Annotated in this window: 50 protein-coding genes and 1 pseudogene (1 of these 51 cut by a window edge); 30 read left to right on the top strand and 21 right to left on the bottom strand. The window is 65.3% G+C overall.

Annotation, left to right across the window (positions count from 1 at the left end; genetic code table 11):
- The 14 genes from mraY to ligA form a co-directional block, all read left to right on the top strand.
- Positions 1-472 carry the final stretch of a phospho-N-acetylmuramoyl-pentapeptide-transferase gene (mraY, locus tag AC1DW2_RS32785; RefSeq protein ID WP_014492955.1) on the top strand. 632 nt of this gene lie to the left of the window's left edge, so 472 of the gene's 1104 nt are visible here — the last part of the coding sequence; its start codon lies off the left edge, out of view; its stop codon occupies positions 470-472.
- A 7-nt stretch (positions 473-479) separates the two neighbouring features.
- Positions 480-1880 carry a UDP-N-acetylmuramoyl-L-alanine--D-glutamate ligase gene (gene murD / locus AC1DW2_RS32780; RefSeq protein ID WP_477008026.1) on the top strand — a complete coding sequence of 467 codons (1401 nt, stop codon included), beginning with the start codon at positions 480-482 and terminating at the stop codon, positions 1878-1880.
- 235 nt (positions 1881-2115) lie between these two features.
- Positions 2116-3267: a putative lipid II flippase FtsW gene (ftsW, locus tag AC1DW2_RS32775; RefSeq protein ID WP_063981538.1), complete on the top strand. Its 1152-nt coding sequence runs from the start codon at positions 2116-2118 to the stop codon at positions 3265-3267.
- A 178-nt stretch (positions 3268-3445) separates the two neighbouring features.
- The gene (gene murG, locus AC1DW2_RS32770; protein ID WP_477008025.1) at positions 3446-4546 is read left to right on the top strand and encodes an undecaprenyldiphospho-muramoylpentapeptide beta-N-acetylglucosaminyltransferase; all 1101 of its coding nucleotides are present in this window, start codon (positions 3446-3448) and stop codon (positions 4544-4546) included.
- Positions 4547-4668: 122 nt separating this feature from the next.
- Complete coding sequence (gene murC / locus AC1DW2_RS32765; protein WP_477008024.1) at positions 4669-6072, top strand: UDP-N-acetylmuramate--L-alanine ligase; 1404 nt, start codon at positions 4669-4671, stop codon at positions 6070-6072.
- 187 nt (positions 6073-6259) lie between these two features.
- Positions 6260-7180, top strand: coding sequence for a UDP-N-acetylmuramate dehydrogenase (gene murB / locus AC1DW2_RS32760; protein WP_477008023.1), 921 nt, complete (start codon positions 6260-6262; stop codon positions 7178-7180).
- A 22-nt stretch (positions 7181-7202) separates the two neighbouring features.
- On the top strand, positions 7203-8189 hold the full coding sequence (locus tag AC1DW2_RS32755; RefSeq protein WP_477008022.1) for a D-alanine--D-alanine ligase family protein: 987 nt from the start codon (positions 7203-7205) through the stop codon (positions 8187-8189).
- Between the two features lie 350 nt (positions 8190-8539).
- Complete coding sequence (locus AC1DW2_RS32750) at positions 8540-9568, top strand: cell division protein FtsQ/DivIB (protein WP_477008021.1); 1029 nt, start codon at positions 8540-8542, stop codon at positions 9566-9568.
- Complete coding sequence (gene ftsA, locus AC1DW2_RS32745; protein WP_063981543.1) at positions 9565-10887, top strand: cell division protein FtsA; 1323 nt, start codon at positions 9565-9567, stop codon at positions 10885-10887. The genes AC1DW2_RS32750 and ftsA overlap by 4 nt, the downstream gene beginning before the upstream one ends.
- 87 nt (positions 10888-10974) lie before the next feature.
- Positions 10975-12771, top strand: coding sequence for a cell division protein FtsZ (gene ftsZ, locus AC1DW2_RS32740; protein WP_477008020.1), 1797 nt, complete (start codon positions 10975-10977; stop codon positions 12769-12771).
- Positions 12772-13135: 364 nt separating this feature from the next.
- The gene (lpxC, locus tag AC1DW2_RS32735) at positions 13136-14098 is read left to right on the top strand and encodes a UDP-3-O-acyl-N-acetylglucosamine deacetylase (RefSeq protein WP_208088185.1); all 963 of its coding nucleotides are present in this window, start codon (positions 13136-13138) and stop codon (positions 14096-14098) included.
- A 259-nt stretch (positions 14099-14357) separates the two neighbouring features.
- Entirely contained in the window at positions 14358-15245 is an 888-nt protein-coding gene (locus tag AC1DW2_RS32730; protein ID WP_028147628.1) for an outer membrane protein assembly factor BamD, read from the top strand.
- Positions 15246-15268: 23 nt separating this feature from the next.
- Positions 15269-16939: a DNA repair protein RecN gene (gene recN / locus AC1DW2_RS32725; protein ID WP_071910406.1), complete on the top strand. Its 1671-nt coding sequence runs from the start codon at positions 15269-15271 to the stop codon at positions 16937-16939.
- Between the two features lie 154 nt (positions 16940-17093).
- Positions 17094-19247 (top strand): NAD-dependent DNA ligase LigA, encoded by a 2154-nt coding sequence (ligA, locus tag AC1DW2_RS32720; RefSeq protein ID WP_477008019.1) that lies wholly within the window; start codon positions 17094-17096, stop codon positions 19245-19247.
- Between the two features lie 226 nt (positions 19248-19473).
- On the opposite strand, the gene AC1DW2_RS32715 is transcribed toward ligA, so the two are convergent.
- Together AC1DW2_RS32715 and AC1DW2_RS32710 are read right to left on the bottom strand one after the other, a co-directional pair.
- On the bottom strand, positions 19474-20754 hold the full coding sequence (locus tag AC1DW2_RS32715) for a multidrug effflux MFS transporter (protein ID WP_477008018.1): 1281 nt from the start codon (positions 20752-20754) through the stop codon (positions 19474-19476).
- Positions 20755-21090: 336 nt separating this feature from the next.
- Complete coding sequence (locus AC1DW2_RS32710) at positions 21091-22920, bottom strand: aminopeptidase P family protein (protein ID WP_477008017.1); 1830 nt, start codon at positions 22918-22920, stop codon at positions 21091-21093.
- 185 nt (positions 22921-23105) lie between these two features.
- Between AC1DW2_RS32710 and AC1DW2_RS32705 the strand changes: the two genes are divergently transcribed.
- Positions 23106-23285: a hypothetical protein gene (locus AC1DW2_RS32705; RefSeq protein ID WP_028147633.1), complete on the top strand. Its 180-nt coding sequence runs from the start codon at positions 23106-23108 to the stop codon at positions 23283-23285.
- A gap of 88 nt (positions 23286-23373) precedes the next feature.
- On the opposite strand, the gene AC1DW2_RS32700 is transcribed toward AC1DW2_RS32705, so the two are convergent.
- The gene (locus AC1DW2_RS32700; protein WP_354242885.1) at positions 23374-24261 is read right to left on the bottom strand and encodes a 50S ribosomal protein L11 methyltransferase; all 888 of its coding nucleotides are present in this window, start codon (positions 24259-24261) and stop codon (positions 23374-23376) included.
- A gap of 163 nt (positions 24262-24424) precedes the next feature.
- Between AC1DW2_RS32700 and AC1DW2_RS32695 the strand changes: the two genes are divergently transcribed.
- On the top strand, positions 24425-24580 hold the full coding sequence (locus AC1DW2_RS32695; RefSeq protein WP_094183922.1) for a Flp family type IVb pilin: 156 nt from the start codon (positions 24425-24427) through the stop codon (positions 24578-24580).
- Positions 24581-24880: 300 nt separating this feature from the next.
- On the opposite strand, the gene AC1DW2_RS32690 is transcribed toward AC1DW2_RS32695, so the two are convergent.
- On the bottom strand, positions 24881-26491 hold the full coding sequence (locus AC1DW2_RS32690; RefSeq protein WP_477008016.1) for a phytoene desaturase family protein: 1611 nt from the start codon (positions 26489-26491) through the stop codon (positions 24881-24883).
- 178 nt (positions 26492-26669) lie between these two features.
- Between AC1DW2_RS32690 and AC1DW2_RS32685 the strand changes: the two genes are divergently transcribed.
- Positions 26670-28949, top strand: coding sequence for a spermidine synthase (locus tag AC1DW2_RS32685; RefSeq protein WP_477008015.1), 2280 nt, complete (start codon positions 26670-26672; stop codon positions 28947-28949).
- Positions 28950-29083: 134 nt separating this feature from the next.
- Here the strand turns inward: AC1DW2_RS32685 and AC1DW2_RS32680 are convergent, their stop codons facing one another.
- On the bottom strand, positions 29084-30067 hold the full coding sequence (locus AC1DW2_RS32680; RefSeq protein ID WP_477008014.1) for a glycerophosphodiester phosphodiesterase: 984 nt from the start codon (positions 30065-30067) through the stop codon (positions 29084-29086).
- A gap of 143 nt (positions 30068-30210) precedes the next feature.
- Between AC1DW2_RS32680 and AC1DW2_RS32675 the strand changes: the two genes are divergently transcribed.
- Positions 30211-31473 (top strand): hypothetical protein, encoded by a 1263-nt coding sequence (locus tag AC1DW2_RS32675; RefSeq protein ID WP_477008013.1) that lies wholly within the window; start codon positions 30211-30213, stop codon positions 31471-31473.
- Positions 31474-31475: 2 nt separating this feature from the next.
- Here the strand turns inward: AC1DW2_RS32675 and AC1DW2_RS32670 are convergent, their stop codons facing one another.
- Positions 31476-32255: a L,D-transpeptidase gene (locus tag AC1DW2_RS32670; RefSeq protein WP_477008012.1), complete on the bottom strand. Its 780-nt coding sequence runs from the start codon at positions 32253-32255 to the stop codon at positions 31476-31478.
- A gap of 327 nt (positions 32256-32582) precedes the next feature.
- Here AC1DW2_RS32670 and AC1DW2_RS32665 point away from each other — a divergent pair, with 327 nt between their 5' ends.
- Positions 32583-32906, top strand: a complete 324-nt coding sequence (locus AC1DW2_RS32665; protein WP_477008011.1) for a hypothetical protein — start codon at positions 32583-32585, stop codon at positions 32904-32906.
- A gap of 108 nt (positions 32907-33014) precedes the next feature.
- On the opposite strand, the gene AC1DW2_RS32660 is transcribed toward AC1DW2_RS32665, so the two are convergent.
- Both AC1DW2_RS32660 and AC1DW2_RS32655 read right to left on the bottom strand, forming a co-directional pair.
- Positions 33015-33776 (bottom strand): ABC transporter permease, encoded by a 762-nt coding sequence (locus AC1DW2_RS32660; RefSeq protein ID WP_028147642.1) that lies wholly within the window; start codon positions 33774-33776, stop codon positions 33015-33017.
- Entirely contained in the window at positions 33773-34696 is a 924-nt protein-coding gene (locus AC1DW2_RS32655) for an ABC transporter ATP-binding protein (protein ID WP_028147643.1), read from the bottom strand. Before AC1DW2_RS32655 ends, AC1DW2_RS32660 begins: the two co-directional genes overlap by 4 nt.
- Before the next feature lie 288 nt (positions 34697-34984).
- On the opposite strand from AC1DW2_RS32655, the gene AC1DW2_RS32650 reads away from it, so the two are divergent.
- Positions 34985-35713: a hypothetical protein gene (locus tag AC1DW2_RS32650; RefSeq protein WP_166101856.1), complete on the top strand. Its 729-nt coding sequence runs from the start codon at positions 34985-34987 to the stop codon at positions 35711-35713.
- Positions 35714-35748: 35 nt separating this feature from the next.
- Here the strand turns inward: AC1DW2_RS32650 and AC1DW2_RS32645 are convergent, their stop codons facing one another.
- The gene (locus AC1DW2_RS32645) at positions 35749-36927 is read right to left on the bottom strand and encodes a cytochrome P450 (RefSeq protein WP_477008010.1); all 1179 of its coding nucleotides are present in this window, start codon (positions 36925-36927) and stop codon (positions 35749-35751) included.
- 16 nt (positions 36928-36943) lie between these two features.
- Positions 36944-38152, bottom strand: coding sequence for an ABC transporter substrate-binding protein (locus AC1DW2_RS32640; RefSeq protein ID WP_477008009.1), 1209 nt, complete (start codon positions 38150-38152; stop codon positions 36944-36946).
- A gap of 104 nt (positions 38153-38256) precedes the next feature.
- Here AC1DW2_RS32640 and AC1DW2_RS32635 point away from each other — a divergent pair, with 104 nt between their 5' ends.
- Positions 38257-38736, top strand: a complete 480-nt coding sequence (locus tag AC1DW2_RS32635) for a MarR family winged helix-turn-helix transcriptional regulator (protein ID WP_014492986.1) — start codon at positions 38257-38259, stop codon at positions 38734-38736.
- Positions 38737-38745: 9 nt separating this feature from the next.
- Here the strand turns inward: AC1DW2_RS32635 and AC1DW2_RS32630 are convergent, their stop codons facing one another.
- Positions 38746-39423, bottom strand: a complete 678-nt coding sequence (locus tag AC1DW2_RS32630; protein WP_477008008.1) for a TetR/AcrR family transcriptional regulator — start codon at positions 39421-39423, stop codon at positions 38746-38748.
- A 172-nt stretch (positions 39424-39595) separates the two neighbouring features.
- On the opposite strand from AC1DW2_RS32630, the gene AC1DW2_RS32625 reads away from it, so the two are divergent.
- From AC1DW2_RS32625 to AC1DW2_RS32610, 4 genes are all read left to right on the top strand, one after another.
- Positions 39596-40459, top strand: a complete 864-nt coding sequence (locus AC1DW2_RS32625; protein WP_166101843.1) for a DUF3313 domain-containing protein — start codon at positions 39596-39598, stop codon at positions 40457-40459.
- Between the two features lie 62 nt (positions 40460-40521).
- Complete coding sequence (locus AC1DW2_RS32620; protein WP_477008007.1) at positions 40522-40776, top strand: hypothetical protein; 255 nt, start codon at positions 40522-40524, stop codon at positions 40774-40776.
- 117 nt (positions 40777-40893) lie between these two features.
- On the top strand, positions 40894-41220 hold the full coding sequence (locus tag AC1DW2_RS32615; protein WP_477008006.1) for a hypothetical protein: 327 nt from the start codon (positions 40894-40896) through the stop codon (positions 41218-41220).
- 142 nt (positions 41221-41362) lie between these two features.
- Entirely contained in the window at positions 41363-42310 is a 948-nt protein-coding gene (locus tag AC1DW2_RS32610) for a LysM peptidoglycan-binding domain-containing protein (RefSeq protein WP_477008005.1), read from the top strand.
- A gap of 55 nt (positions 42311-42365) precedes the next feature.
- Here the strand turns inward: AC1DW2_RS32610 and AC1DW2_RS32605 are convergent, their stop codons facing one another.
- Positions 42366-43439: a tartrate dehydrogenase gene (locus AC1DW2_RS32605; RefSeq protein ID WP_477008004.1), complete on the bottom strand. Its 1074-nt coding sequence runs from the start codon at positions 43437-43439 to the stop codon at positions 42366-42368.
- A 21-nt stretch (positions 43440-43460) separates the two neighbouring features.
- Entirely contained in the window at positions 43461-44759 is a 1299-nt protein-coding gene (locus tag AC1DW2_RS32600; protein WP_477008003.1) for an MFS transporter, read from the bottom strand.
- A gap of 158 nt (positions 44760-44917) precedes the next feature.
- Between AC1DW2_RS32600 and AC1DW2_RS32595 the strand changes: the two genes are divergently transcribed.
- Both AC1DW2_RS32595 and AC1DW2_RS32590 read left to right on the top strand, forming a co-directional pair.
- Positions 44918-45835: a LysR family transcriptional regulator gene (locus AC1DW2_RS32595; protein ID WP_477008002.1), complete on the top strand. Its 918-nt coding sequence runs from the start codon at positions 44918-44920 to the stop codon at positions 45833-45835.
- A gap of 38 nt (positions 45836-45873) precedes the next feature.
- A complete protein-coding gene (locus tag AC1DW2_RS32590) occupies positions 45874-46698 on the top strand; it encodes an aspartate dehydrogenase (protein WP_477008001.1) in 825 nt (274 codons plus the stop codon).
- A 3-nt stretch (positions 46699-46701) separates the two neighbouring features.
- Here the strand turns inward: AC1DW2_RS32590 and AC1DW2_RS32585 are convergent, their stop codons facing one another.
- Positions 46702-48006: a PQQ-dependent sugar dehydrogenase gene (locus AC1DW2_RS32585; protein WP_477008000.1), complete on the bottom strand. Its 1305-nt coding sequence runs from the start codon at positions 48004-48006 to the stop codon at positions 46702-46704.
- A 349-nt stretch (positions 48007-48355) separates the two neighbouring features.
- Here AC1DW2_RS32585 and AC1DW2_RS32580 point away from each other — a divergent pair, with 349 nt between their 5' ends.
- From AC1DW2_RS32580 to AC1DW2_RS32570, 3 genes are all read left to right on the top strand, one after another.
- Positions 48356-48919 (top strand): hypothetical protein, encoded by a 564-nt coding sequence (locus tag AC1DW2_RS32580; protein WP_477007999.1) that lies wholly within the window; start codon positions 48356-48358, stop codon positions 48917-48919.
- 324 nt (positions 48920-49243) lie between these two features.
- A complete protein-coding gene (locus AC1DW2_RS32575; protein ID WP_028147657.1) occupies positions 49244-49450 on the top strand; it encodes a hypothetical protein in 207 nt (68 codons plus the stop codon).
- Positions 49451-49743: 293 nt separating this feature from the next.
- Complete coding sequence (locus AC1DW2_RS32570) at positions 49744-49950, top strand: DUF2934 domain-containing protein (protein WP_166101810.1); 207 nt, start codon at positions 49744-49746, stop codon at positions 49948-49950.
- Positions 49951-51087: 1137 nt separating this feature from the next.
- On the opposite strand, the gene AC1DW2_RS32565 is transcribed toward AC1DW2_RS32570, so the two are convergent.
- The 7 genes and pseudogenes from AC1DW2_RS32565 to AC1DW2_RS32535 form a co-directional block, all read right to left on the bottom strand.
- On the bottom strand, positions 51088-51714 hold the full coding sequence (locus AC1DW2_RS32565; protein WP_063981571.1) for a methyltransferase family protein: 627 nt from the start codon (positions 51712-51714) through the stop codon (positions 51088-51090).
- A 28-nt stretch (positions 51715-51742) separates the two neighbouring features.
- Entirely contained in the window at positions 51743-52774 is a 1032-nt protein-coding gene (locus AC1DW2_RS32560) for an NAD-dependent epimerase/dehydratase family protein (protein WP_071910445.1), read from the bottom strand.
- Between the two features lie 29 nt (positions 52775-52803).
- A complete protein-coding gene (locus AC1DW2_RS32555) occupies positions 52804-53340 on the bottom strand; it encodes an Mpo1 family 2-hydroxy fatty acid dioxygenase (protein ID WP_166101806.1) in 537 nt (178 codons plus the stop codon).
- A 151-nt stretch (positions 53341-53491) separates the two neighbouring features.
- Entirely contained in the window at positions 53492-54154 is a 663-nt protein-coding gene (locus AC1DW2_RS32550; RefSeq protein ID WP_166101803.1) for an OmpA family protein, read from the bottom strand.
- Positions 54154-54570 (bottom strand): hypothetical protein, encoded by a 417-nt coding sequence (locus AC1DW2_RS32545; protein ID WP_063921531.1) that lies wholly within the window; start codon positions 54568-54570, stop codon positions 54154-54156. The genes AC1DW2_RS32550 and AC1DW2_RS32545 overlap by 1 nt, the downstream gene beginning before the upstream one ends.
- A gap of 88 nt (positions 54571-54658) precedes the next feature.
- Positions 54659-54943: a type II toxin-antitoxin system HicB family antitoxin gene (locus AC1DW2_RS32540; RefSeq protein WP_477007998.1), complete on the bottom strand. Its 285-nt coding sequence runs from the start codon at positions 54941-54943 to the stop codon at positions 54659-54661.
- Positions 54944-54951: 8 nt separating this feature from the next.
- A pseudogene (locus AC1DW2_RS32535) lies at positions 54952-56577 on the bottom strand (ATP-dependent helicase); the annotation flags it as partial.
- Between the last annotated feature and the right edge of the window lie 139 nt (positions 56578-56716).

Genomic DNA, 56716 nt, shown 5'->3' with positions numbered 1-56716 from the left:
CGTGATGATCGCGACCGCGAGCTTTGCGATGATCGCCTATCTCGCCGGCAACGCGGTGTTCGCCGACTATCTCCAGATCAAATATGTCGCCGGCACCGGCGAGCTCGCGGTGCTCTGCGGCGCGTTGCTGGGCGCCGGTCTCGGGTTTCTCTGGTTCAACGCGCCGCCGGCCTCGATCTTCATGGGCGACACCGGCTCGCTCGCGCTCGGCGGCATGCTCGGCGCCATCGCGGTCGCGGTGAAGCACGAGATCGTGCTCGCGGTGATCGGCGGCCTGTTCGTGCTGGAAGCGGTTTCCGTTATCGTCCAGGTGGTGTCGTTCAAGCTCACGGGAAAACGCATCTTCCGGATGGCGCCGATCCATCACCATTTCGAGCAGCTCGGCTGGACTGAGCCGCAGATCGTGATCCGGTTCTGGATCATCTCGGTGATGCTGGCGCTCGCCGGTCTGTCGACGCTGAAGCTGCGGTGATCGATCGATGATCCCGGTCACATCCTTCGCCGGCAAGACGGTCGCGGTGTTCGGCCTCGGCGGCTCGGGGCTTGCGTCCTGTCACGCGTTGAAAGCGGGCGGCGCCGAGGTGATTGCCGCCGACGACAATGCCGAGAACGTCGCCAAGGCCGCGCAAGCGGGTTTCGTCACCGCCGATTTGCGCAACGTCTCCTGGGCGAATTTCGCAGCGCTGGTCCTCGCGCCCGGCGTGCCGCTGACCCATCCCGTGCCGCACTGGAGCGTGCTGAAGGCGCGCGAGGCGGGCTGCGAGGTGATCGGCGATATCGAGCTGTTCTGCCGCGAGCGTCGCCGTCACGCGCCCAACGCGCCGTTCGTCGCGATCACCGGCACCAACGGCAAGTCGACCACGACCGCGCTGATTGCGCATCTCACAAAGGTCGCCGGCTACGACACCCAGATGGGCGGCAATATCGGCACCGCGATCCTGTCGCTGGAACCGCCGCGCACGGGCCGCGTCCACGTCATCGAGATGTCGTCCTACCAGATCGACCTCACGCCCTCGCTCGATCCCTCCGTCGGCATCCTGCTCAATGTCAGCGAGGACCACATCGACCGTCACGGCACCCTCGCGCATTACGCTGCGGTGAAGGAGCGTCTCGTCGCCGGCGTGCAGGCCGGCGGCACCGCGATCGTCGGCGTCGACGATGGCTTCTGCCGCGACATCGCCGACCGGCTCGACCGCGCCGGCAAGAACGTGGTGCGGATCTCCGTCAAGAACCCGCTGGCCTCCGGCATCCATGTTGAGCACGGCACCATCGTGCGCACCGCGGGCGGCGCGAGGAGCGAGGTCGCAAAGCTCGGCGGCATCGGCTCGCTCCGCGGCCAGCACAACGCGCAGAACGCGGCCTGCGCCGCCGCCGCCGCGCTGGCGATGGGCATCAGCCTCGATGTGCTGCAGAACGGGCTGCGCAGCTTTCCCGGCCTCGCGCATCGCATGGAGCAGGTCGGCCGCCGCGGCAACGTGTTGTTCGTCAACGACTCCAAGGGCACCAACGCGGATGCGACTGCGCATGCGCTGTCGTCCTTTTCGGAAATCTTCTGGATCGCCGGCGGCAAGCCGAAGGCGGGCGGCATCACTGGCCTGACCGGCTACTTCCCGCGCATTCGCAAGGCCTATCTGATCGGCGAGGCCGCGCAGGAGTTTTCGGGAACGCTGGGCACGCAGGTCGCGCACGAGATCAGCCAGACGCTGGACATCGCCGTCGAGCACGCCGCGCGCGATGCGGAAGCCTCGGGCCTCGCGGATGCGGTGGTGCTGCTGTCACCCGCCTGCGCGTCCTTCGACCAGTACCGTAACTTCGAGATCCGCGGCACCAAGTTCCGCGAGCTGGTTCAGGCGCTACCGGGTGTGAAACCGGTGGTGTAGGGCGCGGCTACTCCTTGCTCCGCTGTCGTCGCCCGGCTTGACCGGGCGACCCAGTATCCCAGAGGCGGTGCTTGAGCCGGGAGGCCACGGCGTACTGGATGCCCCGGTCAAGCCGGGGCATGACGAGCATGTGAGGTCGGCACTCGCTCCTATCTCCAAACATCCGCGTTTCCTTAACCCCCCGGTAACCAACCTCGGCGACCAATGGATGACCTCTGTCCGAAAGCGGCCGCCCATGCTCTCCCGTGAAGAACGCACCCCCTTTTCCGAGTGGTGGTGGACCGTCGACAAGCCGCTGATGGGCGCCATCCTGGCGCTGATGCTCACCGGCGTGATCCTGTCGCTGGCGGCGAGCCCGCCGGTTGCGACCCGCATCGGGCTCGATCCCTTCCACTTCTTCAGCCGGCACGTGATGTTCCTGGCGCCCTCCTGCCTGGTGCTGCTCGGGGTGTCCTTCCTGACGCCGCGCGCGATCCGCCGCTCGGCCCTGATCATCTTCGCGGCCAGCATCATCCTGATCGTGCTGACGCTCGCGATCGGCCCCGAAGTGAAGGGATCGCGGCGCTGGATCACGCTGCTCGGCGTCAACATCCAGGCCTCCGAAGTTGCAAAGCCGTCGTTCGTCGTCATCGCCGCCTGGCTGTTCGCGGAATCGACCAGGCGGCCGGAGATGCCGGCGACCTCGATGGCGCTGGTGCTGCTCTTGATGCTGGTCTCGCTGCTGGTGATGGAGCCCGACTTCGGTCAGACCATGCTGATCCTGATGGTGTGGGGCTCGCTGTTCTTCATCGCGGGCATGCGCATGATCTGGGTGTTCGGTCTTGCGGGCGCCGCCGCGGCCGGTCTGTTCAGCGCTTATCTGTTCGTTCCGCACGTCGCCGGCCGCATCAAGCGCTTCATGAATCCGGCTTCCGGCGACACCTTCCAGGTCGATACCGCCATGGAAGCCTTCTACAACGGCGGATGGTTCGGGCTCGGGCCGGGCGAGGGCATCGCCAAGCGCAGCCTGCCGGACAGTCACACCGACTTCGTGTTCGCAGTTGCCGCCGAGGAGTTCGGCATCATTCTGTGCCTTGCGATGCTGGCGCTGTTCGCCTTCGTCGTAATCCGTACCCTGTCGCGCGCCTATGCCAATGAGGACATGTTCTCGCGCTTTGCGGCGTCTGGGCTAGCGATCCTGTTCGGCGTGCAGGCCGCGATCAACATGTCGGTCAACCTCCAGCTCATCCCCGCCAAGGGCATGACGCTGCCCTTCATCTCCTATGGTGGCTCCTCGATCGTGTCGCTGGCCTATGGTGTCGGCATGATGCTGGCGCTGACGCGGCTGCGCCCGCGCACCGAAGTCGAGGCGAGCGGCCACGCCGAGGCGATGCGCAGTTACGCGTGATAGGTCTCGTGTCCCGGACAAGCTCCGCGAAGCGGAGCGCAGAGCCGGGACCCAGAATGCCGCACCAATGGGCCCCGGTTCAGCAGCGCACCACGCCGCGAAGTGCGGCGCGCTGCGCTGCGCCCGGGGCACGAGCACGGCTCGCAATAGGCGCTTTTTCCCTGTAAATACCGCTACCATGGACACTTCCCCCCTGATTCTTCTCGCCGCGGGCGGCACTGGCGGCCACTTGTTTCCGGCCGAGGCGCTCGGCGTCGAGCTGATCCGGCGCGGCTTTCGCGTCCGTCTCGTCACGGACGAGCGGGCGCTGCGCTATAGCGGGCTGTTCAGCAAGGACATGATCGACGTCGTCTCGAGCGAGACCGCGCGTGGCCGCAATCCGTTGCAGCTCGCCTATGCCGGCCTGACGCTCGCCGCCGGAACGCTGTCCGCCTACGGCCTGATCAGGCGATTGAAGCCCGTCGCCGTCGTCGGCTTCGGCGGCTATCCGACGCTGCCGCCCCTGGTCGCCGCGAAATTTGCGGGCGTCCCCAGCATCATCCACGACGCCAATGCGGTGCTCGGCCGCGCCAACCGGTTCCTGGCGAGCCGCGTCCGCGCCATCGCGACGTCGCTGCCCGGCGTGCTCGACCGCGATCCGGCGCTGGCTGGCAAGACCACGACCGTGGGCACGCCGATGCGTCCGGCAATCCTCGCCGCAGCCGCCGTGCCATATGTCGCGCCTGAAGCGAACGGACCGCTGCGCCTGCTCGTCGTCGGCGGCAGCCAGGGTGCGCGCATCATGGCCGACGTCGTCCCCGGTGCGATCGAGCGCCTTGAGCCTGCGCTATGGAGCCGGCTCGTCCTGACCCAGCAGGTGCGCGACGAAGACATGGCGCGCGTGCGCGCGGTCTACGACAAGCTCAAGATCAATGCCGAGCTCGCGCCGTTCTTCACCGATCTGCCGGCGCGGCTCGCCTCCAACCATCTGGTGGTGTCGCGCTCCGGCGCCGGCACGGTCGCCGAACTCGCCGCGATCGGACGGCCCTCGATCCTGGTGCCGCTGCCCGGCTCGATCGACCAGGACCAGTTCGCCAATGCCGGCGTGCTGGCCAAGGTCGACGGCGCGATCCGTATCCCGCAGACCGAGTTTACCTCCGACCGGCTCGCCGCCGAGATCTCCGCCTTCGCCGCCGAGCCCGCGCATCTTGCTTCCATGGCCGCGGCCGCGAAGGGGGCGGGGCGGCTCGATGCGGCCGAACGTTTGGCCGATCTGGTGGTCAAAGTCGCGGGAATCTGACGCGAAAAAGCCCTTGTCTTGGCCTTCCAAAGCGGGGCATCCAGTAGGAAAGGCGCGCGGCTGATTTGGCCGTGACCTTCGCCATATGCCGCCTTTCCGGCGGCAAGGTCAGGGAACAGAGCATGAGACTGCCGCGCGAGATCGGACCCATCCACTTCGTCGGGATCGGCGGGATCGGCATGAGCGGCATCGCCGAGGTGCTGGTCAATCTCGGCTATGTCGTGCAGGGCTCGGACGCCTCCGACAATTACAATCTCGACCGTCTGCGCAAGGCGGGCGCGAAGGTCTCGGTCGGCCACAAGGCCGAGAATGTCGACGGCGCTGCGGTCGTCGTCGTGTCTACCGCGATCAAGCGCGACAATCCGGAACTGATGGCGGCGCGCGAACGGCGTATTCCCGTGGTGCGCCGCGCCGAGATGCTGGCCGAGCTGATGCGGCTGAAGAGCTGCGTCGCCATCGCCGGGACCCACGGCAAAACCACCACGACCACGATGGTCGCAACGCTGCTCGATGCCGGCGGCCTCGATCCCACCGTGATCAATGGCGGCATCATCAATGCCTATGGCTCGAATGCGCGCCTCGGTGCCGGCGACTGGATGGTGGTGGAAGCCGACGAGAGCGATGGCACGTTTTTGAAGCTGCCGACGGACGTTGCGATCGTCACCAATGTCGACCCTGAGCATCTCGATCACTTCAAGACCTTCGAGGCGGTGCAGGACGCGTTCCGGCATTTCGTCGAGAACCTGCCGTTCTACGGCTTCGCCGTGATGTGCATCGACCATCCCGTCGTGCAGAGCCTCGTCGGCAAGATCGAGGATCGTCGCATCATCACCTATGGCGAGAATCCGCAGGCCGATGTGCGGCTCGCCGATCTCACCCCGATGGGCGGTGGCTCCAAGTTCAAGGTCGCGTTCCGCGATCGCAAGACCGGCGCCGTGCACGAGATCGCCGATCTCATGTTGCCGATGCCGGGACGCCACAACGCCTCCAACGCGACGGCCGCGATTGCGGTCGCGCGCGAACTCGGCGTGTCGGACGAGGCGATCCGCAAGGCGATCGCAGGCTTTGGCGGCGTCAAGCGCCGCTTCACTAAGACCGGCGAGTGGAACGGCGTCACGGTGATCGACGATTACGGTCATCACCCCGTCGAGATCGCGGCAGTGCTGAAGGCGGCGCGGGAATCCACCAACGGCAAGATCGTCGCCGTGGTGCAGCCGCATCGCTACACCCGCCTGCAATCGCTGTTCGAGGAATTTTGTACCTGCTTCAACGACGCCGATGCGGTTGTTGTCGCCGATGTCTATGCCGCCGGCGAGGCGCCGATCGACGGCATCGACCGCGATCATTTCGTCGCGGGCCTGCGCGCCCATGGCCACCGCGAGGTGATCGGCCTGCCGGCAGCGCCGGAGCTTGCGGGTATCGTCAAGGGCCTGGCGAAGTCCGGCGATCTCGTCGTGTGCCTTGGCGCCGGCAACATCACGCAATGGGCGTATGCACTGCCCAACGAATTGAAGGCGTTGGGGTAGGCGCTCTCATGAGAGTCTCACAGACAGCCACGCGGCACACTGCGCTCCCTCCCCCCTTGCGGGGGAGGGCGGGGGAGAGGGGTGGCCACGAACTCCGATCTCGCTTGGGGCTACCCCTCTCCCTGCCCCTCCCCCGCAAGGGGGGAGGGAACGGAGAGATTGTGCCTTCCTCACTTGAGGATGCACCATGACCTTCCCCGACATCACGCCCGAACTCAAAGCCGCGATGCCGGAGCTGCGTGGCCGGATGCTGGCCAACCAGTCGCTGGCCGAGCTCACCTGGTTTCGCGTCGGTGGTCCCGCGCAGGTGCTGTTCACGCCGGCGGATGAGGACGATCTCGCTTACTTCCTCGCGCATCTTGCGTCCGACATTCCCGTCTATGTCGTCGGCGTCGGCTCCAACCTGATCGTGCGCGACGGTGGCATTGCGGGCGTGGTGATTCGGCTGGCGCCGCGCGCCTTTGGCGAGGCGAGCGCGAGCGGCGATGTCGTCACCGCTGGAACTGCCGCGCTCGACAAGCGCGTGGCGGAAGTGGCGGCCTCCGCCAATATCGGCGGGCTCGAATTCTATTTCGGCATTCCCGGCACCATCGGCGGTGCGCTGCGCATGAATGCGGGCGCCAATGGCGGCGAGACCAAGGACGTATTGATCGAGGCGAGCGGCGTTGCGAGGGACGGCAGCAAGCACATGTTCTCGAACGCCGACATGAAGTTCGTCTACCGCAATAGCGGCGTCGATCCCTCCATGATCTTCACCTCCGCGCGCTTTCGCGGCGAGATCAGGGATCCTGATACGATCCGCGCGCGCATGGCGGAGGTACAGACCCATCGCGAGACCGCGCAGCCGATCCGCGAAAAGACCGGCGGCTCGACCTTCAAGAACCCGCCCGGCCATTCCGCCTGGAAGCTGGTCGACTCCGCCGGCTGCCGCGGCCTGCGCGTCGGCGGCGCGCAGGTCTCGGAGATGCACTGTAATTTCCTGATCAACACGGGCGACGCCACCGCGCACGACATCGAGGCGCTGGGCGAGACCGTGCGCGAACGGGTGAAGGCAAACTCCGGAATTGAGCTACATTGGGAAATCAAGCGGATTGGAATTCCCGGCTAACCTGGACAGGCGACGAGAGAACATGCGCATCACCATCCTCTTCGGCGGCTCCAACCGGGAGCGTCTGGTTTCGGTCGCCTCAGCCCAGGCGCTACATCAGGCGCTGCCCGAGGCCGATCTCTGGTGGTGGGACGTCGAGGACAAGGTGCATGTCGTGCAGTCGAAGCAACTGCTCGAACACGCCCGTCCGTTCGAGGACGAGTTCAAGCCCGGCACATCAGGCATTCCGCTGGGGCAGGCGCTCGATCAGGCCAAGACGGAGGGCCGCGTGCTGGTGCTCGGCCTGCATGGCGGGCGCGCGGAGAACGGCGAATTGCAGGTGATGTGCGAGGCGCGCGGCGTGCCTTTCACCGGATCGGGCTCGGCCTCCTCGCATCTTGCCTTCGACAAGATCGCGGCCAAGCATTTCGCCGCGCTCGGCGGCGTGACGCCGCCGGCCAATGTCGCGCTGGATAAGATCGACGAGGCCTTCGCCGAATACGGCCGGCTGATCGCAAAGCCGGCGCGCGACGGCTCGAGCTACGGCCTGATCTTCGTCAACGCCAGGCAAGATCTCGTCGCCGTCCGCAATGCGGCGAAGCACGAAGACTATGTGATCGAGCCCTACATTGCGGGCGTCGAGGCGACCTGCGGCGTGCTGGAGCGCCCCGACGGCTCGATCGTCTCGCTGCCGCCGATCGAGATCATTCCGGGCGAGGGCAATTTCGACTACGCCGCAAAATATCTCCTGAAGTCGACCCAGGAGATCTGCCCCGGCCGTTTTGCGCCCGAGATCACCGCTGCGCTGAAGGAGCAGGCGATGCTGGCGCATCGCGCGATGTCCTGCACCGGCTATTCCCGCTCGGACTTCATCGTCTCCGACAGGGGCCTGATCTATCTCGAGACCAACACGCTGCCCGGGTTGACCAAGTCCTCGCTCTACCCAAAGGCGCTGAAAGCCGAAGGCATCGCGTTCGTCGACTTCCTGCGCGGCCTGGTCGAGCTCGCCGGGCGGGGCGTAAGAAAATAATTAGGACTGGTTAACGGCCGAACCGGCGAAATGGCCGGTTTTGGAACCCAAAACCGGTAAAATGCCGGACATCGCGGCATAAATGCCTCACACGCCTGGGCAAAACGCATCCCGCGTTAACGAAGTTTACCTTTTGTTTACCAGGACGTCCGAAGGTTAACGCTGGCGGCGCATATGACGCTTTGGCTGCCGGCGCGTGGGCTGTTGCGGGTGATGTCACCTCCAGCGAACGCTTTGAAGGGGAGAGGTTTTCTTCTTCTGAAGACCAGCACCCGGCCCGGCAAGTCCGAGACGTCATGTTCGCCAGGACCCGCGCGATGTCGCGGGCTAACTGTTGACGAGCTCGTGCAATGGATGGTGCAGGAAGCCTCACCCGGTCGTTTCTGAGATCGCTGAGGCCCCAAGCTGACCTGAAGGCGGCCGCTATCGGAGCGGTCGTGCTTCTGCGCGAGTGGGTGCAGGACAAGCGCGACCAGAAGCGCGCTGCCGCCCAGAACAAGATCAGGTCCAAGACCAAAGCCAAGCCCGTCGTCGAGCGCGAGCCGCCGCCGCGCGTGGTCGCGCTGGTCGAGCGCTACGCGCCGCGCCGGATCGGGATCACCATGACCGTTCTGCTGCTGATCGGAAGCTGCGGCTTCGGCATCGTCAGGGGCGGCCACCTCCAGGATTTCATCGCCGCAGTCAGCGACACCCGCAACGCGCTGGCCAATTCTGCGGGCTTCCGCATCACCTCTGTCGTGATCAACGGCCGCAAGCAGCTCAGCCAGGACGAGATCCTCGCGGTCGGCGGGGTCAGCGGCCGCTCCTCGCTGCTGTTCCTCGACGCCGACGTCGTGCGCGACAAGCTCAAGGCCAATCCCTGGATTGCGGATGCAACCGTGCTGAAGCTCTATCCGGGCCGGCTCATGATCGACATCACCGAGCGCCAGGCGTTCGCGCTGTGGCAGGAGGCCGGCCGGCTCTCCGTCATCGCCGATGACGGCGCGGTGCTCGAGCCTTACGTCTCGCGCCGGTTCCTGTCGCTGCCGCTCGTGGTCGGCAAGGGCGCCGACACCCAGGCGCGCGATTTCCTGGCGCTGCTGGCGCGCTATCCGCAGATCAATTCGGTGACCAAGGCCGCGATCTATGTCGGCGAGCGGCGCTGGAACCTGAGGCTCAAGGATGGCCTCGACATCCGTCTGCCCGAGCAGGACGTCGGCAACGCCCTCGCGACGCTGTCCAGGCTCGACAAGGAGGACAAGCTGTTCTCCCGCGACATCGTCGCCGTCGACATGCGCCTGCCCGATCGCCTGGTGGTGCAGCTGTCCGACGACGCCGCCAAGGCGCGCGAGGACCTGTTCAAGGACAAGAAGAAAAAGAAGGCCGGGGACGCAGCATGACCGGCCTTGATCGCACCCAGACCCCGAAGACACGCCCGATGCCGCACAAGCGCGGCGGCATCGTCGCCTGCCTCGACATCGGCACCAGCAAGATCGCCTGCATGATCGCGCGGCTGAGGCCGTCGGCGCCGAGCGAAGCCCTGCGCGACCGTACCCACGCGGTGGAGCTGATCGGTTACAGCCAGATCCAGTCGCGCGGCATGAAGGCCGGCGCAGTGGTCGATCTCGCCGAATGCGAGCAGGCGGTGCGCCAGGCCGTCGGGCTGGCGGAGAAAATGGCCAAGGTGCGGGTCGAGTCCGTGCTGCTGTCGGTCTCCGGCGGCCGGCTCTCCGGCCAGCTGGTCGAAGCTGCGGCCGACATCCGCGGCGGCGCCGTGACGCCGGCCGATGTCAGCCGCGTCACCTCGACCGGCATGCGCCACGCCACCGGCGAGGGCCGCACCGTGCTGCACGCGCTGCCGGTCGGCTACACGCTCGACGGCGTCAAGGGCATCCGCGATCCGCGCGGCATGGTCGCGCATCAGTTCGGTGTCGACATGAACGTCGTCACCTGCGAGGCCACCGTTGCCCGTAACCTGATGCTGGCGGTGGAGCGCTGCCACATCAATGTCGAAGCCATGGCGGCGAGCCCCTATGTGGCCGGCCTGTCGGTGCTGACCGACGACGAGGCCGATCTCGGCGCCGCCGTCGTCGAGATGGGCGCGGGCACCACCACCATCGCGGTCTATTCCGGCGGCCGCTTCGTGCATGCGGCGGGCTTTGCGGTCGGCGGGCAACACATCACGATGGATCTCGCGCGCGGACTCTCCGCGACCATTGCCGATGCCGAGCGAATCAAGACGTTATATGGGACCGTCATCACCGGCGGATCGGACTCGCGTGAGCTGATGTCTGTACCGACAGCCGGTGACGAGCAGGATCTGCCGCAGATCGTCTCCCGCGCGACCATCGCCAACATCGTCAAGCACCGTGCCGAGGAAGTCTTCGAAATGGTTCGGGACAAGCTGAAGGATTCGCCCTTCGCCTCAGAGCCCAACGGCCGCGTCGTGCTCTCCGGCGGCGCCTCGCAGCTCACCGGACTCGTCGAACTCGGCACACAGATTCTCGGCCGGCCCGTGCGGGTCGGACGTCCGCTCGGTTTCGGCCGGCTGCCCAACGAGGCGAAGAACGCCGCGTTCGCGGTGCCGGCCGGGCTCCTCGTCTACCCGCAATATGTTCACCACGAACATGTCGAACCGCGGCATACGCGGCAGCAGGTCAAGACAGGGACGGGCGGTTATTTTGGAAAGGTCGGACGATGGCTACGCGAGGGCTTCTGATGAACCGGTTCCGCAACCTTCGCATTTCACCAACTCCCGCGGCCGCCGGCCGGGGCGAACCCACGCGCGCGTGATCGAGAGGCAAACATGACCATCAGCATCAATGTTCCTGATATTCACGAATTGAAGCCCCGGATCACCGTGTTCGGCGTCGGTGGCGCCGGTGGCAACGCCGTCAACAACATGATCACGGCGGGCCTCCAGGGCGTCGACTTCGTGGTCGCCAACACCGACGCGCAGGCGCTGACGATGTCGAAGGCGCAGCGCATCGTGCAGATGGGCACCGCGGTCACGCAAGGCCTCGGCGCGGGTTCGCAACCGAACGTCGGCGCGGCGGCGGCGGAAGAGGTGATCGACGAACTGCGCGACCATCTCTCGGGCGCCAACATGGTGTTCGTCACCGCCGGCATGGGCGGCGGCACCGGCACAGGTGCTGCTCCCGTCATCGCCAAGACCGCGCGCGACATGGGCATCCTCACCGTCGGCGTCGTGACCAAGCCGTTCCACTTCGAGGGCGGCCGCCGCATGCGCACCGCCGAGGCCGGCATCAACGAGCTGCACAAGGTCGTCGACACGCTCCTGATCATCCCGAACCAGAACCTGTTCCGGGTCGCCAACGAGAAGACCACCTTCGCCGACGCCTTCGCGATGGCCGACCAGGTGCTCTATTCCGGCGTTGCCTGCATCACCGACCTGATGGTCAAGGAAGGTCTGATCAACCTCGACTTCGCCGACGTTCGCGCCGTCATGCGCGAGATGGGCAAGGCGATGATGGGTACGGGCGAAGCTTCCGGTGACAAGCGCGCGCTGACCGCCGCTGAAGCCGCGATCGCCAACCCGCTGATCGACGATAGCTCGATGAAGGGCGCCAAGGGCCTCCTCATCTCGATCACCGGCGGCAAGGACCTCACCTTGTTCGAGGTTGACGAAGCCGCGACCCGCATCCGCGAGGAAGTCGATCAGGACGCCAACATCATCGTCGGCGCGACCTTCGACGAAGCGCTCGACGGCCTGATCCGCGTCTCGGTCGTCGCCACCGGCATCGAGCAGGCAACGATCGCCCGCAACACCCAGGCCACCAGCGCCCCGGTCGCGAACGCGGCGCCGCAGCAGATCCAGCAGGTGCAGCAGGCTCCCGCTGCTCCGGCCGCCGCTGCCGAGAGCCGTCTCGCCGATCTGACCGCGCGTCTGCGCGCCGACAATCAGCGCATGGCCGAGCGCGCCCAGAAGCTGGAAGCCCAGATCCCGGCCTCCGCCCCGACCGCGCCGCGTCCGAATGTCGAGCGCGCCGCGCTGGCCGCCATCGCGGCTGCCGTTGCCGAGGTCCCGCAGGCGCCCGCGCCGATGCAGACCTATGGCGACGTCACGGTGCGCCCGATCGCACAGAAGCCGACGCTGTTTCCGGAGCCTGACATGGCCCCGGTCGCGATGCAGGAGCCGATGACGCCGGATACCTTCATCCCGCCGCAGGCCGAGCGTGGGCCGGTCCGCGCGCCTCGGATGCCGCGCATCGACGAACTGCCGATGCCGGCCCAGGCCGAGCTTCGCCAGGCCCGCGGCGAGGTTGAAGAAGAGACCCCGCAGAAGACCCGCCTGTCGCTGCTCCAGCGCCTCGCCAATGTCGGCCTCGGCCGCCGCGACGAGGAGAGTGAGGCGCCGGTCGCAGCCCGCACCGCCGGTCCCGCGATGCCGCCGCTGCCCGATCGCCGGCCCCAGAAGAGCGTGGCGCAGCAGATCGCGGCAAGCGAGCCGGTATCGGAGTATGCCCGCCGTCCTGCGCCTCAGGGCCTGGACATGCATGGTCGCCCGGCGCCTGTTGCGCCGGCGCCACAGGGTGACGACCATCTTGATATCCCGGCCTTCCTGAGGCGTCAGGCGACCTGAGGATTGTTACAATAAGGCTGACGAAAAAAGGTCCCGGCGGGAAGCTTGCCGGGACCTTTCCTTTGGTCCCGTGCATGCCCGGATTGCGGGATCAAACAACTGATTTTAAATCATTAATTACGCATTTGGTGGTTCAGTAAAACTGCCGATAACGGTCCCAAACTCCGGCGCAATTTGGTTAAGCCTTGGCGCGAATACGGCAGGTTTGGGGTAACAATCGGTAAAAAAGCGTGAGTTGGCGCTGTTTGAGGCTGTGACTATGGTTTGCCGTGACTTGGGGATACGGAGATTCGCAACCGTCGGCACTGGCCGACCAAGCGGGCCTAGTATAAGTCGCAGTGGGTCGTAGTGGGGCGGATTCCTGATGAAATTTAGCCGGCAAACAACGCTTCGTGCGCAAGCCACCGTGGCCGGCGTTGGCGTTCATTCCGGGCTTCCCGTCACTCTCACGCTGGGGCCTGCGCCCGTCGATGCGGGGTTTGTTTTTGTCCGCACCGGCCTCGAGGGAAGTGACCGTGAGATTCAGGCGACCGCCGACCAGGTGATCGCGACCGACTTCGCCACCGTCCTCGGCGATCGTGACGGCCCGTTGGTTTCGACCGCCGAGCACGTGCTTGCGGCGCTGCGGGGCATGGGCGTCGACAACGCCACCATCGAGATCGACGGACCGGAAGTGCCGATCATGGACGGCAGCGCCGCGGCCTTCATTGCCGCGATCGACCAGGCCGGCATCGTCAGCCAGCCGGCACAGCGCCGCTTCATTCAGATCTTGAAGCCGATCTCGGCCAAGGTCGGTGACTCCTTCGGCGAGATCCGGCCCCACGCCAACGGATTCCGCGTTGATATCGAGATCGACTTCACCAATCCCGTCATCGGCCAGCAGAGCTACGGCTTCGATCTGAGCCCGGAGCGCTTCCGCCGCGAAGTCGGCCGCGCCCGGACTTTCGGCCTGATGTGCGACGTCGCCCGGCTCTGGAGCGCGGGTTACGCACTCGGCGCCTCCTTCGACAACACCGTCGTGTTCGACGACGAGCGGCTGCTCAACACCGAGGGCCTGCGCTACGCCGACGAATGCGCCCGCCACAAGGTGCTGGACGTGATCGGCGATCTCGCGCTGGCCGGCCTGCCGCTGCTTGGCGCCTATCGCTCGGTGCGTGGCGGTCACAAGCTCAACCACGCTGTCCTGACCGCGCTGCTCGCCGACCGTACCGCCTGGCGGGTGGTCGAGGGCGAGGCGGTCCGCCGCACCACGCGTCCCGTGGGCGAAGTCGGTCGCGGCATCGTCGGCGGTCGCATCGCCGCGGCCTACGGGCCGGACGTGTCCTGAAGAGACCTGTCGCCACTGGCGTTCTGTTGCCGCCGGCGTTTGGCGGCGGCTCCCGGGAAACTCCTGGTAACGATGATCGGCTAGGATTGCGGCGCGTTCGCCTTAATCCGGGCGAAATGCCTGCCTATCCGGTTGGTTCGAGATCGTTTTTCGGTTACACGGCGTGGTCGCATGGCAGGCACCACGGCTACATTTCGCGCCCATGACGGGGTTCATGGGCTGGCGGACACCGCATCACAGGGCGTCAGGGCTTAAATTCATGTCGGCACAGCGTATGACGCGCGGATATCTCTCGGTCTCGCCTGGAGTCCGCGGGCTGCTTCAAGCCGCCACCTTCGTGGTGCTCGCGCTGCCGCTGGCCGGCTGCGGCACCGGCGCGCTCTGGGACAAGTTCACCGCCAAGGACGACACCTTCACCGAGGAGCCCGCCGACAAGATCTATAATGAGGGCCTGTACCTCATGAACGAGAAGAAGGACATGAAGGGGGCGAACAAGAAGTTCGAAGAGGTCGACCGCCAGCATCCTTATTCCGACTGGGCCCGCAAATCGCTGTTGATGTCGGCCTATGCCTCCTACCAGGGCGGCGACTATGACGGCTGCATCGGCGCCGCGACCCGCTACGTCACGCTGCATCCCGGCAGCCCGGACGCGGCCTATGCGCAATACCTGATCGCCGCCTCCCATTACGATCAGATCCCGGACATCAGCCGCGACCAGGCCCGCACCGAGAAGGCGATCGCCGCGCTGGAAGAGGTGAACCGCAAATATCCGAACTCGGAATATGCGACCTCGGCCAAGGCCAAGATCGAGGGTGCGCGCGACCAGCTCGCCGGCAAGGAAATGAACGTCGGCCGCTATTACATGCAGAAGCGCGACTACACGGCGGCGATCAACCGCTACAAGGCCGTCGTCACGCAGTACCAGACCACCCGCCATGTCGAGGAGGCTCTGTTCCGGCTCACCGAGGCCTATATGACGATCGGCATCGTCGCCGAGGCGCAGACCGCAGCCGCGGTGCTTGGCCACAATTTTCCTGACAGCCGCTGGTACAAGGACGCCTATAATCTTGTAAAATCCGGGGGTCTCGAGCCGAGCGAGAATCAGGGTTCCTGGATGAGCAGGGCCTTCAAGAAGATAGGCCTTTAGTCTCGGCTAGGAAATTTGATTCCATGCTGGCGCGTCTGTCGATCCGTGACATCGTCCTGATCGAGCGGCTCGATATCGAATTCGCCACCGGACTTGCGGTTTTGACCGGTGAGACCGGTGCGGGCAAATCCATCCTGCTCGATGCCTTTGCACTGGCGCTCGGCGGCCGCGGCGACGCCGGGCTCGTGCGCCATGGCGCGGAGCAGGGGCAGGTCACCGCCGTCTTCGATATCCCCAAAAATCACCCCGCGACGAAGATTCTGGCCGAGAACGGCCTGGATGATACCGGCGAGATGATTCTCCGCCGGGTGCAACTCGCCGACGGCCGCACCCGCGCCTTCATCAACGACCAGTCGATCAGCGTGCAGACGCTGAAGGCGGTCGGTGGCGCCCTGGTCGAGATCCACGGCCAGCATGACGAGCGCGCGCTGGTCGATGCCGCCACCCACCGCCGCCTGCTCGACGCCTTTGCCGGGCTCGAAAAGGACGTCGCGGCCGTGGAGGCGCTCTGGGACGCGCGCCGCACCGCGAACACCGCGTTGGAGGAGCATCGCGCCGGCATGGAGCGCGCCGCGCGCGAGGCCGATTATCTGCGCCACGCCTCCGACGAGCTGAAGCAGCTCGCGCCCAAGGAAGGCGAGGAGACCTCGCTCGCCGGTCGCCGCACCACCATGATGCAGGGCGAGAAGATCGCCTCCGATTTGCGCGAAGCGCAGGAAGCCGTCGGCGGCAATCATTCGCCGGTCGCCTCGCTGTCGGCCGCGGTGCGCCGGCTGGAGCGGCGCGGTGTCAACTCGCCGGCGCTGGTCGAGCCCGCCGTGAAGGCGATCGACGTCGCGATCAACGCGCTGGAGGAAGCCGACCAGCATCTCCTGGCCGCGCTCGCCGCGACCGATTTCGATCCGGGCGAGCTCGAGCGCATCGAGGAGCGGCTGTTCGCGCTGCGCGCCGCCTCGCGTAAATATTCGACGCCGGTCGATGGCCTCGCCGCGCTTGCCGCCAAATACGCTGCCGACGTCGTCCTGATCGATGCCGGTGCTTCGCGGTTGAAGAAGCTGGAGCAGGCGGCGATCGAGGCTGACGCGCGCTATGCCGCTGCCGCCAAGAAACTGTCGATGGCGCGGCAGAAGTCGGCGGACAAGCTCAACAAGGCGGTCAACGCCGAGCTCGCGCCGCTCAAGCTCGAACGCGCCAAGTTCATGACGCAGGTCGAGACCGATGAGGCCGCGCCGGGCCCGCAGGGTTTCGACCGCGTCGAGTTCTGGGTGCAGACCAATCCCGGCACCAAGCCGGGTCCGATGATGAAGGTCGCTTCCGGCGGCGAGCTCTCGCGCTTCCTGCTGGCGCTCAAGGTCGTGCTGTCCGACCGCGGCTCGGCGCCGACGCTGGTGTTCGACGAAATCGACACCGGGGTCGGCGGTGCGGTCGCGGACGCCATCGGTGGGCGGCTCGCGCGGCTTGCCGGCAAGGTGCAGGTGATGGCCGTGACCCACGCTCCGCAGGTCGCCGCCCGTGCCGGCCAGCATCTGCTGATCTCCAAGGATGCGCTGGACAAGGGCAAGCGCGTCGCCACCCGCGTCAATGCGCTGGCCGCTGACCACCGCCGCGAGGAGATCGCCCGCATGCTCGCCGGCGCCGAGATCACGGCCGAGGCGAGGGCGGCCGCCGATCGGCTGCTCAAGGCGGCGAGTTAGACTTTGTGTCCCGGATGCGCGTAGCGCGAGCCGGGACACGGAATGCTGCCACACAGGCCCCGGCTCTGCAGCGCACGGCTCCGCGCTGCGCAGCGTCCGGGGCACGAGACCAACCGCCTTTACCCTCCCGCCCGCTCCGTCGTATCCAAGCACCATGGCAAGAGCAGCAAAATCCAAAGCAAGGCCGCTTCGTGACGTCGCCGACCTCACCAAGGCGCAGGCCAAGGTCGAGCACATGCGGCTCGCACTCGAACTCGAAGAGCACGACAGGCGCTACTATCAAGAGGACGCGCCCACCGTGACCGACGCCGAATACGACGCGTTGCGCCAGCGCTTCAACGCGATCGAAAAGCGCTTTCCGGATTTCGTCAGCGCGGAGTCGCCGTCCCAGAAAGTCGGCGCGGCGCCGTCGGGGCGCTTCAGGAAAGTCCGGCATTCCGTTCCGATGCTGTCGCTCGACAACGCGTTTGCCGAAGAGGACGTCCGCGACTTCGTCGGCCGCATCGTGCGCTTCCTGAAGCTCGACGACGACAAGGTCGATTTCTCGGCGGAGCCGAAGATCGACGGCCTCTCGATGTCGCTGCGCTACGAGGGCGGCGAGCTCGTCACCGCGGCGACCCGCGGTGATGGCGCTGAAGGCGAGGACGTCACCGCCAACATCCGCACGCTCGAAGATGTGCCGCAGAAGCTGAAAGGCCGCAACGTCCCTGACATCTGCGAGGTGCGCGGCGAGGTCTACATGACCAAGAAGGCGTTCCTCGCGCTCAACGAGCGGCAGAAGGCGGAAGGCAGCACCATCTTCGCCAATCCGCGCAATTCGGCCGCAGGCTCGCTCCGGCAGAAGGACCCGACCATCACCGCCTCGCGTCCCCTGGGCTTCTTCGCCTATGCCTGGGGCGAGATGAGCGCGATGCCGGAGGGTACGCAGAGCGGCATGATCGGCTGGTTCGAGCGCTGCGGCTTCAAGACCAATCCGTTGACCAGGCTCTGTCATTCCGTCGAGGAGCTGCTCGCGTTCCATCAGTCGATCGAGGAGCAGCGCGCAAAACTCGATTACGACATCGACGGCGTCGTCTACAAGGTCGACCGCATCGACTGGCAGGAACGGCTCGGCTTCGTCTCACGCACGCCGCGTTGGGGCATTGCGCACAAATTCCCGGCCGAGCGCGCCGTGACGGTGCTGCGCGACATCGAGATCCAGGTCGGCCGCACCGGCTCGTTCACGCCGGTCGGCAAGCTCGAACCGGTCGGCGTCGGCGGCGTGATCGTGCAGAATGTCACCCTGCACAACGAGGACTACATCAAGGGCATCGGCAACAAGGGTGAGGTGCTGCGCGAGGGGCGCGACATCAGGATCGGCGACACCGTCGTGATCCAGCGTGCCGGCGACGTCATCCCGCAGGTGGTCGACGTCGTCCTCGACAAGCGGCCGAAGACCGCCAAGGAATTCCATTTCCCGACGAAGTGCCCGTGCCCGCTGCATACCGACGTCGCGCGCGAGGAAACGGCGGCCGGCGAAGAGGGCTCGCGCGCCCGTTGCACCGGCGAGTTCGCCTGTCCCTATCAGAAGATCGAGCACCTCAAGCTGTTCGTGTCGCGGCGCGCCTTCGACATCGACGGTCTTGGCGAGAAGCAGCTCCAGTATTTCTTCGACGAGGGATGGGTGAAGGAGCCCGCCGACATCTTCACGCTGGAGAAGCGCAATGCGAAGCTGAAGCTCGAGGAGATCGAGGGCTACGGCGCGACCTCGGTGCGCAACCTGTTCGGCGCCATCGAGAGCCGGCGCAGAATCGCGCTGGAGCGCTTCGTCTTTGCGCTCGGGATGCGTCATGTCGGCGAGACCACGGCGCTGGCGCTCGCACGCGGCTATGGCTCGTGGGACGCCTTCCACGATGCCTGTCTCAAGGTCGCCAAGGGTGACGAGGAGGCGATGGCCGAGATGGACGCGCTGGACCAGATCGGCGACACCGTGATCAAGAGCATCGCCGACTATTTCGGCGAGAGCCACAATCGCGGCATCGTCGAGCGCCTCACCAAGGAAGTCGAGATCATCGACGCCGAGAAGCCGAAGAGCAATTCCGCCGTCGCCGGCAAGACGGTGGTGTTCACGGGATCGTTGGAGAAGATGACGCGCGACGAGGCCAAAGCCACCGCGGAGCGTCTCGGGGCGAAGGTGTCGGGTTCTGTGTCGAAGAAGACCGACCTCGTCGTCGCCGGCCCGGGCGCGGGCTCCAAGCTCGCGGAAGCCAACAAGCACGGCGTCAAGGTGTTAACCGAGGACGAGTGGCTGACGCTGATCGGGGAGTGAGCGGAGCGCGCTCGCGCCACTCACTCCGCTGTCGTCGCCCGGCTTGACCGGGCGATCCAGTACTCCGAGACGGCTGTGATAGAACCGATGGGCCGCGGCGTACTGGATTCCCCGCTTGCCGCCTGCGCTAAAGCTTCGGCGGCCCTGGACCTCAGCCCCGGCGAAGCCTTGGCGTAGCCGGGTCGCGGGGAATGACACCGAGGTTGGTGCGAGGCCAATCGCCCCCTCACATCATCCCGCTCTCTTCCTCTTCCGCCTGCTCGATCAACTCCTCGCTCACCACCACCTCGCGGCGAGGAACGATGAAGATCATCATGCAGGCGCAGAGCAGCGAGATCGCCAGCACTGCCGAGGTCAGCGGCAGCGTCGTTACGGAATGGCCGCCGAGATAGGCGCCGAATTGCGACATCAGCGCGCCGATGCCCTGCTGGAGGAAGCCCATCGCGCCCGACGCGGTGCCGGCGGCTTCAGGGCGGATGCTGATGGCGCCGGCGGCGGAGTTCGCCATCACGAAGGCATTGCCGACCATCACGATCATCTGCGTGCCGAACAGCCATGCGGGTGCTTCGTTCCAGCCCGCAAAACTCCAGAGCAGGTTCAACAGGCTGCCGCAGAGTTGCAGGCCGAGCCCGAACCAGATCAGCTTTTCCAGCGAGTGTCGCGGCGCGAAGCGCACGCAGAGCAGATTGCCGACGAGATACGCAAAGCCTGTTGTCGCGAACCAGGCGCCGTATTCGGCGCTGGTCCGGCCCATCTGCGTCACCACGATGTAGGGGCCGCCGCCGGCGAAGGTGAAGATAATCTGGGACGCCAGCACCTGGCACATCACATAGCCGATGAAGGCGCGGCTCTTGATCAGGGTGCCGACGTCGCTGCGAAAGCCGCCGCTGCCGACCGCGCGATCGCGGCGGGTCTCGGGCAGCGCGATCGCGATGCCGATTGCGACCGCGATCGCGCCGATCGTGACGGCGTAGAAGATCGCCCGCCAGCCGAATGCGGTCTCGATCAGGCCGCCGGTGAGCGGTGAGACCATCTGGCCGATCATCAGCGCTGCGATCACGAGGCTGATCATGGAGGCGACGCGGTCGCGCTCGTAGATATCGCGGATGATGGCGCGGCTCACCACCATGCCGGAGGCGCCGCCGAGCGCCTGGAAGAAGCGCGCTGCGATCAGTTGCGGCAGGGTTTCGGCTAAGATGCAGGCGATGCTCGCCGCGACCATCAGCGCGAGGCCGCCAAGCAGCACCGGACGCCGGCCGAACCTGTCCGACAGCGGTCCCATGATGAGCTGCGACAGTGCGATGCCGACCATGTACAGCGACACCGTCATCTGCGCGATTGAGATGTCGCGGCCGAACGTCGTCGCCAGCACGGGCAGCGCCGGAACCAGGATGTAGAGCGAGATCGGCGCGATCCCGGTCATGACGACTAGCAGCAGCAACACCACGCGCGAGGTCGCGATGTTTTTCGTCGCCGCGTCTGGCGGCCTGCTGATCATGCCGTGCATAGTCGTCCGTCTTTCGAAGTCGAATCGACTGTAGCGTGCTCGCGCAAGACGGATATCGGCGTTTCGGAATGCGGCTATTCGGATTTCGGGACGGTTGTGATAACAGCGTGTGGAGACCGTTATCCTACGGGGTGCGTGTGCTGAGATGTTGTGCGGTCGTGCCACATCTTCGGTGTCATTCCCCGCGAAGGCGGGGAATCCAGTATTCCAGAGGCCGTAGTGATTGAATCGAGAGGCTGCGGCGTACTGGATGCCCCGCCTTCGCGGGGCATGACAGCGAGTGTGAGGTGAGAGCGTTGCGCAAATCGCGTAGCGCCATGCATCTCCGGCGCGAGCTTACGCCTTCAGCTCGGCCGTCGCCTGATCGAGCCAGGCCTTCGTCGCTTCGTCCAGCGCCGGGCGCACCTCGGCCCTCACGCGCGCGTGGTAGGCGTTGAGCCAGTCGAGCTCGTCCTTGTTCAGCATCGCGACATCAATCAGCCGGCGGTCGATCGGTGCGAGGGTCAGCGTCTCGAACGCATTCATCGGTTTTTCCGCGCCCTCGATGTCGGTGGCGACCACCAGCTCGAGGTTCTCGATGCGGATGCCGAAGCCGTCGGTCTTGTAATAGCCGGGCTCGTTGGAGAGGATCATGCCGCGCTTCAGCGGCGTCGTGCCGAGCTTCGAGATCCGCGCCGGACCTTCGTGCACACTGAGATAGCTGCCGACGCCGTGGCCGGTGCCGTGCTCGAAATCGACGCCGGCGGCCCAGAGATATTGCCGCGCCAGCGTGTCGAGCTGCGCGCCGGTGGTGCCGTCGGGAAACACCGCGCGCGCGATCGCGATGTGGCCGCGCAGCACCCGGGTGAAGCGGTCGCGCATCTCGCCGGTCGGCTCGCCCACGGCCATCGTGCGGGTGACGTCGGTGGTGCCGTCTTCATATTGCGCACCGGAATCGATCAGCAGCAGGTCGCCCGGTGCGATGCGCCGGTTGCTCTTGCGGGTGACGCGGTAGTGCACGATGGCGCCGTTCGGGCCGGTGCCCGATATGGTCGGGAACGAGACGTCCTTCAGCGCGCCGGTGTCGCGGCGGAACGTCTCGAGCGCCTCGACCGCGTCGATCTCGGTCAGCTTGCCGCTTGATGCCTCGCGATCGACGAAGGCGAGGAAGCGCGCCAGCGCCACGGCATCGCGGCGGTGCGCCGTCCGTGTGCCCTTGATCTCGGTCGCGTTCTTGACGGCCTTGAGCAGTGCAATCGGATCGCTGCCGCGCACCGGCTTGCCGCCGGCGCTTGCGATCAGCCGGCTGAGCGCGTCGGCCGCGGTGGCATTGTCGAGCGCGATCGCGGCGCCGCTCTTGGCCAGCGCCATCAGCGTCGGCGCCATCGCATCGGGCTCGCGCACGTCGGCGGACTGTTCGAGATGGTCGCGGGTCAAATTGGAGAGTTTTCGGTGGTCGATGAACACGGTCGGCCGGCCGTCCTTCGGCACCAGCGCGTAGGACAGCGGCAACGGCGTATGGGCGACGTCAGCGCCGCGGATGTTGAAGGTCCAGGCCACGGCGTGGCTGTCGGAGAGCACCAGCGCGTCGACGCCGAGCTTGGCGATCTCGCTTTTGATTTGCGTGATCTTCTCGGCCTCGGCGACCCCGGCATTTTGCAGGCTGTGCACGGCGACCGGGGCCAGCGGCGGCTGCGGCCGGTCCTGCCAGATCGCGTCGACCGGGTTGCTGTCGACGGCGACCAGCTCGGCGCCGGCCTTGGCGCAGGAGGCGGCGAGGCGCTCGGCTGCCGAAGAAGTGTGCAGCCACGGATCAAATCCGAGGCGGTCGCCGGCCTTCAGGTGCGTCGATACCCAGCTCTCCGGCGGCGGATCGATCAGCGATTCCACCGCCCAGGCCTTTGCGTCGACCTGCTTGGCCGCCTGGATCGTGTAGCGGCCGTCGACGAAGATTGCAGCCTCATGCGTCAGCACCACCGCCAATCCTGCGGAACCGGTAAAGCCGGTCAGCCAGGCTAGCCGCTCTTCCGAGGGGGGCACATATTCGTTCTGCTGCTGATCGGCGCGCGGAACGACGAAGCCGGTCAGCTTGCGGCGGGCGAGTTCTTCACGGAGCGCGGCCAGGCGCGCCGTCAATGCGACGCCGGCCTCGGGCTCCTCGAATGTCTGGAAGTGTGCTTCGAACATGGCTCAGTTTAGGATCATGAGGATCAGTCCGCAATGTAGACGCATTTGGGGTCGCATCTGGCACGGACCGTGCTTGAAAATGGTCCATTCGAATTGAGTGGAGTAGAGGATGCAGCAGTTGCGCTTCGTCCGGATAACAGGGAAATTCGAGCGGGTGGTTCATCTCAACGGCGAGGGGACACACGATGCCAGCGTTCATGTTTGAGAAGATTTCGCCGCCGGCCCACCGCGCCCCGGCCGCAACGACACCGAAGAAGCCGCGCGGCCTCATCAGCCAGATGATCGACCGTTTCGCCGAGCGCCGCGCCAGGCGTGCCTTGCAGGGTAAGCGCGCGACACGTCGGGATGAGAAGCCGGCGGAGTAGGGCGGTGTCGTAGGGGGCACGCTTCCGCCGTCGCTCTTCGAGCTATGGCGGGCAAGCCGCTTTGCCACCCTACGGCGCCTACGCTGCCTTACCCCATCTTCCGCAGCAACAAACTGCTCCACCCCTCGATCCGCAGGTGCCGCACCGGCACGAGGCCGCGTGCGCGGTAGGCGGCGATCACGGCGGGGGCCTGGTGGGTCAAGAGGCCGGAGAGGATGACGCGCGCGCCGGGCGCGAGGTGCCGCGCCATCGGGCCGGCCAATTGCCTTAACGGGTTGGCAAGGATGTTGGCCAGGACCAGGTCGAACGGGCCGCATCTGGCAAAGTCCGGTGCGGCAAATCCGGTGGCGCGGATCACCCGCACCTGGTTGCCGACGTGGTTCAGTGTCGCGTTCTCTGCCGCCACCCGCACCGACGGCGGGTCGATGTCGGAGGCGAGCACCGCGCGATGCAGCGCCTTCGCTGCGGCGATGCCCAGCACGCCGGTGCCGGTGCCGAGGTCGAGCAGGCTCCTCGGCCGGGAACTCTTCAGGACGTGGTCAAGCAACAGTAAACAGCCGCGTGTGGTGCCGTGGTGGCCGGTGCCGAAGGCGAGCGCTGCCTCGATCTCGATGGCAAGCTTGTTCGGCGCGACGCGGTCGCGGTCGTGGCTGCCGTGCACGACGAAGCGCCCGGCCGGCACCGGGACGAGATCTTCGAGGCTCGCCTTGACCCAATCCTTGGCCTCGACAATGTCGAAGATGAGCGTTTCGGCGATCTCGTTTCCTGCCGAAGTTACAATGAGTTCCCGCAGCCATGCCTGATCGGGCGCATCGGCGAAATGGAGCGTGACGTCCCACTGTCCGTCCGGCCGCTCGAAGGCGGCGACCGCCGCGTCGCCGTCGAAAAAGACCTCCGTGAGCACGTCGACGACGCGCTTGGCCGCGGCCTCGGTGCCGATCGAAAAGCAGGCGCGATGAGTGGGAGAAAGCTGCATTCTAGGGTTCCGTCAGTTCAATTTTTGGAACTTTTGTTCCCAATTTTCCGCATAACTTGCAGGTTTCGATTTAACCTGACTGCAGGTTGTATCCCGTAGATTTCCGGGTGTTGGATCCAGCCAACGCACCTTGGAATTGAAACGGAGGCGAGTCTTGAAGAGCATGGTTTTGAAGTTCTGGTCGGACGAATCCGGTGCAACCGCGATCGAATACGGCCTGATCGCAGCGGGCATCGCGCTGGCGATCATCACCGTGGTGAACAGCCTGGGCACCAGCTTGAACGACAAGTTCGGTTCGATTAGCAGTTCCTTGAAGTAATTTCCGCCTCCCATTTCCTGGCGGGGGCTGTTTTTCTTTAGAGGCTGTTACCTGACGATCGCCCGCACGGGGAATTGCCCCCGGCGGGCGAGGTCATTTTGGGGGGCGGCCCGGAATGCCCCACAGGCCCTCCACTCGTTTCCCCAAAGTTGTCCACGGGTTTATCCCGCCACTCATCCCCAGCTTTTCCACCGCCTTGTACTGGGCGCGCCGGGCCTGCCGCGCGCAGGCGACCCACTGCTTTCTCACAGCCTTGCCAACAGCCTTGCCAACAGCCTGTCCACAGCTCTTTCCACAGACCTATCCACGGCTTCCGAACAGCGAGCGGTGATCCCTCAAGATCGCCTGCGCGGCGTTGTGGCCGGGCGCACCGGTGACGCCGCCGCCGGGGTGGGCGCCGGAACCGCAATGATAGAGGCCCTTCAGGGGCCCGCGATAGTCGGCATGGCCCAGCATCGGCCGCGCCGAGAACAGCTGGTTCAGCGTCAGCGCGCCGTGGAAGATGTCGCCTCCCAACAGGCCGAATTGCCGTTCGAGGTCGAGCGGGGAGAGGATCTGGCGGCCAAGCACGCTTGCCGCAAAGCCAGGTGCGTATTTGTCCACCGTCGCGATCATGAGATCGGCGACCTCCTCGCGATGGTCGTCCCAGGACTTTCCGTCGGGCAGTTCGGGCGCGACGTGTTGGCAGAACAGGCTCGCGACGTGTTTGCCCGCCGGTGCGAGCGTGTCGTCGAGCGTGGAGGGGATCAGCATTTCGACGACAGGCTCCCGGCTCCAGCCTAGCGCGCGCGCGTCGAGATAGGCGCGGTCCATGTAGCCGAGGCTTGGCGCCAGGATGATGCCGGAGGTGAGGTGATCGCCGTCGCCCGGGAGCGCGGTGAAGGAGGGCAGGCGGTCCAGCGCCACATTCATGCGGAAGGTGCCGGAGCCGTTCTTCCAGTGCCGGATGCGCGCGAGGAAGTCCGGGGGCAGGGCGTCGGCCGCGATCAGCCGCGTATAGAGCAGCTTTGGATTGACGTTGGCCGCGACATATTTTGCGCGGATGGACGTGCCGTTCTCCAGCACCACGCCGACGGCGCGGTCGCGCTCGACGATGATCTCGCGCACACCCGCATCCGTGTCGATCGTGACGCCGCGGCCCTGCGCGACGCGCGCCATCGCCTGCGTGATCGCCCCCATGCCGCCGATGGCGTGGCCCCAGACGCCCTTCTTGCCATTCACCTCGCCGAAGGCGTGGTGCAGCATCACATAGGCCGAGCCCGCCGCGTACGGACTGGCATAATTGCCGACGATGGCATCGAAGCCGAACAGCGCCTTGACCAGATCGTGCTCGAAGCGCTCGTCCAGCATCTCGCCGGCCGAGCGGGTGAAGAGATCGAGCAGGCTGCGGCTTTGCTCCAGCGTCAACCCACGCAGGATGTTGGCGCTCTGCAACGCGTTCACCGCTTCGCGGATCGCGTTCGTGCCAAAATCGTCAAGCAGGTTCGGCGGCGCACGCAGCACGAATTGCCGCAGCACGTCGGCGATGTCTTCCAGCTCGCGCGAGAACCCGTCCAGCGCGCTTGCGTCGTGCGTGCTCAGCCGCGCGACGGATTCCTTCGTCCGCCCCTCGCCGGTGAGCAGATAGCTGCCGTCGGGCGCGGGCAGGAAATTCTGGGCGCGCCGCTCGACGATCCGCAGGCCCTGTTCAGTGAGCCCCAAGTCGCGGATCACCTGCGGATTGAGCAGGCTCACCGTGTAGGCCGCGACCGAGTTGCGGAATCCGGGGTGAAACTCCTCCGTGACCGCGGCCCCGCCGACCACCTTGCGGCGCTCGACGACGCGCACGCGCAGGCCCGCCATCGCGAGATAGGCCGCGCAGGTGAGGCCGTTATGGCCAGCGCCGATGATGATGACGTCGGTTTCGCTCATGAAGGATTCAAAATGTTCCGCGGTCTTTCCGGGATGGTCCGAAAGACCAGACCCGGAATGACATCTGTATATCAAGCAATCGTCGCTGCAACATCACGAGACCCTTTATTGCCCGTTCATGCGCCTTGTGCTCCATTGCGCGCGTCCGGCGCCCGCCGGGGTTTAAGCCGGAGCTTCCATGGATTCGATCGTGCAACCCGCCGCCATGGAGCAGCCCTCCTCGTCGCGCAACCGGCTGCTGCTGACGGTCTATACTGCCGCGATCTTCGTCAGTGCGCTCTTGCTGTTCTCGGTGCAGCCGCTGTTCGCCAAGATGGTGCTGCCGCGGCTCGGCGGCTCGCCGGCAGTGTGGTCGGTGGCGATGGTGTTCTTCCAGTCGCTGCTGCTGGCGGGCTATGCCTATGCGCATCTCTTGATGCAGATCAGGAGCCGGATCGTTCCCGTGGTGGTGCATCTCGTGTTGCTGGCGCTGGCCTTCGCCACGCTGCCGCTCGGCATCGCCACCGCCTATGGCGAGCCACCGGCGTCGGGCTATGCGTTCTGGCTGCTCGGCCTGTTCGTGGTCTCGATCGGCCTGCCGTTCTTCGCGCTCGCCGCCAACAATCCGCTGCTGCAGGCCTGGTTCGTCCGCACCGGCCATCCTGCCGGACACGATCCCTATTTCCTCTATGCATCCTCCAACATCGGCAGCTTCCTCGCGCTGTTGTCCTATCCGTTCCTGCTGGAGCCGATTTTCACGCTGCACACGCAGAACCGGTTCTGGACCCTTGGCTATGGCCTCCTGATCCTCCTGATCGCCGCCTGCGGCGTGCTGCTGCTGCGTTCGCCGAAGCTGGCCGTGGTCGACGCAAGAACCGAGGACGTCAATGCGCCCGCGCCGGGCCTGGTGACGCGGCTGCGCTGGATCTTCCTCGCCGCGGTGCCGTCCGGCCTGCTGATCGCCGTCACGGCGCACATCTCGACCGACGTCGCGGCGGCGCCGTTGCTCTGGGTGCTGCCGCTGTCGCTGTATCTGCTCACCTGGGTGGTGGTGTTCCAGTCGCGGCCGCTGCTGCCGCACAAATGGATGCTGATGCTCCAGCCGGTCGCGATCGCGGGCGTCATCGTCCTGCTGGCGTTCGGCGGCGAACAAAATCTGCTGCTGACCCTCGGCGGCCACCAATTGTGCTTCTTCGTCATCGCCATGGCCTGCCATGGCGAGCTGGCGCGGACACGCCCGGCCGCCAAACATCTCACGGGTTTCTATGTCGCGCTATCGTTCGGCGGCATGGTCGGCGGCCTCTTCGCCGGCCTCGTTGCTCCATTCACCTTCTCCTGGATCGCCGAATACCCGATCCTGGTCGCGCTCGCCGCGCTGTGCCGGCCGCCGGCGAACGAGCGGCTGGCGGGCATCGTCAGATGGTACTGGCCGGCACTCGCCGTGCTCGCGGTGGCGCTGGTCGCGCCGTCTTACATGACCGGCGATCTCTCGACCTGGTTCGAGGATCATCGCGTCTGGGTCGCGGGGGCCGTCGGCGTGCTCGCAGCACTTCTGGCGCTCGCGCTCAACGCCAGCCGCTGGAAGATCTTCGCCACCGCCGCGCTCGCGCTGGCGTTGATCCGCGTCTATCCGGCGGACGAAGGCCGCGTCACGACGGTGCGCAGCTTCTTCGGCGTGCACAAGATCGTGGTGACGCCCGGGGGCTACTTCCACGTGCTGATGCACGGCACCACGATCCACGGCGCCGAGCGCTTCCGCAACAATGACGGTACGCCGGTCGTCGGCCGGCCCGAGCCGATCACCTACTACCACAAGGACGGCGGCATTGGTCAGGCGATCACCGCGATCCGCGAGCGCAAGGGCGCGCCGCTGAAGGTCGCCGCAATCGGCGTCGGATCGGGCACGCTCGCCTGCGCCGCCGAGCCCGGCGAAAGCTGGACCTTCTTCGAGATCGACCAGTCCATGGTCGACGCGGCGAGCGATCCGAAGAACTTTCGCTACATATCGAGCTGCATGCCGGGCCTGAAGCCGGTGATCGGCGATGCTCGCCTCACCTTCGCGAAAGAGCCCGACGGCGTTTATGACCTGATCATTGTCGACGCCTATTCGTCGGATGCGATCCCGATTCATCTCGCCACCGAAGAGGCGATGGGTATCTACAAGGACAAGCTGACGCCGCACGGCGCCGTGGTGATGCACGTCTCCAACCGGCACCTCGATCTCGAGACCGTCGTGGTCGGCATCGCCGATGCCAACGATCTGAAGAGCTGGGTCTTCAACGAGGATTCCGGACGCGACGGGGACTACATCTTCTCGACCGACGTCGTCATCTCCGCGCGCGAGGAGGCCGACGTCGGCCGGCTCGCCTCCTCCAAGTCATGGGAGCAGACCGAAGCCGACGACCGGGTGCGGGTCTGGACCGACGACTATTCCAATATTCTGGGCGCGCTGTACCGGCGTCTGCGGGATGGGGAGTAGGGACGCCAAAGGTACGGCACGCAGATTTACGAGAGGTCGTCATGCCCGGGCTTGTCCCGGGCATCCACGTTCTTCCGACGATGCCGCAACACGTGGATGGCCGGGACAAGCCCGGCCATGACGGCGGATAGACTTCACGGCGCCACCGGCGTTCCCGCCGGCAATGCAATTCCCTTCTCACCCGCGACTTGCCGCAGCAGGTCTGGCCTGTCCGAGATGATGCCGTCGACGCCGAGCTCGATCATGCGCGCCATGTCCTCACGCTTGTTGACGGTCCAGACCACGATGCGCAGTCCGAGCGTGTGTGCCTCCGAGACGACCGCTTCGGTCACATCGCCGAAATAGGGCGACCAGACCGCGCCGCCCGCAGCCTTGATCGTCCGCGGCAGCGAGCCGCCGTGATCGGCCGGGCTGAAACCCGCCGTCCAGTTCGTCGCCTTGTCCAACGCCACCGTCTGGCCCGAGCCGCGCTGGAGCGTCAGGTAGACCGTCGGAATCGTGGGCGCCTGTTGCTGGACGAGCAGCAGGGTCCGCCAGTCGAACGACTGGATCATGACGCGATCGGAAAATCCTTCGGCCTCGATCAGCTGGAGCAGCTTTGCGACAAAGCCTCGCGGATCGAGCGACTCGTCCGGATGGTTTGGATCGATCTTGGTCTCGATATTGAAACGTACGCGCGTGTTGCCGGCCTTGCGCACCAGCGCGAACAGTTCGCCCAGGGTGGGAATGCGTGTCCCCGGCACGGCGCGCTGGTCGGGGAATTGCTTCGCGTAGGAACTGTCGGGGCGGATCTGGCCGACGTCATAGGTCCTGACCTCTTCGAGCCGCAGCTTCACGAACGGTGTGCCCGGCGCGGCGACGTAGGCGCCGCCTGCATCGCGCGCGAGGTCGGGATTGAGCCCGCGTTCATGCGACACGACGACCTCGCCATCCGCGGTCACGCCGGCGTCGAGCTCCAGCGTGTCCACGCCCATCGACAGCGCGTTGGCGAAGGCCGGCAGGGTGTTTTCCGGCAACAGCGCGCGCCCGCCGCGATGCGCTTCGAGATCAAAGGCCATGGCTTGTCCCGCAGTGAGAACCGAGAACACGGTCAGGATTGTCGCGGCACGTGACGGCATCGAGTTCGCAGCCCAAGTGAAAGGAGGAGCTTATGAAATCTTCGCCCGGTTCGTCCAGCTTCGTGGTCGACAGGTGCTTGACGGCGGCCGGGGAAGGCGGAAACTAGCTCTCAAAAAAAGCAACGGTTCAGGGAGCCATTCATATGCGGCTTGTCTTCATCGCAACGATGGCGGTTTTCATGGTCGGACAAGCGATGGCCAAGGATGTGCTTTCGGGTGCGAGCCTCTATGAAGATGTGGCACGCTATGCATCCTTCGGTCTGCACCGCTTCGGCTCTGCGGGCGATCGCGCGACGGCCGACTGGATCGCCGGCGAGATGAAGCAGGCGGGTTTCGAAATCAGCTTCCAGCCCGTCGTGCTCGGGCGGCAATATGTCGTCGAGCGGGCCAGCGCCGAAGCCGCCGGCATCTCTGTCGAGGCGACGCCTTTCTGGTGGCCGCCGGAGGACAAGGCCAGCTTCCATCTCGCCGCGCCGCTCGCGCGCGATGGCGATGTCACCGGCAAGATCCTTCTGCTTGATCTGCCGTTCGATCGCGGCGCCTATCTGGGGCCGACCCATCGTGCGGCGATCGCGGAAGCCGCGGCAAGGAAGCCGGCGGCCATCCTGCTGATGATCGGCAATCCCGCCGACGACCGCTTCGCCTATAACGTCACGCAGGAGGATGCGCCCTGGCCGGTGCCGGTGATCGTGGTCGGCGCGGCGTCGCGAGCGGCGTTCGAGCGCGCGCTCGCCTCAGGCGCGCCTGTCATCTTCGACGTCAAGGGCCATTACGAGCGCGATGTTGTCGGCCGCAACGTCATCGCCGAGATCGGGGCCGGCCGTGGGCCGGTCATCGTCGTCTCCACGCCGATGACCGGCTGGTACTCGTGCGTCTGCGAGCGCGGCCCCGGCATCGCCAACTTTCTCGCACTGGCGCGCACCGTCGCCGCCGAGAAATGGCCGGCGCATCTTGTTTTCATCGCCACCGCCGGCCACGAGATCGGCCATGGCGGCATGGAGCTGTTTTTGAAGCACGGAGCGCCGGCGCCGAAGGACACGCTGGCGTGGATTCATTTCGGTTCGTCGAACGCCTGCTATGCCTTCGCGGAAGGCGCCCGCACCGATCGGCCCGAGCAAGAGCGTTATCTCGTGCTGAGCAAATCCGCCGTCGCACTGACCGACGAGGCTTTTGCGAATGTCGAGGCCAAGCGTCTGGTGACGGAGAAGCAGGCGGTCGGTGAGCTGCGCGACGTGCATGCGGCGGGCTACGCCAATTTCCTCGGCATGGCCGGGCGCCATCGGACGTTTCATACGCCGTCGGATGATCTCGCCGCGACCGGGCCCGAGATCCTCGAGCCGGTCGCGCGCGCCTTCGTCGATGCTGCGCGAAAGATCGTCGAACGCGGCAACGCCGCGTTCCGGTAGCGTCAGTTCTGATAGTAACCGCGCGGCTGATAGTATTGCCGGGGCTGTGGCTGATAGTAGCCCTGCTGGCCGTAGCCTTGATTGTAGTACTGCTGCGGCTGCTGCTGCTGATAGACCTGTGCGTCATAGAGCGGGCGGCTGGCCGAGCGCGGCGCGGGATAGCGCGTGCCGGTGTCGCTGCCGTCAGCCGGGTAGATGTAATTGTCGTCCTGCGGCATGTAGCGGCGGGCGGGCTGCGCCGGCGGTGCGAGATTCACGGGATCGCCTGAGGTGGCGTACTGCTCTTCGGCCGGCTGCGGCGCGCGGGCCACTGCAGTGGGGTTGCGGCCGCGCGGGTTGCGGGCCAGAGCCACCTGGGCCGAGCCGGTCAGCGTCACCGTGGTGTTGAGGACGCCCTGCTGCTGCACCAGCGCATAGAGCGTCGAGGCATTCTGACGCGACAGTCGCACGCAGCCGTGCGACGCCGGCGAGCCGAGGCGGCCGACCGAGTCGGTGCCGTGAATCGCGTGCCCGACCTTGGTGAAGAAGATCGCGTGCGGCATCGGCGCGTCGTCGAATTCCTTGGAGTAGTGATCCTCTTCCATGCGGAAGGCGCGGAAGGCGCCGCCCGGCGTTTCGCGCGAGGGGATGCCTGTTGACACCGGCCAGCGATAGCGCGCGACGCCGTCGACGGCGACGGTCATTTGCTGATTGTCCTTGTCGACGGTGATCTCGACCTTGGCCTGGGCGGCGCCCGCGCTCAAAAACATCAATGAGGAAAAAGCGATGAAAAAGGAACGCATCTGGAAACGCATTTGAGTTCTGGCCTCCGGCCTGTTCACGCTAGGCGCCGCGGCTCTCCGTCCCCCGGCGTGCAATATGCCTGCAATCCGGCTTTCGTTCCAGCGGGCTGCCCGTCCATCGTTAACGCGATGCCGGGCGTAAGCAAGGCTGCTTTGTGCCGCGTGGCTGGCGGCGGCGCTGACATTTTCGCGAGCGTGCCGAGCAGTCACAACGCCGACAATTCGTCACAAAGCCGCAACCATTCGGCCGCTTCAGGCGTTGATCGTGGCTGCCCTCGACGGGCGGCTTCCGCTGCCCTTTCCCCTTTAATTCCCTTGGGACCGAAGATGAACAAAGCCCGTATCGCCGCCGTGCAATTGCCGGCCGGTTTGCCCGTCCGCCTGCTGTTCGCAGCCACCGCCATCCTGCTCGCGCTGTTGTCGCTGCCGCAAGCCGGCCACGCCCAGGGTATCGTGCGCGGCGCCCAGGAAGGCTCCTATGAAGGCAACCGGATCGCCGGGCCTGTCGGTGGCGTCGTTGGCGGCGCGGTCGGCGCCGGTGTTGGCGGGGCCGTGGGTGCGGTGGAGGGCGTGTTCGGCATTCCGCATCACCGCCATTACCGCTGCCGCGGCTACTATGACGGCTACCATCGCTTCCACTGCTACAGGTGAGGTAGCGCCGTAGCCCGGATGGAGCGAAGCGCAATCCGGGGCCGCTGGTGCGTGAGGTGACGCTTGTCCCGGATTTCGCTGCGCTCCATCCGGGCTACGGATCTGCGGTCAATTCTTCAGCCGGTAGCCGGTGCGGAAAATCCACCAGATCACGGCGAGGCAGATCACCAGGAACGCCGTCGTCATGCAGATGCTGACGGACACGCTGACATCCGCGATCTCGTAGAAGCTCCAGCGGAAGCCCGAGATCAGATAGACCACCGGGTTCAGCAGCGCGACCGTGCGCCAGCCTGCCGGCAGCATGTCGATGGAATAGAAGCTGCCGCCGAGGAAGGTCAGCGGCGTCACCACCAGCATCGGGATCATCTGGAGCTTTTCGAAGCCGTCGGCCCAGATGCCGATGATGAAGCCGAACAGGCTGAACGTCACCGCCGTCAGCACCAGGAAGGTCAGCATCCAGACCGGATGATGGATGTGCAGCGGCACGAACAGGCCGGCGGTGGCGAGAATGATCAGGCCGAGAATGATCGACTTCGTCGCGGCGGCGCCGACATAGCCGAGCACGATCTCGCCATAGGAAATTGGCGCCGACAGGATTTCGTAGATCGTGCCGGTGAATTTCGGGAAGTAGATGCCGAACGAAGCGTTGGCGATGCTCTGTGTCAGCACCGAGAGCATGATCAGCCCCGGCACGATGAAGGTGCCGTAGCTGACGCCTTCGACCTGGCTGATGCGCGAGCCGATCGCGGCGCCGAACACCACGAAATAAAGCGAGGTCGAGACGACAGGCGAGACGATGCTTTGCAGCAGCGTACGCCAGGTGCGCGCCATTTCGAACAGATAGATGGCGCGGATGGCGCGATGGTTCATGACGTCCTCACGAGGTCGACGAAGATGTCCTCGAGCGACGATTGCGTCGTGTCGAGATCGTTGAAGCGGATGCCGGCGTTGCGGAGGTCGCTGAGCAGGCTGGTGATGCCGGTGCGCTCGCCCTTGGTGTCGTAGTCGTAGACGAGCGTCGCGCCGCCGTCGCAGACGTCGAGCTCGTAATGGCTGAGGCTGTCCGGCAGCGTCGTGACCTTGCCCTGCAGATGCAGCGTCAACCGCTTCTTGCCGAGCTTCTCCATCAACGTCGCCTTGTCCTCGACCAGCACGATCTCGCCCTTGTTGATGACGCCGATGCGGTCGGCCATCTCCTCGGCTTCCTCGATGTAGTGCGTGGTCAGGATGATGGTGACGCCGGATTGCTGCAGGGTGCGCACCACCTCCCACATGCCCTTGCGCAGCTCGACGTCGACGCCGGCGGTCGGCTCGTCCAGGAACAGGATCTGCGGCTCGTGCGACAGCGCCTTCGCGATCATCACGCGGCGCTTCATGCCGCCGGAGAGCGTGATGATCTTGTTGTCCTTCTTGTCCCAGAGCGAGAGGTCCTTGAGGACCTTCTCGATGTGCGCAGGGTTCTTCGGCTTGCCGAACAGGCCGCGGGAGAAGCTCACCGTCGCCCACACGCTCTCGAAGGCGTCGGTGTGCAATTCCTGGGGCACGAGGCCGATCAGCGAGCGGGCCTTGCGGTACGAGGTCTGGATGTTCTCGCCGCCGACGAGGACCGTGCCTTCGCTCGGGTTGGCGATGCCGCAGATGATCGAGATCAGCGTGGTCTTGCCGGCGCCGTTGGGGCCGAGCAGCGCGAAAATCTCGCCGCGCTTGATGTCGAGATTGACGTTCTTGAGCGCCTTGAAGCCGGACCCATAGGTCTTCGACAAATTGGCGACGGAAATGATGGAGGACATGATGGCCGCAGGGCTGAAAGGTAAGGACTGGGGAGGGGAGGCTGGAACCGTCCGGGAGGAGGTCAGCGGAGCCCTGAAATAGGAATGCACTTGCCCGGCCGCAATTGGCTGGAGAAAAATGGTCTCAAAACAGGCCCTTCGGTGGCAGGTTCCGGACAAGTGTTGCGCGAGGGTCACGGCTTGTGGCTAAGATTGCCGCTCACGCGCCTCTTTGTTGCGTCTGCGAGCAGGCCGTGGCTACGATTCCGGCCAATCGCAAAGCCTATCGTCCCCAGGGAAAACATCGAGATGAGACCGAACGGCCGTCACACCGCCGGCGCCAGCCAGTTGCCCGCCCTCCGTGTGTGGGCGATCTGCCTGCTCCTGCTGTCAGCTGTTGCCATTAGCCCGACCACCGCCAGGGCGGCGCCGAGCCAGTCCGCGGCCGCGACCACCCATGTCTACCTGCTCCGCGGCGTGCTCAACATCTTCTCGCTCGGGCTCGATACGATCGGCTCCCGCCTCCAGGCGCAGGGCGTCCAGGTGACCGTCGCGAACTTCGTGTCCTGGTCCTCGCTCGCTGATGAGGCCGCGGCCAACTACAGGGCCGGTCGCGTCAAGACCATTGTCCTGGTCGGCCATTCGTCCGGCGCGACCGCGCTGCCGGACATGATCGCCAAGCTCAACCAGCTCGGCGTGCCCGTGAAGCTCGCGATCGGCCTCGATTCCGTCTTCAAGACCAGGCTGTCGACCGGCGCCGAGCGCTACATCAACATCTATATCGGCGATGGTCCCGGTGAGCCGGTGCGCGCCGCGGCTGGCCTCCGCGGCAAGCTCGACAATGTCGACGTCCGCGGCACCGGCGTCGGCCACATCTCGATCGACAAGAACGAGGCGATCCAGCGCCGCGTCATCGGCGAGATCGACGCCGCCATCTTGCGCTCGCGCGCCCCGGCAGGTCCGGTCGCCGAACCCGGCGCACCCAGGGCCCCGCGGCAGGCGCGCTCGGCGGCGGCGACGGCTCCGGCCAGGAACTGAGCGCGCGTCGCGCCCGCAGCACCGCGTGATGCCGCCTAAGCGGCGGTCACGCGGACCGGCATGCTCTCCAGCCCGCGCAGGGAATTGTTGAGCCTGCGTTTCGGCTCCGCCGTGAGCTCGATGGTCTTCACGCGCCTTGCGAGCTCGCCGAAGATCAATTCGCCTTCCAGACGCGCGATCATCTGGCCGACGCAGGCGTGAATGCCGGCGCCGAAGCCGACATGCCCGGTCGCGCTCCGTTCGACATCGAAGCGGTCGGGTTTGTCCCACCGCGCCGGATCGCGGTTGGCGGAGGCCATGAACAGCAGCACCTTGCGGTGCGCGGGGATCACGCCGCCACTCGTCTCGACCTCGCGCGAGGTGGTGCGAAAGAACGTCTGCACCGGTGAGTCGTAGCGCAGGCCTTCCTCGAAGGCGTTGCGCGCCAGCTCCGGCTTGTGGTGCAGCTTGCGATATTCATCCGGGTGCGTGGCGAGTGCCAGCAGGGTGTTGCCGATGCCATTGACGGTGGTGTCGATCCCGGCCGTGAGGAACGGCCGCACCAGATGCGTTGCTTCGTGCTCGGTGATCTCGCCGTCGTCTGCGGCCTGGTAGATCATCATGCCGAGCCCGTCGGGCTGCAACGCGTCCCGGGCGCAGCATTCCATGATCCAGCTCTGTGCGGCGAGGCCCGCCTTGCGCGATGCGGCCAGCGTTTCGTTCTCCGGGCCAAAGCTGTCGAACACGAAGGTGCTCCAGGCCAGCAGCTTCTCGCGGCCGTCCGGCCGGATGCCGATCGCATCCGGAAACACTTTCATGGGATAGGCTTCCGCAAGATCGGTCACGGCATCGAACGTGCCTCTGTCGATCAGCTCCGAGACCTTCTTCTCCGCCTCCTGCTGAAACGTCTCGCGCAGCTTCCTTGCGACGCCCGGAGACAGCGTGCGGCCGAGAACCCGCCGGCCCTTGTCGTGATCGGGCGGGTCGATCTGCAGCGTCAGCGGCTTTGGCAGCGCAGGATTCATCCCGTTGAGGCCGACACCCTCGCCGCTGATGAAGGTCTTCCAGTCTTTCAGCGCCGCCTCGACTTCGGCATAGCCTGCCATGGCCCACACGTCGTAACGCTCGAGCGCGAACGCAGGCCCGAGCGCGCGCAGCGCTTCATAGGCGGGATAGGGGTCCATCAGGAAGTCAGGCGCGAACGGGTCGATCGGACTGGATGCAATGCCGCTCATGGTCAGCTCCCGGCCGTTATTGCGTGGTCAGCGGACACTTGCCTTCGCTCTCCGCGCGGAATGCGTCCTCGCCCTTGATCGTGGCGACGACCTTCAGCAGGTCCCAGGCCGAATTCGACTCCTCGGGCGCCTTGACCTGGAGCAAATAGAGCGGGTGGATCTTGCGTCCGTCCTTGCGGATGTAGCCCTTGCCGAACAGCGGATCGTCGGTCGGCATCTCCTTCATCGCGGCGACGACGGCCTTGCCGTCCTTGGCGCCGCCGACTTTGTCGACCGCCTTGAGGTAGTGAATGACCGAGGCATAGACGCCGGCCTGCATGTCGTTGGGATAAGCCTTCGACGGGATGCGCTCGGCGAAGCGTTTGGCGAAAGCCCGCGTGCCGTCGTTCAGATCCCAGTAGAACGGGTTCATGATCTGCGCGCCCTGCGCAAACTTCAGTCCGAGTGAGGGTAGGCCGTTCATCCCCAGGATCAATCCGACCAGCTTGTGGTCCTTGGTCAGCCCGAACTCGGCGGCCTGCTTCATCGAGGTGATGGTATCGTCGCCGGCATTGGCGAAGCCGACGACGTTCGCACCCGAAGCCTGGGCCTGGAGCAGGAAGGAGGCGTAGTCGGCCGTTCCCAGCGGATGCCGCACGCTGTCGAGCACCTCGCCGCCGGACGCTTTCACGGCCTCCGCGGCCTGCTTCTCCAGATCGTGACCGAACGCGTAGTCGGCGGTGATGAAGAACCATTTCTTGCCGCCCTGCTGCACGATCGCCTTGCCGAGGCCGCGCCCGTAGGCATAGGTGTCGTAGGTCCAGTGCACGGTGTTGGGCGTGCATTTTTCGCCGGTGAGCAGCACCGTTCCAGCGCCCGATCCGACGAAGACCTTGTTCTTCTCGGCGCTCATCCCGGCGACAGCGAGCGCGATCGACGAGTTGGGGATGTCGAAGATCGCATCGACGCCGTCGTTCTCGTACCAGCGCCGGGCGATGCCGATCCCGATGTCGGTCTTGTTCTGGTGATCTGCCGCGACGACCTCGACAGGCTTGCCGCCGGCCTTGCCGCCATAATCCTCGACCGCCATTTTTGCGGCGACGACCGAGCCGATCCCCTGATAGCTCGCGAACGGACCGGATTGGTCGTTCAGGATGCCGATCTTCACGGCATCCTGGGCAAAGCCCGGTGCGGCAAGCAGCATCGAGGCCAAAATGCACAATTTGTACAGGAATTTGCTGTTCATTGTGTCCCTCCCATGTGCGGTCTTGGTGCCGCTAAATAATAGTTATATTTTATAGCTATTCTTGAGAGTGTCAATTCGGCTTTGGCCGCCGCGGATTGAGGATCATGAGTTCGAAAACCGTAAGACCCGGGTTGAAGTCCGATCAGCAGCCGGAGAAATCGCTGGACCTGCGCGCGCTCCGGCGGACGCCCGGCTTCATGCTGCGCCTCGCGCAGTTGAAGTTTTTCGAAGGCTTTTACGAGGAGTTCGCCGCGTTGGGCCTGACGCCGGCGACCTATGCGATCTTCGCCGTCATTCGTGACAATCCCGGCGTGCCGCCGAGCAGCCTCGCCAGCCTGCTTCGGCTGCGCCTGCCGAACCTGATCAAGATCCTGAACGAGCTCGAATCGTCCGGCTTCATCAAGCGCAACCGCTCGAAGGCGGATCGCCGCGCCGTCGAGCTGATGCTGACGCCGAAGGGCGCAAAGCTCATTGCCGAGGGGGCAAGGCTGACAGAGCCCTATAACGAAAAGATGCTGGCCCCGCTCAGCGCGGCCGAGCAGCGCACGCTGCTGGAATTGCTGAACCGGCTCCTGCCGCTCTAGGGTCGGGCTCTATCGCTTCCTGACCAGCTTCAGGGGACGACCGGTCTTCTGAATGCGGGGCTTGATCGCAGCGCTCTGTGCGTCGGGCGGGTTCAGGAAGCGCGCGAGCATCGTTCTCAGATGCTCTACGCTCTGCTTGATATCTAGCTTCGGATTGCGGATCGGCATGGCGCGGGATCCGTCGACGAGGGCGATCAGGATGTTTGCCGTCGCGTCCGGATCTAACCCAGGATCCACCCGTCCCTGCTGCTGCGCGCGGCGCAGGAAGTCGCTCCACATGCGGCGGACGGCCGCCGTGTGCCGTTCGATGACCTTGGCGAATTCCGGATTGCGGGCGGCCTCCGCGAGGCCATCCAGATTGAGGATCTGGGCGGGACGAAATCTCAGGCTGGATTCCTCGATATCGACGAGCAGCGCCTCGATCACGTCGGGGGCGGCCAGAATTTTTTCGAACTTTTCGGCCGACCGCGCGAGACCGAGGTCGATCATCGCCTCGATGATCGCCTCCTTGCTCGCGAAGTAGTGATAGAGGTGGCCCGGACTGATGCCGGCTTCGGTGCAGATATCTGTCGTGCTAGCGCCGCGGAAGCCGTCCCTGATGAAGCAGCGGATCGCCGCGCCGAGGATTTCCCCGCGTTTCTGCTCATGCTTGACGGGGTCGACTTTCCTCAAACCGGACATCTCCATTCACACTCGCCCCGTTTAGCACGACGGTCCGCCACGAGAAAATCAAAATTAGAGAGTTCCATCTATTTATGTTGACGGATGTTGCGAGGCGTGAGAAGTGATTATTAGAGCGATCTCTCTAATAAGCTGCCGATGCGGGAATGGGACCATGCGCTTTCCACGGACGGCCCTGATGGGTGCCGCGCTTGCGCTCGGAGGGTGTGCGACCGCGCCGCTCGAACAGGCCGGCTCGCTCAGGAGCTACGACCGGATGTCGGAAGCGAACGGGCTGGTGACGCGATCGAAAATCCGCGTGAACAAGCAGGATGTCCTGGCGGCGAAGACGATCCGGATCGCATCGACCGTCTTTCCCGCGCGCACCGATGTCGTGTTGAACGAAAAGGAACGTCGCCTGGTTGCGAACGCCATCAGCCGCGAGCTGTGTCTCCGCTTGAGCGAGCGCTTCCGTATCGTCTCATCCGATGACGACGCCGATCTCACGGTGCAGGCGACGGTGACGCACGCCGCGCCGACCAGCCCGACCGCCTCCGGCGCATCGAAAGCCCTGTCGATTGCCAAGACCGTTGCGCTGCCCGGCGTGCCTGTACCGGTGCCGAGGCTTCCGGTCGGGCTCGGCAGCCTGTCGGTCGAGGCGGAAGCGCGCGATTTTGCAGGATTTCAGAAGGCGGCCATGGTCTGGGCGCGCGGCGCCAACTCGATTACGAACTCTCCGCGGGTCGCCAATGAGGGCGATGCCTACGATCTCGCCGCCGATTTCGGCACGGACTTCGCAAAACTGGTTACGACCGGAGAATCGCCGTTCGGCGGCATCCCCGCGCTACCGCCGATGGACAGCATTCCCGTGCGGCTTGGCGGTGCGCCCAAATATGTCGCCTGCGAAGCGTTCGGACGGTTTCCCGGCATCACCGGCATCGCGGGGCAGGGGCTCGGCCTGCCGCCGGCCTGGACCGATTCCGGTGCCAAGGAGAGCCCGGCCAACAATCCGGCCCCGCCGCCTGTGCCCGGAGCGAATTCAGAGCAGGCGCTGACACAGTGATGCGGCTGCGCGCCCCGCAACATCCGAGCTCGACATATTGGTAGCCGATCAGAGTCAATGACATGCTGACATCCGGAATAACTCGCTCTTCCCAACGCGCCTTGCGCCAAAGCGCAGCGCGCGACGATGCGCGCGCGAGGAGCGTTCCCCTGTTCACGGCCGATGAGGCGTGGAGCCGGACGAACGCAGATCGGCGTGCAGTCGATGAGAGGGATGACCAGGGCTCGATGCTCGAGCCCGGCTTCTGGATGACGGCCCTGGTCGCGTTCCTGCCCACGGTCGCCGGCTGCCTCTATCTCGTCCTGACCCAGGGATGAGGCGCGCAGCGAGCGCGGCACCGGGGACAAGCGATGCATTCACGATATGAGTTGGCGTGCGGCCAGCGAAGGTCCGTCTTCGACCGCCGCAGATCTCTGGCGGCCTTGTCCGCCATCTTGACGCTGCTGCTGGCGGGATGCGCGTCGAGCGGGAATTTGCCTCCTGTCTATCATCCTCCGCGTCCGCCTGGTGCCAAGGCGGTGCAGGAGGGCGTCAGGAAGGCAGCCGCCGAAGTCAAGCTGATCGGGGGACTCGAGACATCCGCCGTCCGTCCTACCGACCACGGGCCGGCGTCGTATTTCGTCTGCCTGAGGCAGCGCGGTGGTCCGTCTGACAGACACCCGGCCTATTCGGTCTTTTTCGACGATGACGCCTACAAGGGAATCCAGAGCTCGGTGATCCTCGACGCCTGCGAAGCCCAGCCATGGGTTCCCTTCAATTGATGCCGGGGATGCAACGGGGCAGAATGAGAACCGCGACCGACGGGCGTCACGGGCCCGGTTCCGTGCCCCAAAATCCACCCAATCGGTGGTCACTAAGCCCGCGGAGGAGGCCTTTGCCTCCCATGGTGGGACTGCTGGACTGATGATCGATTTGAGGCGGCTAGTCGTGCTGGCAGCGGTTGCGCTGCTCGCCCTAGGCACCGGCACGGCCGCTGCCTCACCTGCGAAGCCGAAGCGCTCCGCGGTCGCGACCGCTGCGCCGCCGCCTCCCGCTCCGCCGGTCGAGCCGCTGCCGCCGCCAAAGATCTACCTGTTCCGCGGCGCCATGGGGCCGATCTTCTCGACCGGCATGGACCGGCTCAGCGAAAAGCTGACGAAGGCCGGCTTCTCGGCCGACGTCTATGAATTCACCATCTGCCGATGGATCGGCGATCGTGTCATCTCCAGCTACAAGGAAACGCCGGCGCCGATCGTGCTGATCGGCCACTCCATGGGCGGACTGTGCTCGGTCGTGATCTCCGAGATGGCGGCCAAGGAGAACATCCGGATCAGCCTCGTCATCGCCATCGATTCCGCGCATGCGACCGGCGACGTGCCGCTCAATGTCGAGCGCTTCATCAACATCTTCCTCTCCGACAGCGTGCTCGGCGGCGGCGACGTCGTGGCCGTGCCCGGCTATCGGGGCCATTACGCGAGCTACGACCTCAAGGAGAACAGCCGCGTCTCGCACATCAATATCGAGAAGTCGGACGACATCCATCGCCAGATCATCGAGATGGTGACGCAGCTGCCACGCATCCCCGCGCAGAGCCAGGCCGATGCGGTACCGTTGCGCTATCTCGTGCCGCCGAACACGCCGGTGGAATTGTGGGACAGCGGCGTGCGGGTGCCGGTGCGCGCGGGCGACACCATGGAGAGCATCGCCGCCGCCCGCCGCGTGCCGCTGTGGACGCTGGCGCAGAGCAATTCGCTGGCGGAGAACGCGACCCTCACCCCCGGCCAGTCCATCATCGTCCCGCGCCATCTGACGCCGCCCGAGCCTGTGGCCGCGATGGCGGCGCCGGCGCCTCCGCCGCAAGGGCGGAAGTAGTTGATCCACAACTCGTCATGGCCGGGACAAGCCCGGCCATGACGTCGAGTAGCGATTACACGTTCGTCCCGTGGATCGCGTCGATCACGGCGTCCGTGACTTCCTTCGTCGTCGCCTTGCCGCCGACATCGGGCGTCAGCACGCCGGCCGCGCAGACGCGCTCGACCGCCGACATCAGCCGTATTGCCGCGTCCTTCTCGCCGAGATGCTCCAGCATCTGGGCACCGGTCCAGAAGGTCGCGACCGGGTTGGCGATGCCCTTGCCGGTGATGTCGAACGCCGAGCCGTGGATCGGCTCGAACATCGAGGGGAAGCGGCGCTGCGGATCGATGTTGCCGGTCGGCGCCACCCCGAGGCTGCCGGCGAGTGCGCCGGCAAGATCGGAGAGGATGTCGGCGTGGAGGTTGGTCGCAACGATCGTGTCGAGGCTCTTCGGATGCAGCGTCATGCGCACCGTCATGGCGTCGACCAGCATCTTGTCCCAGGTGACGTCGGGGAATTCGGCCGCAACTTCGGCTGCGATCTCGTCCCACATCACCATGCCATGGCGCTGCGCGTTCGACTTGGTCACGACGGTCAGGAATTTGCGCGGGCGTGACTGCGCGAGCTGGAAGGCGTAGCGCATGATGCGGGTGACGCCGACGCGGGTGAACACCGCGACCTCGGTGCCGACTTCTTCCGGCAGGCCCCTGTGCGCACGGCCGCCCATGCCGGCATATTCGCCTTCCGAGTTCTCGCGCACGATCACCCAGTCGAGATCACCGACGCCGACATTGCGCAACGGCGAGGCGACGCCGGGCAGGATCTTGGTCGGCCGCACATTGGCGTATTGGTCAAAGCCCTGGCAGATCGGCAGGCGCAGGCCCCACAGCGTGATGTGGTCGGGCACGTCGGGCGCACCGACCGCACCGAAATAGATCGCGTCGAACTTCTTCAGCTCGGCAAGGCCCTCGGCCGGCATCATCACGCCGTGCTTCTTGTAATAGTCCGAGCCCCAGTCGAACGTCTTGACGTTGAAGGCGAGGTCGCCGCTGCGTTTTGCCAGAGCCTCCAGCACGCGGACGCCGGCCGAGATAACCTCGGGGCCGATGCCGTCGGCCGGAATCGCTGCGATCGAATGAGTGCGCATGAAGATGCTCCGTTTGAGATGTCAGTGGGATTGCGGGACGGGTTCGACGGGCGCGGTCTGCGCGCGCGACAATAGCAGGGTCAGGACCGCCGAGAGAACGAGCAGGCCGCTGACGAAATAGAGTCCGCCGACAAAACTGCCGGTCTGGTCCTTGATCCAGCCGATCATGGCCGGACCGACGAAGCCGCCGAGATTGCCGATCGAGTTGATGGTGGCGATTCCTGCCGCGGCCGCGGGGCCGGACAGGAACAGCGTCGGCATGCTCCACAGCGGCGGTTTTGCGGAAGAGATGCCGATGTTCACCAGCGTCAGCACGACCAGCACAGCGACGACGCCGGTCGCAAGGCCGGCATAGGCGAGCCCCACGGCCGCGAGCAGGCAGGCGAGCACGACGTGCCAGGTGCGCTCGCCGGTGCGGTCCGAATGCCGCGCCCACAGCACCATGGCGACGACGGCGGCGGTTGCCGGCAGTGCATTGAGGAAGCCGACCTGGAGCGTGGACAGGCCGAACTGCTTGATGATCTGCGGCGCCCAGACGCCGAGCGTGTAGAGGCCTGCCGAGGTGCCGAAATAGATGAGCGCGAGCGCCAGCACGCGCGGATCGGCGAGCCCGCGCCAGATGCTGTGGCTCGCGGTCGCGGCCTTGCTCGTGGTTTCCGCATTCATGACGTCGACCAGCCATCGCCGCTCGTCGTCCGCGAGCCATTTTGCCTTTTCCGGGCGGTCGGTGAGGAATGCCAGCACAACGAAGCCAAGCAGCACGGCCGGCAGTGCCTCTAGCACGAACAGCCATTGCCAGCCCTTGAAGCCGAACAGGCCATCCATTTCCAGCAGCGCGCCGGAGACGGGCGATCCGAGTACGGTCGACAGCGGCGCCGCCGCCATGAACAGCGCGGTCACCGCGGCGCGCTGGCGCGCCGGGAACCAGTAGGAGAGGTAGAGGATGATGCCGGGAAAGAAGCCGGCTTCGGCGACACCAAGCAGGAAGCGCAGCACGTAGAAGCTGGTCGCGCCTTGCACGAACGCCATCGCCGCCGACACGAGGCCCCAGGTGATCATCACCCGCGCGATCCAGATCCGCGCGCCGACCTTGTGCAGGATGATGTTGGACGGCACCTCGAACAGGAAATAGCCCCAGAAGAAGATGCCGGCGCCGAAGCCGTAGACGGTGGGCGACAGGCCGATGTCCTTGTTCATCGTCAGCGAGGCGAAGCCGATATTGACGCGGTCGATAAAGGCCACGAAGTACAGCAGCATGATGAAGGGAACGATGCGCCAGGTGATCTTGCGCAGCACGCGCGTCTGAATCTCGCTCGCCACCCTGGCCTCCTCGAGTTCCGGTTTGTTGTTGTATCGGCAGACCCCCGGAGGTCCACGCCGGCAACGAGCCTAGGCGGGGGAAGGAGGCATACTCAATTGGCGCTGGTTTATACAAAAAAATGATATAATCCTCGCCTGGCGAGACGAGAGGACCTTGGATGGAATTGCATCAGTTGCGATGCTTCGTGGCGGCGGCCGAGCAGCTGCATTTCGGCCATGCGGCGCAGCAGCTCCAGATGCTGCCCTCCGCGCTCGGCCGGCAGATCAGGCTATTGGAAGAAGATCTGGGAACGCGGCTGTTCGCACGGACCACGCGCGCGGTGTCGCTGACGGAAGACGGCACGACGCTGCTGCGCGATGCCCGCGCCATCCTCGCCCGGGTCGAGGCGGTCGAGAATAATCTGCGCAACCGCTCGCGTGCCGGCGCCGCGCGGCGGCTGCGGGTCGGCGCCATCGACAGCGCGGCGGCGGGATTGCTGCCGCCGCTCTTGCGCGATTTCCGCGACAAGCATCCTGAGATCGCGGTGCAGCTGCTCGAAGACAAGACCGTCCGGCTGCTGCCGAAGATTTTGACCGGCGCGCTGGATCTCGCCTTCGTCCGCCCGCCCGACAGCGCGGACAAGCGGCTCGAATTCCGCGATCTGCTTCAGGAGACCGCGATCGTGGCGTTTCCGCAGCGCCATGCGTTGGCCGATCGCAAGTCGATCTCGCTGGCGCAGATCGCTGACGAGGCGATGCTGGTGCCGGACCGCCGCTCGCGGCCGCACAGCCATGACCTCACGATCAAGCTGTTCGAGCAGGCCGGGCTGACGCCGCGCATCGTGCAGGTCGCCGACGAGAAGCAGACCATCATCCATCTGGTGGCAACGAAGCTCGGTGTTGCGATCGTGCCGCGCTGGACCACGCGGATGGCGGTATCAGGCGTGCGCTTCGTGCCGCTGCGGCCGAAGCAGAGCGGCCCCATCGGCCGGCTGCCGCTTGCCGCCGCATGGCTGCGCGGTTCGCGCGATCCGGCCCGCGATGCCATGCTGGCGGTGCTGGAGGCGCGCCTGCGCAGCTATGCGCGGGAGGCGTGAGCGGCTATGACATGGGCCTGGCGAGAAGGTGGGATGCGATGACAGGACAGAAGGCTTCGAACGAATTGCGGGTTGCCATCGCAGGCCTGGGCTCGATCGGCACCAAGATCGCGTCGGCGCTCGATCAGGGTATCGAGGGCTTGACCCTGTCGGCTGTCGCGGTGCGTAGTCCCGCAAAGCATCAGGCCTTTATCGACGGTCTGCGCCGTCCGCCGCAAATCGTGCCGATCGAGCAGCTCGGCGAAGTCGCCGACATCGTGGTCGAATGCGCGCCGAGCAGCCAGTTGCGCGCGATCGTCGAGCCCGCGGTGAAACGCGGCAGGGCCGCGGTCGTCGTCAGCGTCGGCGGACTGCTCGACAATTTTGATCTCGTCGATCTCGCCCGCGCCAATGGCGGCCGGATCATCGTGCCGACCGGAGCGCTGATCGGGCTCGACGCCGTCAACGCCGCCGCAATCGGCAATATTCATTCGGTGAAGATGGTGACGCGCAAGCCGATCGACGGTCTGAAGGGCGCGCCCTTCATCGTCGAAAACAACATCGATATCGACAATCTGCGCGAGCCGCTCAAGCTGTTCGAGGGCACCGCGCGTGAAGCCGCAAAGGGCTTTCCGGCCAATCTCAACGTCGCGGTCGCGCTGTCGCTCGCGGGCGTCGGACCCGACCGCACCTCCGTGCAGATCTGGGCCGATCCGACCGTGACGCGCAACGTTCACCGCATCGAGGTCGAGGCGGATTCGGCGCGCTTCTCGATGTCGATCGAGAACATCCCGTCGGAGAATCCCAAGACGGGCCTGATCACGGCGCTCTCCGTGATCGCGCTGCTACGCAAGCAGCGCGCCACGCTTTGTGTCGGGACGTAACCTCTACGCGCCCGTGACGCGCCAGATCACGTTGCCGACGTCGTCGGCCATCAGCAGCGACTTCTTGTCGGGGCCGATCACGACGCCAACCGGGCGGCCGTAGGATTCCTTCTCGTCCGGGGACAGGAAGCCCGACAGGATGTCGCGACCGGGGCCGGAAGGCTTGCCGTTCTCGAACGGGATGAACACCAGTTTGTAGCCGGACAGCGTGCTGCGATTCCACGAGCCGTGCTGGCCGATCACCATGCCGTCCGGAAAGCCCGGCAGCGTGCCGGCGGGCATCCAGCACAGGCCGAGCGAAGCGGTGTGGCCGCCGAGCGCATAGTCCGGTTGAAGCGCCTTGGCGACCATCGCGGGATCCTGCGGCACGCGATCGTCGACCGTCTTGCCCCAGTAGCAATAGGGCCAGCCGTAGAAGCCGCCGTCGCGCACCGAGGTGAGATAGTCCGGCGGCGTCTCGTCGCCGAGCCCGTCGCGCTCGTTGACGACGGTCCAGAGCACGTTCGTATTGGGCTCCCACGCGAGTCCAACCGGGTTGCGCAGTCCCGCACCAAAAATGCGATGCGTGCCGGCGGCGAGATCGAGCTCATAGACCGCGGCGCGGCCTTCCTCGACCTCCATGCCCATCTCGGCGATGTTGCTCAGCGAGCCGACGCCGGCATAGAGCTTCTTGCCGTCGGAGCTTGCGAGCAGGCTGCGCGTCCAGTGGCCGCTCGGCTTGAACGTCGTGAGCCGCTTGCCCGGCGCGGTGATGCGGTCGGCATTGGCGACATAGGGGAAGGCCATCACGCCGTCGGTGTTGCCGACATAGAATGTGCTGCCGACCAGCGCCATGCCGAAGGGCTGGCTGAGGTTCTCCATGAAGGCGCCGCGCACTTCGGCGACGCCGTCGCCGTCCTTGTCGCGCAGCAGCGTGATGCGGTTGGCGCTGACGCCGAGCGCTGCGGCGCGCCGCATCGTCGCCTGCATCGCATAGTGAAACACCGACCTCGGCGCGCCCGCAATCTGCGTCGCCTCCGCGATCAGCACGTCGCCATTCGGCAGCACCTCGATCCAGCGCGGATGGTCGAGCCCGGCCGCGAATGCATTGACCTTGAGCCCGGGGGCGACCGTCGGCTTCTGGCCCTCGCTCCAGCCCCTGGCCGTCGGCATCTTCAAGGTCGGCAGCGCCCCCTGTGGCTTCGCTTCGGGAATCGCCGGCGCCTGGCCCCAGGCCGGCGCGGGCGCGGTGCCCGACAGCCGCCGCCATTGCAGCGCGGCACCGCCGATCAGCGCGACGAACTGCGCGAAGATGCTGGAAAAGGTCATGGAAATCCCCTGTTGAACGTACGGCACAGTCCAACGACGGATCGCCCAAAGCCCCGCGCGGGCTCAGACCTTATCGTCGACCTCTCCAGATCCACGATGGGATGTCGTTGTGCCTTTTTGCGCGCGCATCCAACTGGGTAGCGGCAAAAAGGTCAACCGTTACGGAACTCGACCAGCGCCTATTCCCGAGGAATGGCAGCCGACCAAATTTGCATGGAGAGGAAAGTCAGCGGCCGATGTGCCAGTCCAGCCGCCGGCGCGAGCCTCTGCTGCTACGCTAGGCACGCCCAAAGAACTGACTGATTTTCGGTGCCATTGCCCGCCGCGCGCCGTCACGACATCTCCAGGCATGCAACGGTTTAACGATCCGTTAATCACAGTTATTCATGATACTGCCCGTGTATGTGTGTTCGCGACGAGCTTGATCTGCATGGCGCAGCGTGGTTCCAGAGCTCCAGTTGGAGGGGATGAGGGCGTCCTGAGCTTTCCCTCACCGCTGGCACCAGACAAGGGAGCAACAGCTCTCGATCTGGTATATCAAGCGGCCGATGTCTTCCGCGATATGGAGAAGCACGCCCGCGAGACCGAAGCGCGTGCCCAATCATTTTGCACGAGCGCCATAGAAAGATTGCGGCTGGCCGAAGGGCGAGCGGAGGCCGCCGAGCGGGCACAGCGTGAACTCACCGTAACCACCCAACGTAAGCTGCAAGATGCTTGCCGAGCGCTGGAGCAAGCCCAGTGCTGCATTGAAGCTCAGAAGGATAAGTTGACGGCCGTAGAGCTTCGCGCCGAAGTTGCGGAAGCCGAAGCGCGACAAGCCAAGGAAGCGCTCGCGCTCGTCGAAGAGGCCATTCGCAAGCGTCTGCTTTGCGCAAATCCGCATGACGATGGCAGGTTGGCAGCGGTAGCCTGATCAATTGCGACTGCAATGGCTCACTGGGTGCTACCGCGCGGGCAGGCGCGGAGCGGGCGAACTCACCCTGCTGTGAGCCTGGCGGTAGCCACCGCCTTCAGCATTTGAAATCGGGCGGGATGGGGTTCGACCCAAATAGGGCCGGTGCAGCCTGAGAGGCTCATTTTACTTACGGGACAACACCCCGCGTTACCCGCGCGCGCCAATTCCAATGACAGAGCCAAACGATAACGAACCATTAACCATGTTGGGCTATCTGGAGAATTGGGCATTCGGGGCGCGTGTGCTGGCTTGCGGGCCAGCCGGTAGCGTAGGCGTGGACCCATGGCCCTTGACCCGGAAGAACTCGTCACCCTGACAGATCACGGCTCGATGAAACTGCGCGCGGCAGTATCGCGCGCGATGACGTTGCCACCCAAGGAACGCAAGCGGACGACAATCGTCCGCGAGGGTGAACCGGCGATCCTGCATTTCGAGCAGATCAAAAACCTTGCGGCGCGGTGGAACGAACGGCTCGCGCCAATCGACTGACTAGTTTCGCTGTGCTGGTGTCAATCGCGCCCCGAGCCCCCAAAAGAGGCGGCCCGTGCACGGCCTCGTCGACCCTCGGTAAGCATGAGTTTGATGCCGGTCGCCGCATGCGGATTACCGTTCGTTGCGACCTGCGTCCGCGAAGGCCGCCGAGATTTCTCGCAATGAGCGCCGACCGCCCTTGGGCCGCACCCGCACGACTCATGGCTTCCGCTGCCCCGTTAAGATTTCATTAACCCTACTGGAGCAAGTCTTTTGGCCGGGCTGGGCGGATCATTCGCAAGGAAAATCCCATGCCAAATCTGGAAGAGGCAATTCGCGAGCGCGCCTACCACCTCTGGGTCGCCGATGGGCAACCCGACGGAAAGGCGGAAGTCCATTGGATGCATGCTCAATACGAAATTCTCGAGACGTCAGTTGCAAGCCCTGCTGTGGCTGACATCGTAGTGACAAAACCCGCCAGAAGGGTGCGATCCCCGAAAAAGCAAAACTCGCGCTAACGGGTCCAGCGCGAGGACGTGCGCCATTCGCAATTCGGTCGGCGGGCTGCCGGTCGTCGTTAGAAATGACATCCAACGATGCGGGAATTGGCAGCCTCGCTAACCCAAATTTCTTCGAGAGGAACAGACAACAACACCTAGACTATTCGTCGGGTCGGCAGTTCAATTGGCATTGGTTGATCGAGTCGGTTTCTCGCACCATCCAGCGCCGAGAGCGACGAGCGCCGACGTGACCAGAGCCAATGGCAACCAGTGTCCGACGGGACCAGCGTCCATAAGGCCAGCGTCAAAGAGGCCAGGGTCCAGAAGGCCAGCGTAGAGCGAGCATCAACCCTGCAAGCAGCCCGCCAAGTCTGCTCGCAGCCCAACTTGGCAAGACACGGCAAGGCCTTTGCCAGCGAAGAGCCTTTGAGGCTTTTGGGACCATCGGTTACTCCGATGGTCCCTTTTCATTGTGGTGCCATTGGCGCGAGACATCGGGCGGCTGTTGCTTCCGCGTTCACCATGCAATCGAGCGAGGAACGCTATTTGATCGTCGCGTGCACAGTGATTGCCGACGTGCCAGAAGCTGTCGGTCCCTGACCCGTCGCTTTGATGGCAAAGGTATCGCTACCCTTATATTTGGCCTTCGCCTTGTATTCGAACGTAGACAGGTTGACCCTTTTCAGCTTGCCGTGTGACGGCTTTTGACAGATGTCCGAGCCACTCACCGTGCCGCGTATCTTGATTGGAAATTGGCAACTTCCTCCGGACGTGAGGTCAATGTCGGCCGTCGAGTTCTCGCCCCAATCCGCTAGTGTGCCTGAGATTGAGCATTCAGAAACGGCCGCCGCCCGAGATACAGACAGTAGGCTTGGACAAGCTAGCGATGAGCGCCAACGCGGCGACCTTTGACAACTGCATAATAGGCTTCTCCGTAGCGTTGTCAGTTTACGGACTTCACTCCTCTGGCACCACGGCTAGGGCTAGGCGCATGCCCTCGCAGACCCGCTCTCGTCCTGCGAGATATTTCGTATCGTCGCTTGCTTGGCTGACAAGCAAGCGACTGATGGTAAAACTTGGATCGAGCGCAAGTCCGACACTAGCAGTAACGTCGTGCAGAGAAAGCGGAACGCAGCGACCGCGCCTTCAGGACGCTCACCGCGGCGATAGGAACGGAATGATCATCGGCACGCGGCGGCAATAGGCGCCGTAGGCGTCTTCGCCGAGCTCCTTGGACAGAAACACCTCTTCCATCCGGCCCTTCTGCCACATGCCGAGCGAGATCAGGATGGCGCCGAGGATCGTCGTTACGAGGCCGATCGCGATGCCGGTGACGAGCATGCCTGCAATCAGTCCCGTGTAGATCGGGTGACGCACGATGCCGTAGGGGCCAGTGTCGATAACGCGGTGGTCTTCCTTGTGGGTGATGGTGTTGGACCAGAATTTTCCGAGATGCAGCCGGCCCCACCAGGCGAAGGCGATGCCGGCGGCCGAGAGGACCGCGGCGATGTAGATGCCGGTGTTGCCGAGCACCCAGAGCGGCTTCCAGCCCAGGACCTGTGCAACCCACGGCGTGTACAGGATTCCGCCGACCAGGATCGGCAGGCGATAGCGCTGCGACTCCAGCGTCATGACCTGCTTCTGGGTGCGGCCCTGCCAGAACGAGGCGCCGACCCAGCTGGCGAGAAAGGCGAGCCAGATCAAGGCCAGGAGTTCGGTCGGCCAGGTCGTGGTCCAGCCACCCCAGGCCACGGAGAGAAGCTTGCTGAAATCGAAGGACATGAAGGTTCTTTGCGTTTGGGCGGAGGCCTTAGCTCGCGCGCGAGGAAAGCGCGTGATGCTCGATGGCGCCGGAGGGCCGCTGGCCGTTGCGGGCGAGCAGATGGGTGATGGTTTCGCGCAAGACCGGTTCGATCGGGCGCGGCGCGTAGCCGAGCTCGGTGCGCGCCTTGCCGATCGAGAGGTCGCTCGCGGCAAGCGCGATGCGCACGCCCTCGGCGGTGCCGTTGGGCGGCCGGCGCGTGATGCGATCGGAGATGGATTCGAGCATGATCGCGGAGAGCTCGGCGATCTTGCCGGGCACGACGACCGGGAACTGCCGGCGGCCGCTCATCGCCGACATCATCCGCAGGATGTTGCCGAGCGGGACGCAGTCGCCGCCGAGGATGTAGCGCTGGCCGATGCGGCCGCGCTCCATGGTCAGCACAAGGCCCATCGCGACGTCGCGGACATCGACGAGATTGACCAGGAAGTTGAGATGCGGCTGCACCTTCTTCTGGAGGAAGTACCACAGCATTGCGGTCGGCGGCGTCAGGTTGTGGTCGGCGGCGCCGATCGGCATGGTCGGCGTGCCGATCACGAGCGGAAAGCCCGCGGCCGCCGCCTTCGCGGCGTGGTGCTCGGCGAGCGACTTCGACCGCGTATAGGCGCCGGGCATCGCATCGGCCGGCTGCAGCGCCTCTTCGGCGGCAACGCCGTTGAGGTCGGAATAGGGGAATAGGATCGATTCCGTCGAACAGTGCAGGAAGCGCGACACGCCGCGCTTCATCGCCGCGGCAAGCACGATTTCGGTGCCGCGGCAATTGACGTCGTGGAAGTCCTGCTTGTTGGCGACCCACATGCCGGGCAGGCCGGCGAGGTGATAGACCTGATCGACACCGGCGATCGCGGCCTCGACCGCGGTACCGTCCAGCACCGAGCCGTGGATGTGTTCAACGTCCGCGTTCGCTGCGGCCGGCGCACGGACATCGAGAACGCGTACCCGCTGCCCACGGGCGCGGAGCGCTTCTACAAGATGATGTCCGATGAAGCCGCTGCCACCGGTAACCAGTACGAGAGCCATGCAGAAGGTTTGCTGTTTCGCTTCTAGAGCTATCGGGTTGAAAGGGAATTGGTCGGAAGAGGCGCCAAAATCGCGGCAAGGTCGCGACGGAAGCCCAATGCAATGAATAATTTCGCCATGACAAACATCGGTCCAAGCAGGAAATGCGCGGGGTGGTCGACCATCGACGGCTGCCGTTCCTCGAAAACCCTGTGGCCCACGATCTGCGCCGCGACGCCAAATCCGATCAGCACCGCAAAAATCGACCACATCATGACGATCGAGGCCTGATTGCCGATTGCGGTTGCGACCGAAAGCAGCACGGTCATCGCGGCAAGGATGCCGAGTCCAATCCCGGCGTCCAGCATCAGCCAGTAAACCAGCACCGGCAGGGCCGCAACCACGGCCAGGCTCACCTCGATCCCGAAGATGGGAAAACGCACGAGGGTGAGCGGCAGCACGGCGCCGGTGAAGAGCAGGAGGATTCCGACCACGTGCATCGCGCAGTTCCAGGGATCGCGATGATATTCGACGTAATCGGCCAGTTGGCGTTGAAAATAACCAGCCATCTCGGTCTCGTGCAGCATGGGGTCGGGGAAGGGCGAGAACTGGCTATAGCACCTGATAGGGCAGTGCACAAACCGGCTCGCGTGTCGCGCAAAGCATGGCTGTTGCGCTTTCGACAGGCCGCAAAACGGTCGGAACTTCAAAGAGTTCCGTCAGGGGAAGCGATCTCGCTCAGCGCTTCTTGGCGGGCTTTTTCGCCGCAGGCCCGGGCGCCGCAGCTGGATGCGCAGGCGCCTCCTCCGGCACCTTGGCATAGGTCAGGATTTGCAACTGACCGTTGACCGTCGAGGTCGGCTTGGCCCGGTCGAGAAACTGCTCCTCGCCAAGGCCGATCGGATGCAGCCGCTTGGTCGAGATCTTGAAGGTGTTCACCAGGACGTCGCGGATCGCATCGGCGCGTCGCTGGCTCAGGATCGCATTGGCCTCGCGCGTCTTCACATTGGATTCGACATGGCCGACGATCAGGAACGTGTACGGCAGCAGCGAGGAGTTAACCAGCGCGTCCGCGATGCGGCCGACGGTCTGGTAGGACGCGGGCTGGATGATCGGCGTGTCGGCGTCGAACTGGATCTGCGCGTTGAAGGCGGGCAGGTTGGCGAGGTCAGGCGCGATCAGCGGGCGGTTCACTGGACCCGGATCGTTCTTGATCCTGGCCTTGGCGCGCTCCATCACCTGCTGCTTCAGCGCGGGAAGGTCGACCTCGGCGGCCTGTTCGAAATGGTTCAGCTTGCCGACGATGTCGTCACGGGTCGGCGCCGCCGTCTGCGCGCTTGCTGCGCCCGCGAGCAGGGCCAGGACCACGACCAGCGTGATGGCGATTCCGTTCGCGCGCATCACCGATACCCCGCGTCGTCGACGGCCTTCAGGCAGTTGTTGCTGATGCCCTTGGGCGTCGAGACCAGACAGGGGATCGACTTGCTGGTCTCCTTGGTCGAGCCGCCGCAGACCTTGACGATCTCGCGCTGGCAGGCGTTCGCCACCGTGACGCGCGCGGCGACGCGCTTCTGGATGGCATCGAAGGCGCCGAGATAGTCGCTCTGGCATTGCTGGGAGAGCACGTCGCGGTTCCGGGACAGGCACTCCTTCAGCCGGGTCGAGTCCGGGTTGACGCCGCGGCAATTGGCGACGATTTCCGCACCGCAACTCTTGGCCAGGAGCCCGATCGAATCGCCAAAGCTCATGGTCTCCGCCGCCGCTAGCGACGGCATCCCCAATGCCAGCAAGATCAGTGTGATGGAGCCCCGAACCATGGGCGCATCTGATACGGGGAAGTTCGCGGTGGTCAAGGGGCGTTCGGGCGAGAACTGTCGAACGTCCGGCCAGTGCGGCGAACAGTCCTCACTCGGCCTCAGGGAGGGGCGGCCATTCGATCAGGGCGACCGTGTGTTTCCTGAGGTCGTCGGCCACATCAGGATCGGCCTTGAGCTCGTCCAATGTCCTTGGCGGGGGAAGCTGGCGGCCGTCCGAGCTCAGCTCCTGCGCATAAAATGCGAGCGCCTCGGGCGCACTCTCCAGGGCCTCGTCGACGTCGTCGCCGCCGGAAATGCAGCCCGGCAGGTCGGGAAACCACAAGCTGACGGTGTCGGGGTCTGTGGCCTCGATGATGGCGACGTACCGAGGCATATCAGGCCTCACGCCCGCTGCACGAAGCTGTCCACGACCTTCTTCTCGCCAGCCTTGTCGAAGGCGATGGTGAGCTTGTTGCCATCGATCTTGGTGACGCGGCCGTAGCCGAATTTCTGGTGGAAGACGCGGTCGGAGAGGGAAAATTCCGAGGTCGTGCCGGTGGATTTGGCGACCAGCTCGCCCTCGATCGTCATCGGCCCGCGGCGGCGTGAGGAGAAGCTGCCGAAATCCGGGCCGGATGAGGAGGAGAACGACGAGGCCTGTTCCTCGAAGCCGCCTTGGCCGCCGCCACTGCGGCCGCCGCCCCGGTTCCGGTTGGCCTGGGCGCGCTGCCAGCCCGGGGTCGAATAGGTTGAGCCGAACGCCTCCATGTCGTCGAAACGCGAGGCGCCGTAGCCGCCGGTGCCGCCCCAGGCCGAGCCGCCCTTGGATTCCGTGATCTCGACATTGGCGGACGGCAATTCGTCGAGGAAGCGCGACGGGATCGTGGTCGACCAGGTGCCATGGATCCGGCGGTTGGTCGCAAAATAGATCTTTGCGCGGCGCCTCGCGCGGGTCAGGCCGACATGGCCGAGCCGGCGCTCTTCCTCGAGGCCGGCACGGCCCTGTTCGTCCAGCGTGCGCTGGCTCGGGAACAGGCCTTCCTCCCAGCCGGGCAGGAACACGTTGTCGAATTCGAGGCCCTTGGCCGAATGCAGCGTCATCAGCGACACCGCGTCTTCCTCGGCGCCGCCGTCGCGGTCCATCACCAGCGAGATGTGCTCCAAAAACCCTTGCAGGTTCTCGAACTCCTCCATCGAGCGCACCAGCTCCTTCAGGTTCTCCAGCCGGCCCGCGGCATCCGCCGAGCGGTCCTTCTGCCACATCTCGGTATAGCCGCTCTCGTCGAGCACGATCTGGGCGAGATCGGTGTGCGCGGTGACCTCGCGCTGGGCACGCCAGCGGTCGAACTGCGCGACGACGTCGCGCAAGCTTCCGCGCGCCTTCGGCTTCAGCTCGTCGGTCTCGACCACCGCGCGCGCCGCCTCGAACAGCGGGATGCGGCGCTTGCGGGCGTGGTCGTGCAGCATCTGCACGGTGGCGTCGCCGAGGCCGCGCTTGGGCACATTGACGATGCGCTCGAAGGCGAGATCGTCGGCCGGCGAATTGATGACGCGCAGATAAGCCAGCGCGTCGCGGATTTCGGCGCGCTCGTAGAAGCGCGGGCCGCCGATCACGCGGTAGGGCAGGCCGAGCGTGACGAAACGGTCTTCGAATTCGCGCATCTGGTAGGAGGCGCGCACCAGGATCGCGATCTCGTTGAGCTTGTCGCCCTGGCGCTGGATCTGCTCGATCTCCTCGCCGATGCCGCGGGCTTCCTCTTCCGAATCCCACGAGCCGGTGACGGTGACCTTCTCGCCGTCATGGTCCTCGGTGCGCAGTGTCTTGCCGAGCCGGCCTTCGTTGTGCGCGATCAGGTGCGAGGCGGCGGCGAGGATGTGGCCGGTCGAGCGGTAATTGCGCTCGAGGCGAATGACCTTGGCGCCGGGGAAATCGTGGTCGAAGCGCAGGATGTTGTCGACCTCAGCGCCGCGCCAGCCATAGATCGACTGGTCGTCGTCGCCGACGCAGCAGATGTTTTTGACGTGGCGTTTCTGCTCCTTCTCCCCGCTTGCGGGGAGAAGGTCGGGATGAGGGGGAGTCTCCACGAGCGCGGTGCTCGGAGAGGGGGGGGGGGGGGGGGGGGGGGGGGGGGGGGGGGGGGGGGGGGGGGGGGGGGGGGGGGGGGGG

Source organism: Bradyrhizobium sp. P3_C3, from assembly GCF_056402655.1.
Note: the sequence above shows the minus strand (reverse complement) of the source record. Positions and strands in the feature narration are given on the sequence as shown.

Coding starts and splice junctions, on each gene's coding strand:
- AC1DW2_RS32595 (WP_477008002.1), top strand. CDS start 44,918: ATGGAATTGCATCAGTTGCGATGCTTCGTGGCGGCGGCCGAGCAGCTG.
- murC (WP_477008024.1), top strand. CDS start 4,669: ATGAGACTGCCGCGCGAGATCGGACCCATCCACTTCGTCGGGATCGGC.
- AC1DW2_RS32670 (WP_477008012.1), bottom strand. CDS start 32,255: ATGCGTTCCTTTTTCATCGCTTTTTCCTCATTGATGTTTTTGAGCGCG.
- AC1DW2_RS32585 (WP_477008000.1), bottom strand. CDS start 48,006: ATGACCTTTTCCAGCATCTTCGCGCAGTTCGTCGCGCTGATCGGCGGT.
- AC1DW2_RS32710 (WP_477008017.1), bottom strand. CDS start 22,920: ATGTTCGAAGCACACTTCCAGACATTCGAGGAGCCCGAGGCCGGCGTC.
- AC1DW2_RS32555 (WP_166101806.1), bottom strand. CDS start 53,340: ATGCTGCACGAGACCGAGATGGCTGGTTATTTTCAACGCCAACTGGCC.
- AC1DW2_RS32545 (WP_063921531.1), bottom strand. CDS start 54,570: ATGGTTCGGGGCTCCATCACACTGATCTTGCTGGCATTGGGGATGCCG.
- AC1DW2_RS32610 (WP_477008005.1), top strand. CDS start 41,363: ATGATCGATTTGAGGCGGCTAGTCGTGCTGGCAGCGGTTGCGCTGCTC.
- AC1DW2_RS32685 (WP_477008015.1), top strand. CDS start 26,670: ATGGATTCGATCGTGCAACCCGCCGCCATGGAGCAGCCCTCCTCGTCG.
- AC1DW2_RS32645 (WP_477008010.1), bottom strand. CDS start 36,927: ATGAGCGGCATTGCATCCAGTCCGATCGACCCGTTCGCGCCTGACTTC.
- AC1DW2_RS32590 (WP_477008001.1), top strand. CDS start 45,874: ATGACAGGACAGAAGGCTTCGAACGAATTGCGGGTTGCCATCGCAGGC.
- AC1DW2_RS32620 (WP_477008007.1), top strand. CDS start 40,522: ATGCTGACATCCGGAATAACTCGCTCTTCCCAACGCGCCTTGCGCCAA.
- AC1DW2_RS32690 (WP_477008016.1), bottom strand. CDS start 26,491: ATGAGCGAAACCGACGTCATCATCATCGGCGCTGGCCATAACGGCCTC.
- murD (WP_477008026.1), top strand. CDS start 480: ATGATCCCGGTCACATCCTTCGCCGGCAAGACGGTCGCGGTGTTCGGC.
- AC1DW2_RS32660 (WP_028147642.1), bottom strand. CDS start 33,776: ATGAACCATCGCGCCATCCGCGCCATCTATCTGTTCGAAATGGCGCGC.
- ftsZ (WP_477008020.1), top strand. CDS start 10,975: ATGACCATCAGCATCAATGTTCCTGATATTCACGAATTGAAGCCCCGG.
- AC1DW2_RS32675 (WP_477008013.1), top strand. CDS start 30,211: ATGCGGCTTGTCTTCATCGCAACGATGGCGGTTTTCATGGTCGGACAA.
- ftsA (WP_063981543.1), top strand. CDS start 9,565: ATGACCGGCCTTGATCGCACCCAGACCCCGAAGACACGCCCGATGCCG.
- AC1DW2_RS32580 (WP_477007999.1), top strand. CDS start 48,356: ATGCAACGGTTTAACGATCCGTTAATCACAGTTATTCATGATACTGCC.
- AC1DW2_RS32695 (WP_094183922.1), top strand. CDS start 24,425: ATGGTTTTGAAGTTCTGGTCGGACGAATCCGGTGCAACCGCGATCGAA.
- AC1DW2_RS32730 (WP_028147628.1), top strand. CDS start 14,358: ATGTCGGCACAGCGTATGACGCGCGGATATCTCTCGGTCTCGCCTGGA.
- AC1DW2_RS32665 (WP_477008011.1), top strand. CDS start 32,583: ATGAACAAAGCCCGTATCGCCGCCGTGCAATTGCCGGCCGGTTTGCCC.
- lpxC (WP_208088185.1), top strand. CDS start 13,136: ATGAAATTTAGCCGGCAAACAACGCTTCGTGCGCAAGCCACCGTGGCC.
- AC1DW2_RS32715 (WP_477008018.1), bottom strand. CDS start 20,754: ATGCACGGCATGATCAGCAGGCCGCCAGACGCGGCGACGAAAAACATC.
- ligA (WP_477008019.1), top strand. CDS start 17,094: ATGGCAAGAGCAGCAAAATCCAAAGCAAGGCCGCTTCGTGACGTCGCC.
- AC1DW2_RS32750 (WP_477008021.1), top strand. CDS start 8,540: ATGGATGGTGCAGGAAGCCTCACCCGGTCGTTTCTGAGATCGCTGAGG.
- AC1DW2_RS32570 (WP_166101810.1), top strand. CDS start 49,744: ATGCCAAATCTGGAAGAGGCAATTCGCGAGCGCGCCTACCACCTCTGG.
- AC1DW2_RS32560 (WP_071910445.1), bottom strand. CDS start 52,774: ATGGCTCTCGTACTGGTTACCGGTGGCAGCGGCTTCATCGGACATCAT.
- AC1DW2_RS32630 (WP_477008008.1), bottom strand. CDS start 39,423: ATGGAGATGTCCGGTTTGAGGAAAGTCGACCCCGTCAAGCATGAGCAG.
- AC1DW2_RS32640 (WP_477008009.1), bottom strand. CDS start 38,152: ATGAACAGCAAATTCCTGTACAAATTGTGCATTTTGGCCTCGATGCTG.
- murG (WP_477008025.1), top strand. CDS start 3,446: ATGGACACTTCCCCCCTGATTCTTCTCGCCGCGGGCGGCACTGGCGGC.
- AC1DW2_RS32755 (WP_477008022.1), top strand. CDS start 7,203: ATGCGCATCACCATCCTCTTCGGCGGCTCCAACCGGGAGCGTCTGGTT.
- ftsW (WP_063981538.1), top strand. CDS start 2,116: ATGCTCTCCCGTGAAGAACGCACCCCCTTTTCCGAGTGGTGGTGGACC.
- AC1DW2_RS32550 (WP_166101803.1), bottom strand. CDS start 54,154: ATGCGCGCGAACGGAATCGCCATCACGCTGGTCGTGGTCCTGGCCCTG.
- AC1DW2_RS32540 (WP_477007998.1), bottom strand. CDS start 54,943: ATGCCTCGGTACGTCGCCATCATCGAGGCCACAGACCCCGACACCGTC.
- AC1DW2_RS32705 (WP_028147633.1), top strand. CDS start 23,106: ATGCCAGCGTTCATGTTTGAGAAGATTTCGCCGCCGGCCCACCGCGCC.
- AC1DW2_RS32635 (WP_014492986.1), top strand. CDS start 38,257: ATGAGTTCGAAAACCGTAAGACCCGGGTTGAAGTCCGATCAGCAGCCG.
- AC1DW2_RS32575 (WP_028147657.1), top strand. CDS start 49,244: ATGGCCCTTGACCCGGAAGAACTCGTCACCCTGACAGATCACGGCTCG.
- murB (WP_477008023.1), top strand. CDS start 6,260: ATGACCTTCCCCGACATCACGCCCGAACTCAAAGCCGCGATGCCGGAG.
- AC1DW2_RS32680 (WP_477008014.1), bottom strand. CDS start 30,067: ATGCCGTCACGTGCCGCGACAATCCTGACCGTGTTCTCGGTTCTCACT.
- recN (WP_071910406.1), top strand. CDS start 15,269: ATGCTGGCGCGTCTGTCGATCCGTGACATCGTCCTGATCGAGCGGCTC.
- AC1DW2_RS32625 (WP_166101843.1), top strand. CDS start 39,596: ATGGGTGCCGCGCTTGCGCTCGGAGGGTGTGCGACCGCGCCGCTCGAA.
- AC1DW2_RS32565 (WP_063981571.1), bottom strand. CDS start 51,714: ATGTCCTTCGATTTCAGCAAGCTTCTCTCCGTGGCCTGGGGTGGCTGG.
- AC1DW2_RS32650 (WP_166101856.1), top strand. CDS start 34,985: ATGAGACCGAACGGCCGTCACACCGCCGGCGCCAGCCAGTTGCCCGCC.
- AC1DW2_RS32655 (WP_028147643.1), bottom strand. CDS start 34,696: ATGTCCTCCATCATTTCCGTCGCCAATTTGTCGAAGACCTATGGGTCC.
- AC1DW2_RS32700 (WP_354242885.1), bottom strand. CDS start 24,261: ATGCAGCTTTCTCCCACTCATCGCGCCTGCTTTTCGATCGGCACCGAG.
- AC1DW2_RS32605 (WP_477008004.1), bottom strand. CDS start 43,439: ATGCGCACTCATTCGATCGCAGCGATTCCGGCCGACGGCATCGGCCCC.